Consider the following 57671-nt stretch of genomic DNA (forward strand, 5'->3'; position numbering starts at 1 on the left):
CGTCCATGATCACGCCGCCCTTGAGCATCTCGGCCATGCCCCGCTTGACGCGGGCCGTTCCAGTCGTCGGGGCGGTATCGGGGGTGCTCACGGCAGATTTCTTCCTTCGCGGTACAGGGTGGGGGTGGTGGCTAGGGTGCTGGTCGCAGGGCCATGCCGTCCAGGAACACCGAAATGCAGTCCTCGGAGAGTTCGTCGAGGGTGTACGGGTCGTCGGGCTTGCGCCAGTACACGCTGAACCACACGGAGTCCCGCAGGAATCGGTGAAAAACTTTGGAAGGGACGTCTTTTCGAAGGACTCCGGCGTCCTTGCCTGCCTCGATCGCGTCGAGCCAGATGCCCTGGATCGAGTCGGCGAGTTGTCGGGCCTCGGCGTAGTCCCGGAGGTTACGCAGGTTCGCGAATTCCGCGTGGTAGACCTTGGTGGCGTCGGGCCGCGCGGCGCCGGTGGCGAGCGAGACGTCGACAATGGCCTTCAGGCGGGCACGTGGATCGAGGCCGTCGAGGTTCATTGCCCGATAGTCGGCGAGCAGATCCGACAGGTATCCGGTGACCAGCTCGTTGACGATGGCGTTCTTCGATCGGAAGTAGTGGTACAGCGCACCGGCGTTGAGTCCGACCGCGTCACCGATCTCGCGCATCGACGTACCCGCGATGCCGTTCGTCGCGAACGCGGCGGATGCGGCGCCGAGGATCTCGGACCTGCGGTCCTGAGTTCCGGACGCGCCGACACCTTCCGATTGAACAATCATTCAAACACCATAGTGGGCGGGTTTTCTCGGGTCAAACGAGTGGTCACGGACTCGAGATGCGGCGTTCAATGATGATGCACTGCAACATGGTTCATGTGAACGTGCGACCGGAGCGGGGTCGTGTCGCGGTCCTTGACGTCCCGATCGCTCCGATCTATATTGCGTTTGAATGAACGTTCAATACGTCATTCAGTCACGAGGGTGGGCGGCCTGAAACGGCGCGTCCACAACCACCGGCCCATTCGGGCACACACGTTCCTGGAGTGCGACCGGGCTGCCTTCCTCATCGACTCGATGCGGGGTCCGACGCGACCGCAGCGCGGATCGGCACTGCAGCCTCCCTCCCGAACCTTTGATGAGGAGATCTCATGACCAGAGTTGTCTACGCCCGCAGTGTCCACGACGACGCCGAGATCGACGCGTGCATGGAGGTGCTGCGCGGCGGCCCGTTCGCATTGAAGATCGGCAAGAACGTCGCCGAGATGGAGCGCCGGGTCGCCGACATCTACGGCAAGAAGCTGGGTCTGATGTGCAACTCGGGGTCGTCGGCGCTGTACCTGGCGCTCGAACTGCTCGATCTGCCCAAGGGGTCCGAGGTCATCACCTCGCCGCTGACCTTCTCCACCGACGTCTCGCCGATCGTCCGTGGTGGCTGGATCCCCGTGTTCGTCGACGTCGAGCCGGACACGTACAACGTCGATGCGTCCAAGATCGAGGCGCTGATCACCGACAGGACCAGGGCGATCCTGGTTCCGAACCTGGCCGGTAACGCACCCGACTGGGACGCCATCCGCGAGATCGCAGACCGTCACGACCTCAAGGTCATCGAGGACTCGTGCGACTGCATCGGAACGACCCTGCGCGGCACCAAGACTGGATCGCGGTCGGACATCACCGTCACCAGCTTCGCGATGTCGCACATCATCACGTGCGCCGGCAATGGCGGCATGGTCTGCCTCGACGACGAGAAGCTCCGCGACAAGGGTCTGATGCTCCGGCGGTGGGGTCGTCGATCCGAGCCGCACCTGTTCGGCTCCGAGCAGGCGCGGACCGGGCGGGTGTTCCGCGAGAGTCTCGACGGCGTCGCGTACGACAACGACTTCATCTTCGACGTCTTGCCCTGGAATTTCGAGCCGTCCGAGTTGGGTGCCGCGTTCGGGCTGGTCCAGCTGAGCAAGCTCGGCGTCAACTACAAGCGTCGCCACGAGATCTTCGATGCGTTCACCGCGGCCTTCGGCGCCTACCCGTCACTGTTCCGTCTCCCGAGGCCGCTCGAGGGGTTCTACACCGCGTGGTTGTGCTACCCCGTCACGATCCGAGAGGACGCCGGATTCGAGCGGTCGGATCTGCAGGAGTCGCTCGAAGGTGCCGGAATCGACACCCGAACGGTATGGAGCGGCAACGTTACTCGCCACCCGATGATGCGCAATGTCGAGTACCGCACACCCGAGGACGGCCTGCCGTTCGCGGACGAGGTGTTCGAGCGCGGCATGTCCCTCGGGATGAGTCACGGCATGAGCGACGAGGAGCTCGATCACGTGGTTGCCAGCATTCACGCCTTTGCATCCAAGTTCGTCGCGTCGCTGTCGTAGCGCGCACGCAAGCGGCGTTGCCGCCGGCACCGAGTCCGCTCGTGCCCGAGCCCCCGGCCTCCGGTCGGGGGCTCGTTGCGTTCTCGCCGGTTCGGCGCTCCTCGCGGAAGAGAGATGGAACGACGTTCTACTATGGAATGGGACTCGCACTTGACATGTGGCGCTATCTGGCTAATGTCAACGACAGTTGTGTAGAACACGATTTCATATTGAGTCGCCGATCAGGAGCGCCCACAGTGACGAACGAAACGCCCTACATCCTCATCTCCGCGGACAGCCATGCCGGCGCCGATCACGCGACCTACCGCAGCTACCTCGAGTCCACGTGGCACGAGGAGTTCGACGCGTGGCGCGGAAAGTACAAGAACCCCTACCGAGACCTGGTTGACGACGGCCGAACCCGCAACTGGGACAACGAACGTCGGCAGCGGGAGACGCAGCAGGACGGCACGGTCGGTGAGGTGCTCTTCCCCAATACCGTGCCGCCGTTCTTCCCCAGCGCCGCGGTACTGGCCGGCCCGCCGCGCGCCGAGGACTTCGAGAAGCGCCTCGCCGGCATCCGCGCACACAACCGCTGGCTCGTCGACTTCTGCAACGACGCTCCCGCACAGCGCGCCGGTGTCGCACAGGTGTTCCTCAACGACGTCGACGAGGCGATCAGGGACGTCGAGTGGATCAAGGAGAACGGCCTGCGCGGTGGCATCCTGCTGCCCAATCTCGCGCCCGACATCAAGTGGGTCAAGCCACTGTACGACTCCGAGTACGACCGACTCTGGGAGGTCTGCGAGGACCTCGGCGTCCCGGTGAACAGTCATGCAGGCACGGGTCTGCCGGACTACGGCCGCTACAAGACCTCCTCGCTGCTCTACATCAACGAGGTTGGCTTCTACTCGATGCGTCCGCTCGTGCAGATGATCCTGTCCGGCGTGTTCGAGCGATTCCCGAAGCTCAAGTTCGCGGTGTCCGAGCAGGGCTGCGCGTGGGCGCCTGACCTGATGCGTCAGCTCGACACCGTCGACCTGCGGGTCAAGCGGACCGGACGGATCGGTGAGCTGTTCTACAGCGAGGACGAGCAGTTGCCGCTGCGTCCGAGCGAGTACTTCCGGCGCAACGTGTGGGTCGGTGCCACGATGCCCTCGGCCCAGGACATGGCCTCGCGCGACACCCTCGGCGAGGGCAAGTTCATGTGGGGCAGCGACTACCCGCACAACGAGGGCACCTACCCGTTCACGCGCGAGTGCATCCGCCAGGTCATGCACGACGTGGACGAGGCGGAGCTGCGGAAGCTGTTCGCGGCGAACGCCGCCGAGCTCTACGACTTCGACCTGGATGCGCTGGCCCCGCTGGCAGCGAAGTACGGACCCACGCCGTCCGAGGTCGCGCAGCCGCTCACCGAGCTGCCCGACGATCCGAACGACGTCCTGTTGCGCGAGTCCTTCGCCGAGCAGCTCGAGGCGGAGCTGAGCGCGTGACGGGCAGGCTGCACGGACGTCGTGCGATCGTCACCGGCGCCAGCCGGGGGATCGGTGCCGGTATCGCGCAGCGGCTTGCCGCGGAAGGCGCTTCCGTCGCGATCGTCGCGCGCACGGTCGACGAGCCCGGTCGCGGCTTCGACGGCACCCTGGCCCGGACGGCCGAGGTGATCCGCTCGGCCGGTGGCACGACGGTGATCGTGCCCGCGGCGCTCGAGGACGCCGACGCACGTGCGGGGATCGTCCCGGAGGCGCAGGAGGCGCTCGGCGGGCCGATCGACATCCTCGTCAACAACGCAGCGGCTGCGATCTTCCAGCCGCTGCGCGACTACCCGTCCACGCGCGCGCACCTGACGTTCGAGGTGAACGTGCATGCGCCGCTGGACCTGGCGCAGCGGGTGATCCCCGGCATGCGGGAGCGTGGCGAGGGCTGGATCGTCAACATCACCAGTGGCACGGCACGGATCAGGCCGGTGGAGGCGCTGCCTCCGGGCGAGACCGACCTGGACGCCGCCATCCACGGCACGACCCTCTACGGCATGAGCAAGGTCGCGCTGGACCGGATGACCGCGGGCCTGGCCGCGGAACTCGTCGGCACCGGGATCCGGGTGAACGCGGTGCGTCCGCGCTCGGCTGTCGCGACGGCGGGTGCGTTGTCGGTCGCGTCGAACATGGTCGGGTCCCGGTGGTTCGTGCCGGAATCGCTCGAGGAGATGGTGGAGGCGGTGACGTGGTTGTGCGACGCCGCACCGCACCACACCGGCCACGTCGAGGCGAGCCTCGACATTCTCGAACGTGAGAAGGTCACGGTGCACGGCCTCGACGGCAGGCTGATCGTGAAGGAGCAGAACGCATGACGCCCTACGACGGCATTCCGATCGTCGACACACACATCGGCTTCCGGGAGGCCGGGTACGACGAGTACGCGTTCATCACGCGTCAGACGAAGGATCGGCAGAGCCGCGACGAGTTCCACATGCCCGCGCAGTACATGTTCAAGGGTGTGCCGGATCTCGCGACCGACGATCCGATCTCGGTGACGCTGCACGAGATGGACAAGCACGGCATCGAGATCGGCATGGTCAGCATGGCCAAGGAATCCGGTCAGCGGGCGGTTCGGGCGTTCCCGGACCGATTCGTGCCGCAGGGTTCCGCGGTGGACCCCAACGACATCATGGGAACCCTGAACCGGATGACTCGGGAGTACGAGGAGTTCGGCATCCGCTCGGTCAGCTCGTTTGCCGCGGGCACGTTCCCACAGGTGGCGCTCAACGCGCCGCAGATGTACCCGATCTACGCCAAGTGCGTCGAGCTGGACATCCCGATCTTCGCGTGCGCCGGGATCGCGGGGCCGCGGGTGAAGTCCGCCGTGCAGCACGTCGAACTCATCGACGACGTGATGTTCGACTTCCCGGATCTGGTGTTCGTCACCCGGCACGGCTGCGAACCGTGGGAGGACCTGGCGATCAAGCTGATGCTCAAGTGGCCCAACCTGTACTACTCGACGTCGGCGTTCGCGCCCAAGCACTACCCGAAGGCGATCGTCGACTACGCGAACACGCGTGGTGCCGACAAGATCATCTATGCGGGCTACTTCCCGGCCGGGTTGACGCTCGACCGGATCTTCACCGACATGCCGCACGTGCCGTTCAAGGACGAGGTGTGGCCCAAGTTCCTGCACGAGAACGCCCGCAAGGTGCTCAAACTGAAAGGTTGATTCGGACATGCCGATCGGTATCGGAGCAGATCACGAGGCACTCGCCGACACGCTCACCCGATTCGCTGCGCGGGAGACACCCGTGGAGCGGACCCGGACCCGGTTCACGGAACTCGGTCGAGGTGAGCTGCCGGACCACTGGAGACAACTTGTGGACATGGGGATTCCGTCGCTGTACATCCCCGAGGTGTTCGACGGTGCCGGCGCGGGATTGCTGGAATTGGCGGTCGCGCTGGAACAGTCGGGACACGGGTTGGTGCCGGGTCCGCTGCTCGCGACGGTGACGGCGAGTGCGGCGGTCGTGACGCACGGCACGGATGCCGCGCACAAGATGCTGTTGCCGCGCTTCGCGGCGGGTGCGACCGGTGCGTGCGCGCTCGGACCCGGGTCGGTCACGCTCGAAGGCGACGGCGACGAGGTCGTCGCGTCGGGCACCACGGTTCCCGTCCTCGGTGCCGTCGGTGCGGACATCCTCGTGCTCGCGGGCCACTGCGACGAGAAGCCGGTGTGGTTCGTCGTTCCCTCCGGTGCGGGCGGCGTCAGTCGCGTCGCAGAGGAAGGGGTCGACCTGACCCGGGACATCGGACGGATTCACCTGTCGGAAACGAGAATTCCGGCGGACCACATCCTCGGGGCGTTGCCCGGGGAAGTGGGCGCGCTCGCGACCGTTCTCCAGTGCGCCGAGGCGGTCGGCATCGCCCGCTGGGCGCAGGAGACGAGCCTCGCCTACACCAAGATCCGGGAGCAGTTCGGGAAGCCGATCGGCTCCTTCCAGGCGATCAAGCACAAGTGCGCGCAGCTGTTCATCCGTGTCGAGATGATGACCAGCGCGGTGTGGGATGCCGCGACGGCGGCGGACAGTGGGGACCGAGAACAGGCGGCTCTGACCGCGGCCCGCGCGGCGACCGTGTGCCGGCGTGAGGCCGTGGATGTGGTCCTGGACTGCGTGACGCTGCTCGGTGGCATCGGCAACACCTGGGAGCACGACATCCACCTGTACTGGCGGCGGGCGGTGAGTCTGCTCGCGCTGGGCGGATCCCAGGACGAGTGGGCCAGGAGCGCAGGCGAGTTGGCACTGACCGTCGAACGGCACGCGGCACCCGGGGTCGAGGATCGCCCCGAGTTCCGGGCGCGTGTCGCCGCGACCGTCGCGGAGGCCGCTCGGCTCGACCCGCAGGCGGCACGCGTGCTGCTCGCCGATCGGGGACTGGTGTCGCCGCACTATCCCGAACCGTACGGCGTGGGTGCGGACACTGCCGGTCAGCTCATCATCGCCGAGGAGTTCGATCGCGTCGGGATGCCGCAACCCACGACGGTCATCGGAGAGTGGGCGTTGCCGTCGATCCTCCAGTACGGCACGCAGGAGCAGATGGAACGTCTGGTCGCCCCGACCCTGCGCGGCGAGATCGTCTGGTGCCAGTTGTTCTCCGAACCCGGCGCGGGCTCGGACCTCGCGGCGCTGACGACCTTCGCCAGCAGGGTCGACGGCGGCTGGCGGATCGACGGCAGCAAGGTGTGGACTTCCAAGGCCCACGAGGCGCACTGGGGAATCTGTCTGGCCCGCACCGACCGCGAGGCGCCCAAGCATCGCGGCATCAGCTTCTTCCTCGTCGACATGACCGCACCGGGCGTCGAGGTCCGGCCCCTGCGGGAGGCCAACGGCGACCGGATGTTCAACGAGGTCGTCCTCGGAGGGGTGTTCGTGCCGGACGCCGATCTGGTGGGCGCGCCGGGGGAGGGCTGGAAGGTGGCCCGGACGACACTCGCGAACGAGCGGGTCGCGATGGGGACGACGCCCGTCGCGGGACGGCATCGCTTCGATCCGATCGAGGTCGTGCGTGGTCTCGACCCGGCCGACCGGCACAACGCGCTGCCTGCGCTCGGCCGGATCACCGCCGCCACAGGTGCACTGGACGCGCTCGCCCATCGCAGCGTTCTCAAGCGCCTGTCCGGACTGAACCCGGGAGTCGAGGCGAGCGCGCTCAAGGCCGCGTCGGCGCGCCACATCACCGACGCGACCGCACAGGTGCTCGAGTGGTTCGGGCCGGAAGCGGCCGTGGGCAGCCTGGGCGCGGACGTGTCAGGGGGCGGCCGTGCGGCCAAGGCCTATTTGTCGACGCCGTCGCTGCTCATCGGCGGCGGCACGCTCGAGATCCAGCTGAACGTCATCTCCGAGCAGATCCTCGGGCTGCCACGGGAACCGCGATGACGGGTGGTCTCCTCGACGGCCGCACCGCGGTCGTCACGGGGGCCGGCGAGGGACTCGGCAGGGCCGAGGCCCTCGCACTCGCGGCGGCGGGCGCGAACCTCGTGATCAATGCGCGCAGTGAACGGATCGACGAGGTCGCCGCGGAGATCCGCGGCGGCGGTGGGAGCGTGGTCACGTGCGTCGGTGACGTGGGCAAGCAGTCCACCGCGGATCGGCTGATCGCCCTCGCGGTCGAGCGGTTCGGGGGACTCGACATCCTCGTGAACAATGCGGGCATCATCCGGGATCGCATGGTGTTCAACATGTCTGCGGACGAATGGGATGCGGTGCTGCGGGTCAATCTCCGCGGTACCTTCCTCACGACTCGGGCCGCGACCGACCATTGGCGGCGCCGCGCGAAGCAGACCGGAGCGCCGGTGTACGCGCGCATCGTCAACACGTCGTCGGAGGCATATGCCTCCGGCCCGCCGGGTGCGGCCAACTATGCGGCGTCGAAGGCCGGGGTCGTCGCCTTGACGACGTCGACGGCGCGGGGCTGTGGTGCATTCGGTGTGCGCGCCAACGCAATCTGCCCGCGTGCCCGGACCGCGATGACAAGCGAGGTGTTCGGCCCGGGTCCGGACGCGGGGGAGGATCCGCTGTCGGCCGATCACGTGACGCCGCTCGTGGTCTACCTCGCGTCGCCCGCGGCCGATCCGATCACCGGTCGCGTCCTGGTGGCGTACGGCGACCGGATCGACGTCATGGCGGCGCCCACCGTGGAAACGCGCCTGCGGTCGGCGTCGCGATGGAATCAGGACGAGTTGCACGACGTGCTGGGCGGGCATCTCATCGCGTCAGCCGACAACGGGCCAGGTGGTGGCGGTTTGACGACCGCTAAGCTGGACGCGTGACCGAATCCGTTGCCGCGCCACTGAGCCCCGACGACATGACCGATGCCCAGCGGGAACGTCGAGGCCACCTGCTCGACACCGTGATCGGGATGCTCGGCGAGACGAGCCCGGACCGCATCCAGATGCGCGAGGTGTCGGAGCGGTCGGGTGTCGCGCTCGGCACGCTGTACCGGTACTTCCCGGCCAAGCAGCACCTGCTGGCCGCATCGATGGCGGCGTGGAACGACATTCTCGCGGAGCGGCTCGCCGATGAGCGGGCCACCGGCACACGCGGGCGGGCGCACGGTTCGGTCCTGGAACGGGTCGTCGACCTGTACACGCGGCAGATGAAGGCCTTTCAGCGCGGCCCGAACTTCGCGCGTCTCGAGGTGGAACTGCAGACCTCGGACGACCCGTACGTGCGTGACATTCTCGACGAGCGATCCGCTCTCAACAGGACGGCACTCTTCGACCTGATGGACGGTGTACCCGCCGAACGTGCGAGGCTCGCGTCGTTGTCGATCGGTAGCACCATGCTGAACTCGCTGATGCTGTGGACGACGGGTCGGATCGGGTTCCCCGAGGCACTCCGCAACGTCCAGGATGTGGCGCGGCTGATCCTCGGGGACTACGCGTGAGCGCCTGGGAGATTCCGGGGTGGAAACCCGGATTCCTCACGAGCGGGCGGCATCGTGTTGCCGCGAGCGCCAGCGGCTCTCGGATGTGACCCAGCCGTTGAAGAGAAGGTCGACGAAGTCGTCGGCAAGCTTGACGCCGTCGACAGGCCGGTGTTGTCCGGGATGGCGGTTGCCGGTGACCGCGGCGTCGACCACGTCCTGACGATCCTGCGGTCGGAGATCGAGCGCGGCATGACCCTGCTCGGTGTGCGCGACATCCGGGATCTCAACCGATCGCACGTGCGTGCGGCCACCGGTGGAAACAAGAACAAAATTCTGATGGCTCCTTCTTCCATCCAGTGAGACCGGAAGGTGATTCGTGCAATATTCCTGTGTATCAAGAATCACGTTCTAGTTGTGCTCGCGACGCTCGAGGAGGACTGCAATGGGCAAACCGGTGATCGTGGATGCGGCTAGGTCGCCGATCGGCCGACGCGGCGGTTGGCTGTCCGGCCTGCACGCAGCCGAACTGCTCGGTGCCGTCCAGTCGGGTCTGCTCGAGCGGTTGAACCTCGACCCGGCGGTCGTCGAGCAGGTGATCGGCGGCTGCGTCACCCAGGCGGGGGAGCAGGCGTCGAACGTCAGTCGCAACGCATGGCTGCACGCGGGCCTGCCGGAGCGGACGGGCGTGACGACCATCGACGCCCAGTGCGGCTCCGGACAGCAGTCCGTGCACCTGATCGCCGCCCAGATCGCCGCCGGCGTCATCGATGTGGGAATGGCATGCGGTGTCGAGGCGATGTCCCGGGTGCCTCTGCTGTCCAACATCAGCGGCGATTTCGGCAGCCCCAAGCCCGCGGGCTGGACCGTGGACATCCCGGCCCAGTTCGAGGGCGCCGATCGGATCGCGCGCCGCAGGGGATTCACGCGCGAGGACCTCGACGCGTTCGGGCTCAGGTCCCAGCAGCGCGCGGCAACAGCGTGGGACGACGGCCGGTTCGATCGCCAGATCATTCCGGTGAAGGCGCCAGGGGCGGACGGGGCGGCGCCCGCCGTGGTGTCCCGCGACCAGGGCCTGCGGGAGACGTCGATGGAGGCGCTCGCGCGCCTGAAGCCCGTCCTCGACGGGGGCCTGCACACCGCGGGTACCTCCTCCCAGATCTCCGACGGCGCCGCCGCCGCGGTGCTCATGGACGAGGCACGTGCGCGCGAACTCTGTCTGCGACCGCGGGCCAGAATTGTCGCGCAGTGCCTCATCGGCGCCGAGACGCACTTCCTCCTCGACGGCCCGGTACAGGCGACCGAGTACCTGCTCGAGCGAACCGGCCTGTCCGTCGGGGACATCGACCTCTTCGAGGTCAACGAGGCGTTCGCGGCCGTCCCGATGTCGATGGCCCGCGTACACGGCGTGGACGAGGACCGGCTGAACGTGGGCGGTGGCGCCATCGCACTCGGCCACCCGGTCGGGTCGTCGGGTGTGCGGCTGATCGCGGCGGTGGTCGACGAACTCGAGCGTCGCGACGCCGAACGTGCCCTCGTCGCGGTCTGTGCGGGTGGTGCCATGGCGACCGGCGCGATCATCGAGCGCGTGTGACCGGATCGACCCTCTTCCGAAAGGTGTAGAGATGTCCGACCTTCGTCGCGCGTCGGATGCGCGTACGGAAGCCATCGCGCGACTCACCGCGCCGGGTGCCGCCTTCGAGATCGTCGAGGAGCAGGTGCGTGGCGCCACGATGCCGGTGTTTCGCAACAGGTGCCGGTCCCTGCATCGATTGCTCGTCGATTCCGCCCGCTACGGTGATGCCGAGTACCTGGTGTGCGACGACCTCCGGCTGACCTTCGCCGAGCACCTCGACCGGGTCGCGTCGCTCGCTCACGAGTTGCGTTCCCGATACGCCCTCGCGAAGGGCGATCGCATTGCGATCCTGTCCGCCAACAATGCCGAATGGATCACGACTTTCTGGGCCGCGACCGCGCTCGGTGCCGTCACGGTGGGATTGAACTCCCTGTGGTCGGCCCGCGAGATCTCGTACGGGGTGCAGCTTTCCGAGCCGAGCCTTGTCGTCGCGGACGCTCCTCGCCGGAAGCTGCTCGGTGCGGTGAACATCCCGGTTCTGTCGGTCGAGGACGACATCCCGGCGCTGTCGGCGGCCTGTCCGGGCGCCGAGTTGCCTGCACTCGAGGTGAACGAGGACGATCCAGCGGTCATCCTCTTCACCAGCGGTACGACCGGTCGGCCCAAGGGCGCCACGCACTCGCAGCGGAACATGGTGGCCGCGGTGGACTTCCACCGGTTCAACGATTCGCTCGCCGCCGAACTGGGCCGAGTTCCGGCCAGCCGGCGATTTCTGCTCGCGACACCGCTCTTCCACATCGCCGCCCTGCACAACCTCGCCGTCCCCCGCCTCGCCTTCGGCGACACCGCGGTGATCACCACCGGTCGGTTCGACATCGACCGGGTCCTGCGACTGGTCGAGTGTGAGCGTCTCACCAACTGGGGCGCCGTCCCCACCATGGTGAGCCGGCTCGTCGAGCACGGGGATCTCTCCGCGTACGATCTCTCGTCGCTCCAGACGATCTCGATCAGTTCCGCGCCGTCTTCCGCCATGCTGAAGGACAGACTTCGGGAGATGCTGCCCGCGGCGGGACAATCCCTCGGAACGTCCTACGGCCTTACCGAGTCGTCCTCGGCGGCGACCCTGGCGACGGCCGCAGACCTGGTGGAGCGTCCGGGCACCGTCGGCACCGCCGTGCCCACGATGTGCGTCGAGGTTCGGGGCGAGCACGGTGGCCGAGTCCCGGACGGTGTCGAGGGCGAGATCCACGTGCGGGGTCCGCTCGTCATGCTCGGTTACTGGAACAACCCGGACGCGACCGCGGCGGCGATCGACGACACCGGCTGGATGCGCACCGGCGACCTGGGCATCATGGAGGACGAATACCTCCGGATCAGCAGTCGCCGTTCCGATCTGATTCTCCGTGGCGGTGAGAACGTCTACCCGGCCGAGGTCGAGGACGTGCTCGCGGAGCATCCGCGGGTGCGTGAGTGCATCGTTCTGGGTACCGAGCATCACGACTACGGCGAGGAGGTCTGTGCCGTGGTGGTCCGGTCGCCGGACGCGGAGGTGACGGAAGAGGACCTGATCGGGTACATGTCCGAGCGGATTGCGCGATACAAGATCCCCACCAGGTGGATCTTCCGGACCGACGAACTGCCGCGCAACGCCACCGGCAAGGTCAAGCGTGCGGACGTCCTGGCTGCGCTTTAGTGGTCCGACTGCGAAATCTGTTGTAGCAAAGCATATCCGGACGGTGCATACCGTGTGGGTGTGTGCCGGCTCGGTGCTGCCCGGTATTTCGGGAACCTTCCCGTGTTGCCGAAGCCCACGAGCTGCTACCTTTCGACTAGGTACTAGTTTTTTCCTAGAAGCATCGGAGTTGAAAGTCTCATGACCGATCTCATCGAAGGCGCCGCGGACCAGGTTGCCGATCGCCTCGACGACGCGGGCCGTGCGCTGCTGTTCACGCAGGCCCGCACCGCGAACACCTTCTCCTCGGCTCCCGTGACCGACGAGGAGCTCGCCGGGATCTGGGAGCTCGCCCGCTGGGCGCCGACTGCCGCGAACACCCAGCCCCTGCGTGTCGTGTACGTCCGCACCGAGGAGGGCAAGGCTCGCCTGCTGCCGCACATGGCGGAGGGCAACCGCGCCAAGACGGAGTCGGCGCCCGCGGTCGCCGTGCTCGCCGTGGACACCGAGTTCCACGAGCACATTCCGGCCCTGCTGCCGTTCCGGCCGGAGATGAAGGACTACTACGCCGCCGACGAGGCCGCACGCACCGGCGCGGGTCGTTTCAACTCCGCGATGCAGGCCGCGTACTTCATCCTCGCCGTCCGCGCCCAGGGTCTCGCGGCCGGACCGATGGCCGGATTCGACGCCTCCGGTGTCGACGCGGAGTTCTTCGCCGACGGCCGGTTCAAGTCGATTCTCGTGGTCAACATCGGCCACCCGGGCGTCGACCCCTGGTTCGACCGGTTGCCGCGGCTGGACCACGACGACGTGATCGCCTGGGCCTGACGCCCTCCCGCCCTGATGCAGCGGCCCCCACGCCGATCCGGTGTCGGGGCCGCTGCGCTGCGACGGCCGAGGTCAGGGGGTGTCGACGTGGCCACCCGGGTGCCGGGCGAAGCGGCCTGCGTCGGCGGGGTGGACCGGGTCGTCCGCCGGCCACGGCCAGCCGCCGAACCCGGTGCGGCGGTAGTCCTCGAACGCCTGCTGCAGTCCGGTGGCGTCGTTCATCACGAACGGACCGTGCTGGGCTACGGGTTCGCCGATCGGCCGGCCCTGCAGCAGCAGGATCTTGATGCCGCCGTCACCCGCGGTGAGGGTCACCGGTGCGGCGGCGTCAACGAGTGCCCCTGATCCGCTGTCCACGTGAGTGTCGCCGATCCGCACCGCGGAGCCCTCGTAGACGTACAGCACCCGGTGGGTCTCGGGTCCCGATGCGGCGGGGAGCTCGAAACGTGCGCCGGGCGCCAGGTCGAGATGCCAGATCGCCAGGTCGGAGTCGGTGTTCGACGCCCACGACTCGGGCGGAGGCGCGAGCGGGTCGACCTCGTCGAGGCTTCCGGCGATCACGGTCACCTCGGTGGCCCGACCGGCATCGTCGGTCCGCACCACGCGCGGGGTCTGCTCGCCCCAGAACATCGAGAAGTGCGGGTCGGCGGTCTTAGACGCGGCAGGCAGGTTCAGCCAGATCTGGAACAGTTCGAGGGGGTTGGGCCGGTCCCGCTTCAGGAGCGGGAACATCTCCGAGTGCGAGACGCCGCTGCCGGTGGTCAGCCACTGGGTGTCGCCGTCGCCGTAGCGTGCGGTGGCGCCGAGGGAGTCGGCGTGGTCGACGGTGCCCTGCCGCACGTATGTGACGGTCTCGAAGCCGCGATGCGGATGCTGGGGGAAGCCGGGGATGTGCCGCCCGTGGTACATGTTCCAGCCCGACGGGTGGCCGAAGTCCTGGCCGAGCGGACGTCCCGCGAGGGAGGCGTCCGGTGCGAGGTCGGCGGTGCCCTCCGGGTAGGCGTCGTGGTGGTACGCGACGAACAGGAAGGGGTCCACGGCCTGCCACGGACTGCCGAGGCGGAACTGCTGAAGCACGGGATCGCTGGTGTTCATGCAACCTTCAACTATCTGTGCGGTTGAGTTGATTCCCGCCCGCGCCGGGCGGGACGCGCCGCATCGGCACGTGGTCGATGCCGGCCTCGATGTGGCCCGGGCCGGTACGGACGAACCCGAAACGGCCGTACCAGGATTCGAGGTACGCCTGCGCGGAGATCTCGACCACGCCCCGGCAGGTGGCCAGCGCCGCCTCGATCAGCTCGCCCGCGAGACCGCGTCCGCGCGCGGTCGCGGCGGTCGCGACCCGGCCGAGGTGGGCGACGGGACCGTCGGTCAGAACCCGCAGGGTCGCGAGAATCTCGCCGTCCTCCTCCGTCCAGTACAGCGTGGTGCTCGGCTCGAGGTCGCGGCCGTCGAGTTCGGGCTCGGAGACGATGCCCTGCTCGTGGACGAACACCTCGACGCGCAACCTGATGATCCGGTACAACGTCGCCGGCGCGATGCGGGCGAGCGGTGCGTGGTGGATGGTCGGCACCGCCTCATCGTAGGAAGTGTCAGGCCGGTTCGGGGGGTCGGCGCAGCTCGATCAGATCGGTGAGGAAGCGGCTCGCCGCGGTCGCGGCGCGCTCGGGGTCGCCGTCGATCACGGACTGCACCAGTTCGCCGTGCTCGGACTCGAACGAGTTCGCCGCGTCGACGGGGTGCCCGGTGACGATCTGCTCGATCGTGGGGAGAAGGGAGTCGTAGAACTCGAGGTAGACCTCGTTGTGGCTGGCCGCGACGATCGCCCGGTGCAGTGCGACGTCGGCGGTGACCGCGGCCCGCCGGTCGTCCGGGGTCATCGGTTCGGTGCTGCGCCAGAGGAGGTTTCGCTTCTCCAGCAGCGCCTGGAGGTTCTCGACGTCGCCCTCGTCGCGGCGGCGGGCGGCGAGTGCGGCGGCGGTGACGTCGAGGGCCTGGCGCAGCTCGAGCACGTCCCTCTCGTGGGCCGACGCGAAGTACTTGCCGAGTGTGCAGCCGAGGTCGCTGGTCGCGATCACGTAGGTGCCGGATCCCTGTCGTCGCTCGAGCATGCCGGCGTGCGCGAGGGCCTGAACCGCCTCGCGAATGGTGTTGCGGCCGGTTCCGGTCAACTCGGCGAGCTCGGGTTCGGTGGGGATCCGGCTGCCGACGGGCCAGCGCCCGGATGTGATCTCGGCGCGGAGTTGCTCTGTGACCTGCGCGATCAGACTGGTACGGCGAACGGGTTGCACGGTGGCCTTTTCTCCGGGCGGGTGGGACGGCGCCGAGTTTAGTCGTTTGCCCGGATTCATCCAGTCATCCTATGATTTCTGGATTCCGCGTGAGTTCGACTACATGTGAGGTGAGTGGTGGCGGTGCAGGACACGAGACGGTCCGACTCGGAACCGTCGACGCAGGGGCTGTCGACGCGATCCCTGGTCGCCGGACGGCTCACCGTTCTCGTCGCGATCGTGCTCTCCGCCCTCACCCTGCGTATCGCGGTCACCTCGCTGACCCCGCTGCTCGACGAGATCGGGGCCGAGATCGGCTTCGACTCCACGGTCATCGGTGTCTTCGGCATGCTGCCGACCGCGATGTTCGCGGTGTTCGGCCTGCTCACCCCGCGCCTGACCGTGCGGTTCGGGCTCGAACGGGTCGCGTTGACGGCGATGGTGATGACCGCCGTCGGACTGGGAACCCGCGCGGTGATGTCCGGGACGGCCGGGTTGCTGGTGTTCTCCGCGCTCGCGCTCGGCGGCATGGGTATCGGCAATGTCGTGATCCCGCCGCTGGTCAAGCGGTACTTCTCCGACCGGCTCGGGGCGGTGAGCACCGTCTACATCGTGTGCGTGCAGATCGGCACCATGGTGCCGGCCGCGGTCGCGGTCCCGCTCGCCGACGCGTTCGACTGGCGGGTCTCGCTCGGCGTGTGGACCCTGCTTCCGGTCGCCGCCGCGCTGCCCTGGATCTCGGTGGTCGCCTCCCGCCGCGGCCGGGATGCCCGGGACGTCACCGCGGGGCCTTCCGCCGCGGACGAGGAGCCGCGGGGACAGGTGTGGCGTTCGCCGGTGGCGTGGGGCATGGCCGGGATGTTCGGCATGACGTCGCTGATCACCTACTCGATGTTCACCTGGATCCCGAAGATCCTCGCCGAGGCCGGCGCGAGTGCCGGATTCGGCGGATCCATGGTTGCCCTGTTCAGCGCGGTCGGGTTCATCGCCGCGGTCGGGGCCCCGTCGCTGTGCATTCGCATCGCCAACCCGTACCCGGTGGTGCTCGCCTGTGGGGTCGCCTACCTGATCGGGTTCGCCGGACTGCTGTGGGCGCCGATGACCGCGCCGCTGCTGTGGATCGTGGCCGTCGGCCTCGGTCCGAGCACGTTCCCGATGTCGTTGACGCTGATCAACCTGCGCACCCGCACCGGCGCCGGTTCCGCCGCCCTGTCCGGATTCACGCAGGGTCTCGGTTACACGGTGGCCTGCATCGGACCGCTGATGTTCGGTGTCCTGCACGACCTCACCGGCGGCTGGACGTGGCCGTTCGCCCTGCTCCTGGTCGCGGTCGGGGTGGTCATGGTCGCCGGGTACGTGGCGTGCAAGCCGCGGTTCCTCGAGGACAGCTGGGCCCCCGATGCGGGCCGAGGCGTGGATCACACCGCGTAACACGCCGTTCACCTGCGCAAATGTTCTCACACCGGGCCTGAACGTGGGGTGAGAGCAAGTTCATTGCGGGGTCACCGACGGCAGCACCGGGGCAACATCGCGCTCGTAGTTTCTGGGTCATCCAATCCAACGAGGAGGCCCGGTGACCACACGTTCGGACGACGCCACGGCAATGACCGTCGGCGTCGACGCGCCCGCGTCGACGCCCAAGCACCACATCGCGTACTGGGACGCGGAGGACGTCGAGGCATGGGAGGCCGGCGGCAAGGACGTCGCCAAGCGCAACCTGATCTGGTCGGTGGTCGCCGAACACGTCGGGTTCTCGGTCTGGTCGATCTGGTCGGTGATGGTGCTGTTCATGCCGACCGACGTCTACGGCATCGACGCGGCGGGCAAGTTCTTCCTCGTCGCGGTGCCGACACTGGTCGGGGCGGTCCTGCGCATCCCGTACACCGTCGCAACCGCGCGGTTCGGTGGCCGTAACTGGACGGTCTTCAGCGCGCTGGTGCTGATGGTGCCGCTGCTCGCGACGCTGTACCTGATGCTCAATCCCGGCTTCTCGTACACGACGTTCCTGCTGGTGGCCGCGCTCGCCGGCGTCGGCGGCGGCAACTTCGCCTCCTCGATGACCAACATCAACGCGTTCTACCCGCAGCGACTGAAGGGCTGGGCGCTCGGGCTCAACGCCGGCGGCGGCAACATCGGTGTGCCTGTGGTCCAGCTCATCGGCCTGCTGGTGATCGCGACGGTCGGCAACACCGAGGCGTGGATCGTCTGTGCGATCTACCTCGCCCTGTGCGGTGTCGCGGCGGTCGGTGCCGCACTGTTCATGGACAACCTGGGCAACCAGAAGGCCGACCTCCGGGCGATGGGGCAGACGCTGCGATTCGGTGACTCGTGGGTCATCGCCTTCCTCTACATCGGCACCTTCGGCTCGTTCATCGGATACAGCTTCGCGTTCGGCCAGGTCATGCAGATCAACTTCCTCGCGGGCGGCGACAGCCCGGCGCAGGCCGCACTGCACACCGCGCAGATCGCGTTCATCGGCCCGCTGCTCGGCTCGATCGCGCGCCCGTACGGCGGCAAGCTCGCCGACCGCATCGGCGGCGGCAAGATCACCCTGTACACGTTCGCCGCGATGACCCTGGCCGCCGGACTCCTGGTCACTGCGAGCACGCTCGACGATCGGACCACCGGCGCCGCCGGCACCGGTGTCCTGGTGACCCTGGTGCTCGGCTTCATCGCCCTGTTCCTGCTCTCCGGCCTCGGCAACGGGTCCGTCTACAAGATCATTCCGTCGATCTTCGAGGCCAAGGCCCAGGGGCTCGACCACCTGGACGCCGAGCAGAAGGCGACCTGGTCGCGGAACATGTCCGGCGCGCTGATCGGCTTCGCCGGCGCCATCGGCGGTCTCGGCGGTGTGGGCATCAACCTGGTGCTCCGCGCGTCCTACAACAGCGACGCCAAGTCGGCGACCATGGCGTTCTGGGTGTTCCTCGCCTTCTACGTGGCCTGCATGGTCGTCACCTGGGCGGTGTTCATGCGGCGCCCGTCCGAGCGCACGCACGCCGCCGACGCCAAGTCCCCGGCACTGGTCACAGACTGAGGCGGTTCGCACATGCTGGTCTCCACCCCCACCCACTGTCCCTACTGCGGGCTGCAGTGCGCGATGACGATCTCGCGTGATTCTGCCTCCGCGACTCCCGGAGCCACGGCGGCCGTCACCGGCCGCAGCTTTCCCACCAACCGGGGTGGGCTGTGCCAGAAGGGCTGGACCAGCGCGGAACTGCTGCGCAACCCGAATCGGCTGACCGCCCCGCTGATGCGGCGGGGTGGTCGGCTGCGGCCCACCACGTGGGAGCATGCGCTCGACGTCGTCGCCGACGGCTTCGCCGCCGCGCAGGCCGCCGCGGGCAGGGATGCGGTCGCGATCTTCGGCGGCGGGGGGCTGACCAACGAAAAGGCCTATCTCCTGGGCAAGTTCGCTCGTGTCGCACTCGGTACCTCGAACATCGACTACAACGGGCGGTTCTGCATGTCTTCCGCGGCCGCGGCGGCGGGCAAGGCGTTCGGCCTCGACCGCGGCCTGCCGTTCCCGGTGCGCGATCTCACCTCCGCTCGCGCCATCCTGGTGCTCGGGGGGAATGTCGCGGAGACGATGCCGCCCTTCCTCGGACATCTCGCGGCGGCCGCCGAGGCCGGCGGCCTGATCGTCGCGGATCCGCGACGGACCGCGACCGTGGAGCGGGCGCTCGCCGGCGGGGGCATCCACCTGCAGTTGCGGCCCGGCACCGATCTGCCCCTCGCGTTGGGTCTGCTGCACATCGCCGTTCTCGACGGCCGGATCGACCGCGGCTACATCGCCGAGCGCACGGAGGGTTTCGACGACGCCTGGCTCGCGGCCGCGCAGTGGTGGCCGGAGCGGACCGAGCGGGTCACCGGGGTGTCCGTCGCGCTGCTGCGCAGGACGGTCGAGATTCTCTGGCGGGCAAGGCAATCCGACTCGGGCTCGTACATCCTCACCGCCCGCGGGGCCGAGCAGCACGCGACCGGCACGGACACCGTTTCCGCGGTGATCAACCTGGCGCTCGCGTTGGGGCTGCCCGGCCGGCGCGGCAGCGGGTACGGCCCGATCACCGGGCAGGGCAACGGGCAGGGCGGCCGCGAACACGGCCAGAAGGCGGACCAACTGCCCGGCTACCGCAAGATCACCGACCCCGCCGCGCGCGCCCACGTCGCCGGGGTGTGGGGCGTGGACCCCGACTCGCTGCCCGGTCCCGGCCGCAGCGCGTACGAACTGCTGGACTCGCTCGGCACGCCCGAGGGTCCGCGGGCGCTGATGGTGCACGGCGCCAACCTCGCCGTGTCCGCGCCGCGCGCCGGGCACGTCACCGACCGGCTCGCTGCGCTGGATCTGTTGGTGGTGAGCGACTTCCTGCTCTCCGAGACCGCGGCGATGGCGGATGTGGTGCTCCCGGTGCTGCAGTGGGCGGAGGAGGAGGGCACCATGACCAGCCTCGAGGGCCGGGTCCTGCGTCGCCGAGCCGCCGTTCCCGCCCCCGCCGGAGCACGTTCGGAACTCGAGGTGTGGGCGGAGCTGGCGCGCCGCCTCGGCCAGCCCGAGGGGCGATTCCCCACCGACCCCGGAGTCGTGTTCGAGGAGCTGCGCGCCGCGTCCGCCGGCGGCATCGCCGACTACTCCGGTGTCAGCTACGAACGGCTGGACGCCGACGAGGCACTGTACTGGCCGTGCCCGGCAGGCACCGACGAGGACGGCGCCCACCCCGGCACACCGCGAGTGTTCCTGGACCGCTTCGCCACCGACGACGGCCGGGCCCGGTTCGTGGCCGTCGAACACGACGGACCCGCCGAGTCCGTCGACCCCGACTACCCGCTCGTGGCAACCACCGGCCGGGTGCTCGCGCATTACCAGTCCGGTGCGCAGACCCGCCGGATCGCCGAACTCTCGGCCGCCGCGGGCCCGATGTTCGTGCAGATGCACCCGGACACCGCCACCCGGATGGGCCTGGTCGACGGTCGGATGGCGGCGGTGCGCAGCCGCCGCGGCAGGGTGCTCGCGACGGTCCGCTGCGACGACGGGATGCGCCTGGACACGGTGTTCCTGCCGTTCCACTTCGCGGGCGACGAGCGGGCGAACCTGCTGACCAACCCGGCGCTGGACCCGACCAGCCGGATGCCGGAGTTCAAGGCGTGCGCGGTGACGCTCGAGCCGGCAGCCGAAAAGGAGGCGGTGGCATGAGTACGGACCGGAAGCGAATCGTGGTGGTGGGCAACGGGATGGCCGGTTCCCGTGTCGCCGAGGAGCTGCGGCGACGAGACCCCGAGCATGCCCGGCTGGAGATCGTGGTGATCGGCGGCGAGCCGCACCCCGCCTACAACCGGATCCTGCTGTCGAACGTGCTCGCCGGATCGATCACCGCCCGCGACACGCGGCTCAAGCCGGACGGCTGGTGGGACCGGCAGGGCATCGAGGTGCGCTCGGGCGTCCACGTCACCGGCGTCGACACCGAGACCCGCACCGTCGGGTGCGACGACGGCCGCGAGCTCGGCTACGACGAGCTGATTCTCGCGACCGGCAGCCGATCCTTCCTGCCGCCGATCGAGGGTGCGGTGCTCCCGGACGGAACCCTCGCCGACGGTGTGGCGGCGTTCCGCACCATCGGCGACTGCGAGCAGATCGCCGCCGCCGCCGAGAGCGGCGGGAAGGCCGTCGTGCTCGGCGCCGGGCTGCTCGGCCTCGAGGCCGCGCGCGGGCTCCTGCTGCGCGGCATGGACGTGACCGTGTTGCACCCCAAGGACTTTCCGATGGAACGCCAGCTCGATGCAGGGGCAGGCGCCGTGCTGGTGCGGGTACTCACCGAGCTCGGCATGACCGTGGTCCTCGGCAGGCGGGCCGTTGCCCGCGACGTCGACGCGGTGGTCCTCGACGACGGCACCCGGCTGCCCGCCGAGCTGCTGGTGCTCTCCGCAGGGATCCGGCCCGAGGTCGAGTTGGCCCGGGGCGCCGGGATCCACGTCGATCAGGCGATCGTGGTCGACGACCACCTGCGCACCAGCGTGCCGCACGTCTCCGCGATCGGCGAGTGCGCGCAGCACCGCGGCGAGGTCTACGGCCTCGTGCAACCGGGATGGGAACAGGCCGGGGTCGTCGCGGAGCGCCTGGCGGGCAAGGACGCCGCGGCCCGCTACGACGGCACCGCGAACGTCACCCGGCTCAAGGCCCACGACATCGACCTGGCGTCGATGGGGGAGATCGACGCCGACCTGCACTCCGCGCACAGCGAGGTGCTCACCGTCGCCGACCCCACCCGCGGCCGGTACGCGAAGCTCGTCGTCCGCGACGACCGAGTCGTCGGAGCGGTACTGCTGGGCAACCCGGACGTCGTGGGCACACTGACCCAGTTGTTCGACGCCCGGCTGCCGGTCCCGGCGGACCGGATGTCGCTGCTGATCGGCCGCGGCTCCGGCACGGGCGGCGAGATCGCCAGCCCCGCAGGCATGCCCGGATCCGCGGTGATCTGCCGATGCAACTCGGTCACCAAGGCACAGCTGACCGGCTCGTGGAAGCAGGGCGCGCGGACGGTCGCCGCGATGGCCACCGCGACCCGCGCGACCACCGGCTGCGGCGGCTGCAGCTCGGCGGTGCAGGGCATCTGCGAATGGCTGCGCAACTCGGACCCGCAGGACACCGAAGACAGCGTCACAGGATCGATCGAGGAAGAAGGTGCGGCATGAGCCCCCAGTCTGTTGCGAGTGCCAGGTCTGTTACGAGTGCTCGGTCCGTCGTCGTGGTTGGCCACGGAATGGTCGGACACCGGTTCGTGGAGGCGTTGCGGGCGCGCGACGAGGCGGGGCAGTGGAACGTCACCGTCCTGTGCGAGGAAGCGCTACCCGCCTACGACCGGGTCGGCCTGTCCTCGTACGTCGGAACCTGGGACCCCAAGGAACTCGCACTCGCAGGCAACGACTACGCCGGCGACGACCTGGTCGACCTGCGGACCGGCGTCCGCGCCGACACCATCGACCGCGCGGCCCGCACGATCACCACCTCGGCAGGCGACACCCTGGCCTACGACGCCCTGGTGATGGCCACCGGCTCGTACGCGTTCGTGCCGCCGGTCCCCGGGCACGACCGGCCCGAGTGCTTCGTGTACCGCACCCTGGACGACCTGGACGGCATCCGCGCCCGCGCCGAGGCGGCCGGTCCCGGTGCGGTCGGTGTCGTGGTCGGCGGCGGCCTGCTCGGTCTCGAGGCCGCGAACGCGTTGCGGCTCATGGGGATGACCCCGCACGTGGTGGAGTTCGCGCCGCGGCTGATGCCGTTGCAGGTCGACGAGGGCGGCGGCGCGCTGCTGGCCCGACTTGTCGAGAGCCTCGGGGTGGCCGTGCACACCGGTGTCGGTACCGCGGCGATCACCGAGGGGCCGGCGGGCCTGAGCGTTGAGCTCTCCGACGGGTCGGTCATCGACGCGGCGCTGCTCGTGTTCTCCGCCGGCGTCCGCCCGCGGGACCAGCTCGCGCGGGACGCCGGCCTCGATGTCGGGGAGCGCGGCGGCATCCTCACCGACCTCGGCTGCCGCACCTCCGACGAGTCGATCTACGCGGTCGGCGAGTGCGCGGCCGTCGAGGGCACCTGTTACGGCCTGGTCGCTCCCGGCTACACCACCGCCGAGGTCGTGGCGGACCGGATGCTCGGCGGTGCAGCGGAATTCCCGGGCGCCGACCTGTCGACCAAGCTGAAGCTGATGGGAGTCGACGTCGCGAGTTTCGGCGACGCGCACGCCCGGACCGCCGGTGCACTCGAGGTGGTGCTCTCCGATGCGGCGAAGGGCACCTATGCCAAGCTCGTGGTCTCCGACGACGCGAAGACACTGCTCGGCGGCGTTCTCGTCGGAGACGCGTCGGCCTACGCCTCGTTGCGGCCATTGGTCGGTCGTGAGCTGCCGGGTGACCCGGCCGCGCTGATCTCGCCGGCAGGCGAGAAGCCGGGCGCCGGGGCGCTGCCCGACGACGCCGAGGTCTGCTCGTGCAACGGCGTTACCAAGGGCTCGATCTGCGGTGCCATCGCCGAAGGCGCCTGCGACATCGCCGCGGTCAAGTCCTGCACCAACGCCGGCACCACCTGCGGTGGCTGCCTGCCGACGATCAAGCAGCTGCTCGCGTCGTCGGGTGTGGTGATGAGCAAGGCGCTGTGCGAGCACTTCGAACAGTCGCGGGCGGAACTGTTCGAGATCGTGCAGGCCACCGGCACCCGCACCTTCTCCGCGCTGATCACCAAGTACGGAAAGGGATCCGGCTGCGACATCTGCAAGCCGGTGGTGGCGTCGATCCTCGCCTCCACGGACTCGGATCACATCCTGCACCGCCAGCAGGCGGGCCTCCAGGACACCAATGACCACTTCCTTGCCAACATCCAGAAGAACGGCACCTACTCGGTGGTGCCGCGGATGCCCGGTGGGGAGTGCACCCCGGAGCAACTGATCGTGATCGGCGAGGTGGCCCGCGACTTCGGGCTGTACACCAAGGTCACCGGCGGCCAGCGGATCGACCTGTTCGGCGCCCGGGTCGAGCAGCTGCCGGCGATCTGGAAGCGGCTGGTCGACGCGGGCATGGAATCCGGTCAGGCGTACGGCAAGTCGTTGCGCACCGTGAAGAGCTGCGTCGGCTCCACCTGGTGCCGGTACGGCGTGCAGGACTCGGTGGGGATGGCGGTGAACCTGGAGAACCGGTACCGCGGCCTGCGGTCGCCGCACAAGATCAAGTTCGGTGTCTCCGGCTGCGCCCGCGAGTGCGCGGAGGCCCGGGGCAAGGACGTCGGCGTCATCGCCACCGAGAACGGCTGGAACCTCTACGTCGGCGGCAACGGTGGCCAGTCGCCCAAGCACGCGCAGCTGCTCGCCGGTGGCCTCGACGACGAGACACTGGTCAAGTACATCGACCGGTACCTGATGTTCTACATCCGCACCGCGGACCGGTTGCAGCGCACCGCGCCGTGGGTGGAGGCGATGGACGGTGGACTGGACCACCTCAGGGAGGTGGTCTGCGAGGACAGCCTCGGCATCGCCGAGGAGCTGGAGGCGGCGATGGCCAAGCACGTCGACGGCTACCGGGACGAGTGGGCGGGCGTACTCGACGACCCGGAGAAGCTGTCGCGGTTCGTCTCCTTCGTCAACGCGCCCGAGGAAGCCGACCCGACGGTCGCGTTCGACGAATCCGGAGTCCGCAAGGTCCCGGTGCTGATGGGTCTGCCCGCGATGCCCCGGTAGCCGCAGCCCCGCCCGCTGCTTACCGCGAGGGAATCGTGCCTTAACGCCGGGGTAACACCAGCTCCGTAGAAATGAAGACCTGCTGTTACAGGGAGGACGGCCGATGACCGTTATCGATTCACATGCGCAGACCGTCACCGGATCGGGGCGCGACAGCGTCGCCGACGGACGACTCGAATGGACCTCGGCGTGCCCGCTGAGCCGCCTCATCCCGGGGCTGGGCGTGGCGGTGCTGCTTCGCGGAGGCGAGCAGGTGGCGCTGTTCCTGCTCGACGACGGCACGCTGCGCGCGGTCGGCAACATCGACCCGTTCGGCCGCGCCGCGGTGATGTCCCGCGGGCTGGTGGGGGACCGGGCCGGGGAACCGACGGTCGCGTCACCGCTGCTCAAACAGGTTTTCTCGCTCGTCGACGGCCGCTGCCTCGACGATGAAGAGATGCGGCTGCCCGTCTACGACGTGCGGGTCTGGGGCGGTGTCGTGCAGGTGCACAGCCCGCTGCAGGCCGGTGTGGGCACCGCGTGACGACGGCGATGGCACAGGCACAGGCTTCCCGCGGCGAGCCGCTCGGTGTTTCCGGTGGCGAACCGCTCCGGACCCCCGGCGGTGACCCGCTGAAGGGGTTCACGATCGGGGTGACCGCGGCCCGGCGTTCCGAAGAGTTCACCACCCTGCTCACCCGGCGGGGCGCAACGGTCGTACAGGCCGCGGCGATCCGCATCATCCCGCTCGTCGACGACGCCGAGCTGGAACGGGTGAGCAGGGAGTTGATCGAGCGGCCCGCGGAGATCACGGTGGCGACCACTGGGATCGGTTTCCGCGGATGGATGGAGGCGGCCGACGGCTGGGGTCTGGCCGAGGACCTGGGACAGGCGCTCGGCCGGTCCAGGATTCTCGCCCGCGGCCCCAAGGCCAAGGGCGCCATCCGCGCCGCTGACCTGCGCGAGGAATGGTCGCCGGCGTCGGAGTCCTCGGCAGAGGTGCTCGACCACCTGCTCGGTGAGGGGGTGGAGGGCAAGCGGATCGCCGTGCAGCTGCACGGTGCCACAACGGAGTGGGAGCCGCTGCCCGACTTCTGCGAGGTGCTCCGACTGGCCGGCGCCGAGGTCGTCCCCGTCCCCGTCTACCGGTGGACCCCGCCGGACGACCAGAGCGCGATGGATCGGTTGATCGAGCTGACCGTCGGTGGCGGTCTGGATGCGGTCAGCTTCACCAGTGCACCCGCAGTCGCGGCGATGTTGATGCGCGCCAAGGAGATCGGTCTCGTCGACCCGCTGTTGGCCGCGTTCGGAGGTCGGGTGATCGCGGTGTGTGTCGGTCCGGTGACCGCCGCTCCGCTCGAGGCACTCGGCGTGCGCACCACGATGCCGGGGCGGGCCAGGCTCGGCTCCCTGGCCCGGCACATCGCCGAGGAACTGCCCCGTCGTGCGATGAAGGTGAACGCCGCCGGGCACGAGTTGAGTGTGCGCGGCGGGTGCGTCGTCGTGGACGGCGAGGTACGTCAGCTCGCGCCCGCCGCGATGGCGCTGATGCGCACGCTCGCGCGGCGCCCCGGTCGGGTCGTCTCCCGTGAGGAACTCCTTGCGGTGCTGCCCGGCGGCGGGGGCGACACCCATGCCGTGGAGACGGCGATCGCGCGGCTGCGGTCCTGCCTCGGGGCGCCGAAGATCGTGCAGACCGTCGTGAAACGCGGCTACCGGCTCGCGATCGATCCCGCCGACTGCGGCGACGACGACGGGAAGCGGTCGTGAGCCGGCGCGACCGGTGCCGGCCGGCGCTGGTGCTCGTCGCTCACGGCACCCGCTCGACCCGTGGCGTCGACCTGGTCGCGGCGCTCGCGGAGGAGGTCTCGGCATCGGTCGGCATCACCCGGGTTGCGTTCGTCGACGTGCTTGGCCCGTCTCCGGCGGAGGTGCTGCGTGATCTGGGTGGGCCCGCCGTCGTGGTGCCCGCCTTCCTGGCGTCCGGGTACCACGTGCACAGCGATGTCCCGCGCGAGGTCGCCGAGTCGGGGCACCCGGCCGCCCACGTCACCCCGGCGCTCGGACCGGACCCGGTGCTGGCGCTGGTGTTGCGCGAGCGGCTCCGCGAGGCCGGGTGGCGACGCGGCGACGCGGTGGTGCTCGCCGCGGCCGGCTCGTCGGATCCCCGCGCGCTCGCGGACGTGCAGCGGGCGGCGGCGATGCTCGCCGAGCTGACCGGTGACCGGGTCGAGATCGGCTATGCCGCAACCGCGCAACCGCGGGTCCCCGACGTGGTCCGCCGGGTGCGCGAGGCGTCGGGGCGTCGGGTGTTCGTCGCGTCGTACCTGTTGGCGCACGGGCTGTTCCACACCAGGCTCGGGGAGGCCGGTGCGGACGGGGTCGCCGAACCGCTCGGCGTGCACCCGGCGTTGGTGCGCCTGCTGGTGGCGCGCTACCGGGCGGGAGTCTCGGCCGTCGAAGCCGCTGCGGCGCAGCCGCGTTCCACCGTCAGCGTGGCAACGGAAGCAGTTCCACGACTCCTCCGTCGGGTGTTGCCGGTTCGATGACCGCGAGGGCCTCGGCCCCGACGAGCGCCCCCAGGTGTGCGGTGCGCACCTGATTGACGCCGCGCCAGCTGCCGTCGGGCCGCCGGGTGACCGGCACGATCCGGGGGGTGTCCCCGCGACTTCCGGCGGGCGCGAGTTCTGCGCCGTTGGCGATCACCCCGGTGACCGGCACCGGCCGCGGAGCTCCGGTCAGGGCGGCGGTCACGGCCGGCGCGGTGAGCAGGACCGTCGCCACCGCGGCGAAGGGGTTGCCGGGTAGTCCGAGGACGACCCGATCGTCCGGCAGCGACGCGACGATCTGTGAGCCCCCGGGCCGGCACCGCACCCGGCTCACCACCGTCCGGGCGCCCGCTCGGTCCAGTGCCCGGCGCAGGTGGTCTGCGGCGCCACCGCCGGTGGCGCCGACGATGACGATGACATCGGTGTCGGTGGACCCCGCGGCGAGCAGTTCGTCGAAACCGCCGACGGTGTCCCGGAGGTGGGTGTCGGTGGCAGTGTGCAGTCCGCACCACGAAAGATAATGGGGCAGAACGGGTCCGAGGGAGTCGCGGGTCTGCCCGTCGCGCAGTGGTCCGTCGCGGCGGATCTCGTCACCGGTGACGACGACATGCGCGCGCACCGGACCCCGAACCAGCAGTTCGGTGACCTCCGCGCTACGGGCGAGCGAGGCGAGCGCGGCGGTGACGGGGGTACCGCCCACGGCCAGTGACGTTCCGGGTGCCCAGTCCTCACCGCGGCGCCGGGTGTCGTCCCGGTCGGGGGCGTCGGCGGCGCGCGAGAGTGTCTGTCCGTCGAGATCGACGTGCTCGTCACGGATCACGGCGGTGGCGCCGGTCGGCAGGTGCGCACCGGTGGCGATCCGCACCGCGTGCCCGGGGTCGAGGACCACCTCGTCCGAGGAGCCCGCGTAGCGCACGGCGTCGTCGAGACGCCACGGTCCGGGCCCGGACACCGCGTACCCGTCCATCGCCGACACGTCGACCCGGGGCAGCGCGTCGGCGGCGATCAGTGGTTGCGCGAGGACGCCCCCGATCGCGTCCAGCGGCGGCAGTTCGAGTGCGGGCAGTGTCTCGATCCGGCGGCGGACGGCCTCGCGGGCATCGGCGATCGACACCGGTGCGTCGGCGGCCCGCGCGCGTGCGGCGAGGAGATCGGCTTCGGTGTCGCAGTCGGAGATGTCCGTCATTGCCACTGTCGTCACGTTGTCGGGTACGAGCGACTTCATCGGCTGGTTGGGCAGCCCGTCGAGTGCGGCGAGCCGCGCGGTCAGCGCGGCTGTCCGCCACACCCCGAGAAGGAATTGCACGCGGCCGGATTCGTCCACTGCGAAGGCGGCGTCGGCGCTCGAGGTGTCGACGGCCTCACACAGACGGTCGACCGCCTCCGCGGTCAGTGCCGGAAGGTCGGCGGCCAGCACCACGACGATCGGGCTGTTCCCGACCTCACGCAGTCCGGCGGCGAGGGCCGCCACCGGTCCCGCGCCGCGTGGAGATTCCTGGACCTGGACGACGGCCGAATCGAGTTCGGTGCGAGGCGGACCGACGACGACGGTGACCTCTGCGTCCTCGACGGCCGCGAGCGCGGTGGCCAGCATGCTGCGGCCACCGACCTCGATCGCGGGCTTGTCCACGCCGCCCATCCGGGTGCCGGACCCGCCGGCGAGGACAATGGCGTCAAACCTTTCGGCGCTCATCGGTCCATCGTCGCACGGTCGCTCCCGGTGCACCTTCTCGCCGCCCACGCACCGGTGTACGTCGGAGAGGCGGTGACCGCGAGTTCGACGCGACGATCGCCGACGCGACCACGCCGCGGTCTCCGCGCCCCTGGATTCAGTGGCCGTACGAGTCGAGCATCGCCTGAGGAAGAGGTTGCTGCATCACGACCGTGCCACCGTCCCACCGGTAGTCGACCGTCGCCGGACCGCCGGACGGGCAGCAGTTCGCGTCGCCCGGTCCCAACCACCTGTACTGCACGGTCACCGTGTCCGCGGTGGACCCGGCGACGGAGGTGTAGGAGTACGGCTCCGACGTCGCGGTGCCGAGGAACCGGCCGTCGTGGAAGAACACGACGTGTTCCGGGGTACTCGCGGTGGCGCCGCCGGGTGTCGCGATCAACCAGAGCAGTTCGGGGCAGTTCCCGATCGCGGCGGGGTCGGCCCGGTCGACGATCCACGAGGTGTCATCGGGGCCGAGTGAGGCCAGCGCGTCGGCGACACCGGACGAGGTCGGGTCCAGACACAGGCCGTTGCCGCTGATCGGGCTCGCGGCCGCGGGCGGTGCGGTGGTGGGCGACGCGGAGGGCTGCGGCGGCGCGGTCTGCTCGCTCGCCTCCTCGGCACTCGTCGCGGCCGTGATGGTCGTGGCTGTCGGGTCCGTCGTGACCGGGTGTGTCGTCACCGTGCCCGAGCCGACGTCGTCGCCGCAACCGGCGACCGCCGCGAGGAGGAGTGCCGCGCCCGCGACCGCGGCGAGGGTGGGTTTCATACCGGCTCCCGTGTGTCCGTTGGTCTGCCCGACGATATGCCGGGCCGGGTATGGCGGCGCGTAGTCAGTCGTGGGAAGGCGTGTCGCCGCGCGGGTCAGCGTGCGCGGCGACGGCGGAACACCGGGTCGATCGTGGCCAGGACGAGTGGGCGCAGGGTCTGTCCGTACGTCGCGAACAGCTCGTCGCGGGAGTCGAAGGTGCCGAGTGACTGCAGCACTGCACCTGAAAGGTCCAGACACGAAGGGGAACTGGTGGCGGTCCAGCTGATGGGGGAGCGCGCGGCGGCGTCGAACAGGGTTTCCTCGCCGCTGTTGGTGAACGGCAGCGGTGCCGCGCACCCGGAGTCGGAGAACACGACCGACGCGTCGGTCCACTCGCCGTCGACCAGGAAACTCGGCCAGGCGAGCAGCACCCGGTCCGGGACGAACGGCCTCAGGTGCCGGAATCGCGGATACCAGAACTCACCGCGCAGCACGAGGCCCTCGACACGGGTGGCGATGCCCGCCCGCCGGGCGCATGCCTCCACCACCGCCAGGCGCTGGCTGCAGGACCCGGCGGCGCGGGCGAGGGTGACGGACGACGGCTGGGTGTCGTCGAGCCCGTACACCGCGGCGACCCGGGCGCCGACCGCCCGGTGCACGGCGCGCAGGAGAGCGGACTCGAATTCGCCGGCCGTGCGTCGCGGGAGGGCGTCGAAGGCGGGGTGGCGCCAGTCGAGAATGGCGGTCGGGTCGACACCCCCGCGCGCGGGAGCGTCGACCCCGGGCAGGTCACGGCCACGCCAGGGGGTGACCAGGGTGCACGTCATTGCGCGACGCTATCCCGGTCAGCCCGGGAGCGGCACGTTCTGCAGCCGAACCTGGCCCCGGGCGAGGGCCTTTCCGGTCTGCTCGTTGGTGATCGTGACCAGCCACAGCTGTTGCACACGGCCCTGCTGCAGCGGCTCAGCGACGACGAGGGCGCGTTCGCCGCCGGTCGAGGATCGCAGGAAGTCGGTGCCGTTGTGGACACCGACCGCGAACTGGCCGCGGTCGGCGACGGCGGCGCTGGCACCGATGCTCGCCGCGGATTCGACCGCGGTCGCGTACAGGCCGCCGTGCACGACGCCCCACGGGGTGTGGTGGTCCGCGGACAGGTCGATGTGGCCGGTGACACGGCTGCCGGTGGCCTCGTCGACGATCAGGCCTGCCGCGGCGACGAACTTGCTCTCGGGGCGGGACGCGACGTCCGCGACGAAATCGGTGGAGGACATGCCTCGAAGCTAACTGCTGAATTAGAAGTTAGCAACCACTAGTATGGCGACCATGGAGTGGCTGGAGATGAGCACCGAGAACTGCTCGGTGCAGCGCACCCTCGACGTGATCGGCGAGAAGTGGACGATGGTGATCCTGCGCGAGGCCTTCAACGGCGTCCGCCGCTTCGACGACATGCGCCGCCACATCGGGATGTCCGAGTCCGTCCTGGCCGACCGGCTCAGGAAATTGGTGGCCGCCGGGGTGCTGCGGGTGGAGTCCTACCGTGAGGAGGGCAGCCGCGCCCGCAAAGAGTACCGGCTCACCGAGAAGGGCATGGACCTGCTGCCCGTGCTGATCTCGCTGTTGCAGTGGGGCGACCGTTACTGCGCCGACGACCGCGGCCCCGGCATCGAGGTCCGCGAACGTGCGACCGGTCTGCCCGTGCACGCGGTGGTGCGGCCGGTCGGGGAGGAGGGGCTCACGGCGCGCGAGACGATCGGCGTTCCCGGTCCGGGCGCGCGCCCGCTTGCGGGGTGACGTCGGCGCCCGGAGAGGGCGGTTGCCGGGCCTCCGGCCGACCCGGAAAGCCGAAAGGATCACGGTCGGCGACCACTTCAGGAAACGGCCGTGGGTAACGCTCCCGATTCCAGGGCCGAAAAACAGACCAACTACTACGTACTCGGGGGTTGGGCTGGATGAGGTACTCAGGGTTTGTCGCAGCTTCCGTGCTGGCCGTCGGCTTGGGTGGCGCTCTCGCTCAGCCGGCGGCCGCTCAGGATTTCGGCAGCTTCGGGCAGTACCGGCCGTGCAGCAACCAGTTCCGACTTCCGTGGGAGCCGGCTTCGCGCACCATGAACGTCGTACTCAGCCCGTTCGGCACGGCGAACATGCACTGCGCGTCATGGCACGGCGTCACCGAGATCTATCAGGTCGATCCCTGGGGCAACAAACACCGAATCAACCGGGCGCAGGTTGTCGTGCCCCTACCGTTCTTCGTCTGGGATCCGGCAACGTTCTGAGGGCTCGGTCGAGGTTGGGGCTGCCCGGGCGGGCCTTGGTCGAACGGACCCGGCCGGCGGACGCAGTGCATGTCGCTCGGGATGCGAGGTGCGCAGCGGCGGAAAGGGGTTCGCCGCCGCCGGTCGCGGCGGTGAACACCTCGGCGATTGCGGCGATTCACCGGTCATGGCGTCGAGGACGCAGTAATCTCTTTGCGCAGCAATACTTTTGGAATCTGACGGACCGCGAGGTCGGTGGGTGTGTCATGATCGTCGCCTTCGAATCCGAGGCGGGGAGTGTTCGGATTCTGTTGCCGGCACTGGAATTGGCTGACGCTGCACCCCGGTCGGGTGGGCGCCACGGGAGGGAATGACAGGATGACGGGTACGCAGCTTGCGGCGGAGGACCGGGACGGTCAGGGGCATTCCTGGGCGCGGGTTGCACTGCCGGATGGACGTCACGCGTGGGAGGTGCCGGGATCAGCCGGTTCCAGCTTCGAGGACCTTGTCACAACCGCTGCGGCGCAGGTGCTTCCACAGGTCAACCTGGTAACGATCGTGGCTCACGCCGATGTGCCGTCCAGTGGTGCCCTCAGTGTGATCATGCTGCGGCACCCGGGTGGGGCGGCAGTCCAGGTGCACTGCAACGCCGAGAACACCACCTCGAGCATCGTCAATGCGGCGGGATTCGCACTGCTGTGTGAGGCCGTCGTCTCCTCGGGCGAAGTGGTTCCGAAGCCGATCTCGGCTGTGTCGGCGCCGGCAGTGCCGGTGGAGGAGCTTCCCGAGGTGGTCGAGAGCTTCGGTGGACGGTGGGACCCGGAGGGGACGCAGCCCCTCGAGGGCCGGCTGTCGCTCATCGTTGCCGAGGCGATGGGCTACGCACTCGAGGACCTGCCCACCGAGATTCCCCTCATCGAGCTGGGTTTGGACTCGCTGATGGCGGTGCGGATCAAGAACCGCGTCGAGTACGAGTTCGACATCCCACAGTTGCAACTGTCGGCGGTGAAGGACGCAAGCTTGCGCGACGTCGCGACCTACCTGCGCTACGCAGTCGAGAACCGGGAGGAGGTGAAAGCGCTCGCGGCGCAGCAGCAGTCCGAACGCGAAGCCGCACAGGCCTCCGAGGCGGTCGCGGTCCCCGAGGAGTGTGTGGTCGGGGCGCCACCCGAGTCCGGCGACATCGACGTGCCGCCGCGTGACGCAGCCGAACGGCTGGCGTTCGCGACCTGGGCCGTCGTCACCGGAAAGTCCGCGAGGAGCATCTTCGCGACCCTGCCGATCCTCGACGCCGACACCGCCGAGAAGATGGCCGCCCGCCTCACCGAACGTGCCGGCGGCGAGATCGGCGTCGACGACGTCCTCGACTCCGAGACCATCGAGCAGCTAGCCGAAACCGTGCGCCTGCACCTCGAAGACGGCCTCGAGATCGACGGACTCGTCCGCACGCTGCGCCCCCGCGTCGAGGGCTCGAACGCCTTGCCGGTGTTCGTCTTCCACCCCGCCGGCGGCTCGACTGTCGCATACGAGCCGCTGCTCAAGCGGCTCCCCGACCACACCCCGATGTTCGGCCTCGAACGCGTCGAGGGCCCGCTCGAGGAGCGCGCGAAGGAGTATGTTCCGTTGCTGCGCGCGATCCAAGGTGACGGCCCGTATGTGCTGTGCGGCTGGTCCTTCGGTGGCGCCCTCGCGTACGCGGTCGCGAAGCAACTCCGCCGGGAAGGCGCCGACGTGCGGCTTGTCGGCCTGATCGACACCGTCCTGCCCGGGGTGAAGGTCGAGAACACCCCGGAGGAGATCCGGGCGCGTTGGCAGAGGTATGGCGCGTTCGCGAAGAAGACCTACAACTTCGATGCACCGCTGCCGTACGACCAACTCGCTGCCGCCGGTAGCGACGAAGAGCAGATCAAGATCCTGATGGACCTGCTCAAGCTGAGCGGGGCGAAGATCCCGAGCGGCATCATCGAACACCAGCGCACGTCCTGGCTCGACAACCGGGCGGTCCCGTCCACCGACCTCGAAAGCTACGACCGCGACGTCGTGCTCTACATGGCCGAGACCTACCTCGACGACCAGATCGCTCTCGAACCGGCATTCGCGATCCGTCAGCCCGACGGCGGGTGGGGCGAGGCCGTGGAGAACCTGGAGATCGTCCACGTCGGCTGCGATCACATCCAGATCATCGACGAGCCGTACATCGGGAAGGTGGGGGCCGACCTGACGAACAAGTTGGCCGCCATCGAAGGCACGCTGCCCAGTCCATGATCCTCGCGGAGTTGCACACCATGTGCCGTGGGAGACCGGAATCGCCAAGTGGCGATGCGCCTTGTGCGAGTGCTGTGCGAGTTGAACTGCGCTTGTTTCGGACTCGACGAGCAGATTGTGTTCACGATCTGTCCAGCAGTGTTCGTTGATCAACTGGACAAGAGAGCCGCAGCGTTGCGCACCTCTGGGATGCCGATCTTCTTTGCCGCAATGAGGAATGTGGGAACCCCGAAGACGACCACCGCCGTCAGGGCTGCAGCAGCGGCCTGCCGTGGGTTACCGAGCAGGTGGTGCGACAGCCCGACAAGAAGGAGGCAGACCACTCCGGTGGCGATCGACGCCCAAAGCACCCGCGCGAATGTCCCGAGCACGATGTGGAAGCCGAGCAGCCCGTAACGGCGACGTAGGACCAGGTGTCCGCTGATGGCACCCACGAGGTAGGACAGTGAACTCGCGACCGGGAGCATCACCACGATCGCCTTGTCCGGGAGCATTGCGACGGCGAGGGCGACGACTGCGATCTTCGCGGCCACCATGCCGGCGTTGATCACTGCGGGTGCGCGCATGTCACCGCCCGCGTAGAAGACACGCAGTTGCAGCATGACCAACGCGAACGGGGGCAATCCGAATGCCGACAGTGCGAGCGCGACACCGATGAGGCGTGCGGCGTCCACATCGACGCGGCCGACGAAAATCACCGTGGTCAGCATCGGACCGAGGAGGGTCATCGCGACCGCGGCGGGGACGAGCGCGACCACCGAGTACCGGGCAGCGCGGCCCATGTCGGCGACCACCGCGTCGCGGTCCCCGACAGCTACCGCTTGGGAAATGCGTGGCATGAGCACGGTCAGCAGGGACACTCCGAGGATCCCGTACGGCACCTGGAACAGCAGGTCGGCGTACGTGTAGGTGGAGACACCGCCGTGACTGAACGCCACACCGAGCACGAGCGCGACCCCCGCCTGACTGATCGCGACGTACAGCAGTACCCACCCGGCCAGTCTCGTGCCGGCGCGGACCGGTCGCCATGTGTACGGCACCGGCCGCACCCGCCAACTCCACCGGAATCCGGTACGTCGCAACGCAGCCACCGTCCAGATGGCCTGTCCCACGATACCGATCGTGGTTCCGACACCCAGAATCAGAACTTGGGTAGTGGTCATCGTTGACGGCAACAACGTCACAGGTCCCGGTACCGCCGCGAAGATCCCGACCGTCGTAAGCACGATCAGATTGTTGACCACCGGCGCCCAGGCCGCGGGCGCATAACTGTCACGCACGTTCAGCACGGCCGTCACGGTCGCGGCGACCGCGTAGAAGAAGATTTCCGGCAACAACAGGTACGCCAGCACCGTCGCCAATTGCGACTGCTCCGCATCGGACACCAGCGCGGCGACCAGCAACGGCGCGCACGCCACCGCCAGGACGGTGATGACCGCGGCCGCGAGAACCGTTGCCAGCAGTAGACGCTGCGTGAAGATCCGCGAGTACGTTCGACCACGGAGCCGCGCACGCGCAAACACCGGGATGAAGACGCTGCTCATCACGCCGCCGAGAAGAAGCTCGTACACCATGTTCGGCATGCTGTTCCCGCCGTTGTAGGCATCGCCGACCGCCGCTGTTCCCAACACGGCAGCCAACGCAAGGGTGCGGAGAAACCCTGTCGCTCGACTGGCCGCGGTTGCCAATGCGACAGCACCGGTCGCGCGCGCAAACCCGCTCTGAGAAACTGCCATCCGACCATCGTGCACGACCACGTGAGCCGGCGAGGGTTGCCCGCATCCGTGGCTGCGCGTCCGCCGTCCCCACCTGCGTTCCGAAAAGGTGCCAGCTCCGACGGTTCGAGGATCTCGACCCCAACCCTGCGGCACCACCACGGCACACAGGGATCGGGTCGGGTTCCCGTGATCCTCACCGGCACGAGGGGGACACCGGTGTCCATCGCGATGCGGACAGTGCCCGTGCGCCCTCGATGGAGACGACCATCGGGCGATCGTGTCCCCTCTGGGTGCTCCTCCTCGCTCGATGATCCGGGCCGCGGCCTCGAGCGCCGGTGACGCCCCCGCCCCCGTCGATCGACCGGGATCTGACCCAAGGCAGCGAAGAACCACCGTCGAACACGACCGTTGAAGCCGTCCCCGTTGCAGTACTCGGTCTTCGCCAGGAACGTGACCGCCTTCTCGCCGCCAGCGTCACGGTGATCCACCCGGACCCGAGCCTGTGGCCACCGGTTCGGTGTCGGCTACCCGATTCGGAACCGGTGCCGGGCGGCGCCGAGATCGATCCGCCCGTCGTGGATCGGAACATCTTCGGCGGCAAGACGTTCCAGCTGCCGTGCCGCGAGGTGCGGGGCGGGACGACCGGAGGCGGGCACCACCCGGTGCCACGGCAGGTCCGAGCTGTCGGTGCGCATGATCCAGCCGACCGTCCGCGGGCTCGTGAGGCCGGCCACCGCGGCGATGTCCCCGTAGGTGGCGACCCGCCCGGCAGGGATCGCCGCGACCAGGTCCCGGACGCGTTCGACCTGCTCCTCGGTGGTCGCGGCCATCTACAACAGCTTCTCGATCAGTGCGGCCACCTCGGCGGGCCGCGAGTTGGCGACCATGTGGTCGACGTCCATCTCCACCACCGTCAGCCGGTCGCCGAGGCGCTCGGCGAGGGCGGCGCGGAACGCGGGCGTCACGTACGGCGGCTGCACCCGCATCGCCTGAACCAGCACCGTCGGCAGGTCCGCGGGTGGGAGCACCATCGGCCGGGCCAGCTCACCCCACGACGCCACGACCGCGGGCACCGCGTATCGCCAGCCGACGCGCCCGTTGTCGAGCGTGATCAGGTGTTCGGCCATCTCCTCGTCGAGCACGCCCTCCGCGACGTCGGCCCAGGCGCCGTGCACCTTCTCCGACCGCGCCTCGGCGGCATCGGTGTAGTCGGGGTAGCGGACGGTCAGGTCGGCGATCTCGAGCATCCTCGCGGGATCGAGACCCATCGCCGGGTCGAGCAGGAGCAGCGCCCGCACCTTCTCCGGTGCGCGGGCGGCCAGGTGTACCGCGACCGCGCCGCCGTACGAGTGCCCGACGAGGACCACCGGTTCCGTGGTTTCGGCGGCCAGCACCTCGAGCAGGGAGTCGACGTGGTCGGCGAGGCCCCACGGAGGGCTCCACGTCGACCGGCCGTGCCCGCGCAGGTCGGGCGCGATCATCCGGGCGCGCGGCAGGTGCCCGTCCGCCAGATGTCGCCACCTCTTGCCGTGGCCCGTCAGCCCGTGCAGGGCGAGGACCGGAGGCCCGCCGACGGGGCCGAAACGATGGATCTTCAGGTCGGACACGGCAGTTATTGTGCCCGACCGCGCGGGGGCGGGCCGGGCGTGGTTCAGGCCGGTTCGCGACAGTGCAGGTGCACGACGCCCGATCTGAAGCGGTGCTCGTCGACCAACTCGGGTTCACGAACAGGTGGTACTCGTAGACCGGGCCCGCCCGGTGGCGGCGTCAACGGTGGGCAACGTGCAGCCCGACGGAGCCGGCGCCGGTGGGACGACGCTCGCGCGGGGCTGTCGGTGGACCGTGATGGAATGCCCGTCATGAGCGACGAGCGGGCGGATCGGCCGGGCACCACCCTGGTGCGGCGCGTCGCGCGTACCCCGGACCGTCGCACCTGGGGGCCGGAGGTTGCCCCGTTGCTCGCCGCGGCCTCGGCACGCGGGAACCGCGACCGGCGGCCGTGGCAGGTGCTCGGCGGCCCGGGTACCGGCAAGACGTCCCTGATCGTCGATCTCGCCGCCGCCCGGATCGGTGGACCGGACGGCGACCCGGAATCCGTTCTCGTACTGACGCATTCGCGTAAGGCCGCGACTGCGGTGCGGGAGCAGATCACCACCGCACTGCTCGGGGCGGGGGAGTCGAGGGCCACCCGCGAGCCGTTGGTGCGGACGGTGCACTCGTACGCGTTCGCGGTGCTGCGACTGCAGGCGGCTGCGCACTCGAACCCGCCACCGCGGCTCATCACCGGTGCCGAGCAGGACGCCGTGCTGCGCGAGCTGCTGCGCGGCGACCTGGAGGACGGCGCGGACTACTGGCCCGAGCGGCTTCGCCCGGCGCTGCCGATGGTCGGGTTCGCGGCGCAGCTGCGCGACCTGATGCTCCGCGCCGGGGAACGCGGCCTCGGCCCCGAGGACCTGATCCGGCTCGGGCGCGAGCACGACCGGCCCGAATGGGTGGCGGCGGGCACGTTCGTCACCCGGTACGAGCAGGTGATGCTGCTGCGCGGTTCCGTCGGTGTCGAGGCACCGGAGGCCACCGCGCCGGCGCTCGATGCCGCCGAACTTGTCGGTGCCGCGCTGACCGCCTTCGCCACCGACCCCGACCTGCTGGACCGCGAACGCGCCCGGATCCGGTGCCTGCTCGTTGACGACGCCCAGCACCTCGACCCGCAGGCGGCCGAGCTCGTGCGGCTGCTCGGACGCGGCGCGGACCTCGCGATGGTGGCCGGCGATCCCGACCAGGCGGTGTTCGGGTTCCGCGGCGCCGACGCCCGGTACCTGACCGACCTCGCCGATCCGGGCAGCGACCGGCAGGTGGTGCTGCGCACGAATCACCGCAGCGCCCAGAAGATCTCCGCGGTCACCGCGCGCATCGCGGGCCGGCTTCCCGGGCTGCCGCCGCACCGGGGAGCGCGGCCCGTCACGGACGAGGCGGGCGACGCCTCGGTCGCCGTCCTCGCGACCGCGGGCAAGGAGTCGGCCCTGATCGCCGACACCCTGCGGCGTGCGCACCTGCGCGACGGCGTGCCGTGGTCGCGGATGGCGGTGATCGTCCGTTCGGTACCGCGGGTGCTCGCGCCCCTGCGACGGTCGCTGCTCGCGGCCGGGGTGCCGGTCACCACCGCCGCCTCCGAACTGCCACTGGCGCGGCAGCATGCGGTCGGCGGGCTGCTGCTCGCGCTGCGGGCGATCGCCGGCGGACCGTTCACCGGTGAGGACGCGCTCGCGCTGGTGTCCGGGCCGGTCGGCGGCGCGGACCCGGTCACACTGCGTCGGTTGCGCCGTGGGCTGCGCCGCGTGGAACTTGCCGCCGGGGGCGAGCGGGATTCCGCGGAACTCCTGCGCGCCCTGATCGTCGAGGGCGAGCAGGAACACCAGCAGGTGGTCGACAAGCTGACCGACGGCGAATTCGGCGCCCTGCGCCGCACCTTGACCGTGCTGTCCCGGTCCAGGAAGGCGTACCGCGAGGGCCGTGGCGTCGAGTTCGTGCTGTGGTCGTGCTGGCAGGCGACCGGACTGGAGAAGCGGTGGTCGGCGGCGTCCGTGCGCGGCGGCCCGATCGGTGCGCAGGCCGACCGCGACCTGGACGCCGTGGTCGCGCTGTTCGACGCGGCCGCCAACTATGTCGACCGACTGCCCCGGGCCAGCCTCGCCGGGTTCGTGGACTACCTTGCCGACCAGGAGATCCCGTCCGACCCGCGGTCCGCGGCGGCGGGGCCGGAGGCCGTGTCGGTGCTCAGTGCGCACGCCGCGGCGGGCCGGGAGTGGGACGTCGTCGTGGTCGCCGGCGTCCAGGAGGGATTGTGGCCGGGGCTGCGCGCCCGCGGCACCCTGCTCGGTACCGAGGCCCTCGTCGACCTGACCGCAGGCGTCGCCGACCCCGGCGAGACCACGCTGTCGCGGACGGCGCCGCTGCTGGCCGAGGAACGCCGGCTGTTCCTGCTGGCGTGCAGTCGCGCCCGTCGCACCCTTCTCGTGACGGCGGTGCGCGCGGCCACCGGCGACGCCGACCTGGAACCGTCCCGGTTCGTCGACGAGCTGCTCGGCGCCGACGAGGAACTCGGCGACTCGGCCGCCGACCTGGCACCCGCCCTGCCGAGCCGGGTGCTGGCGCTGCCGTCCTTGATCGCGGAACTGCGCCGCGTGGTGTGCGACCCGGAGCTCGCCGACACCGATCCCGACAAGCAGCACCGCGCGGCAACCCAGCTCGCCCGGCTCGCCCGCGCCGGGGTGCGCGGCGCCCACCCCGAACACTGGTACGGGGTGGCCGACCCCAGCACCACCGAGCCGCTGTGGCGGCCCGAGGACGGCCCGGTCCCGTTGTCCCCGTCCACGATCGAGCAACTCGACGCGTGCCCGCTGCGATGGGCGCTCGAACGCCACGGCGGCAGCGACGGGGAGAACACGCACGCCGTCACCGGCACCCTCGTGCACACCCTGGTGCAGGCGGTGGCCGGGAAGATGCCACCCGACCAGGTGCGCCGGGCCCTCGCGACCGCGTGGGACGCAGTCGATCTGGGATCGCAGTGGTATTCGCGCCGCGAGATGGACCGGACCGCGCAGATGATCGACTCGTTCTCCGAGTGGCTGCGGCGCACCCGCGGTGAACTGACCGAGGTCGGTGTGGAGGTCGCAGTCGACGGGGTGCTCGAGGCCCGCGTGGAGGGGGAGCCGGCGGTGCTGCTGCGCGGCCGGATCGACCGGCTCGAACGCGACGCGGACGGCCGCCCCGTCGTCGTGGACGTCAAGACCGCTCGCACCCCGGTCAGCAAGGAGACCGCCCAGCAGCACGCTCAGCTCGCCACCTATCAGCTCGCAGCCGCGCGGGGCGCGATCGACGGCGAGCCCGCCGCGCAGCCCGGCGGCGCGCGACTGGTCTTCGTGGCCAAGGCGAACCGCAAGGACGGCGCCACCCAGCGACTGCAGGAACCGCTGACCGAGGAAACCGAGGAACAGTGGCTCGACGTGGTGCACGCGGCAGCGGCGGCGACCCAGGGCCCCGGATACTGGGCACGGCCGAACGACGGGTGCCGGCACTGCCCGGTGATCGGGAGCTGCCCGGCCCAGGAGGAGGGACGGCAGGTGACCCAGTCGTGAGCGCCCGGATCTCGCCCGCGGCGGTGGCCGCCGCACTCGGGCAGTTCCCGCCGACCCCGGAGCAGGCCGCGGTGATCGCCGCGCCGCTCGGCCCGACCCTGGTCGTCGCAGGCGCGGGCGCGGGAAAGACCGAGACGATGGCCGCGCGCGTGGTGTGGCTCGTCGCCAACGGACTCGTCGACCCGGAACAGGTGCTCGGCCTGACCTTCACGCGAAAAGCCGCACAGCAGTTGACCTCCCGGATCCGCAAACGCCTCGCGCGCCTCGCGCATCCCGAGGTGGTCGGCGTGCTGGGGCTGAGCGAGGAACTGCGCGGCCGCATCCTCACCGGGGAACCGGAGGTCAGCACCTACCACTCCTACGCGGGCCGGCTGCTCACCGAGCACGGGTTGCTGCTGCCGATGGAACCGTCCGCCGAACTGCTGTCCGAGACCGCGCTGTGGCAGCTCGCGCACCGAGTCGTCAGCGCCTACGACGGCGACCTCGACACCGACCGCAACCCCACCTCGCTCACCGAGGCGGTGCTCGCGTTGTCCGGGCAGCTCGCCGAACACCTTGTCGAACCCGACGACCTGCGGGAGGCCCACACCGAGCTCGACAAGCTGATCCACACGTTGCCCGCCGGGCCACGGCAGCGCGGCGGGCCGAAGAAGGACCTGCTCGACCTGCTCGAGACCCAGCACGAGCGGGTGGCGCTGCTGCCGCTGGTACAGCGGGTCTCCGACGCGCTGCGCCGCGAGGGCGCCCTCGACTTCGGCAGCCAGATGTCCCTCGCCGCCCGCGTCGCCGCCGAACATCCCGAGGTCGGCTGCTCCGAACGGGAGCGGTTCCGGGTGGTGCTGCTCGACGAGTACCAGGACACCGGGCACGCGCAGCGCGTGCTGCTGTCGTCGCTGTTCGGTGGCGGCGAGGACGGTTCCCTCGCGCTGACCGCCGTCGGCGACCCGATGCAGTCCATCTACGGCTGGCGGGGTGCGTCGGCCGCGAACCTGCCCCGCTTCGCGACCGACTTCCCGCTGCCGGACGGGCGGCCCGCGCCACGCCTCGAGTTGCTGACCAGTTGGCGAAACCCTTCGGAGGCACTCGAACTCGCCAACGCCGCCTCGGCGTGTCTGCGCGAACTCGGGGTGCCGGTGCCGGAACTGCGTCCGAAACCCGATGTGGCGCCCGGCGACATCCGTCTCGCACTCCACGAGGACGTCGACCGCGAACGCGACTGGATCGCCGAACGGATCGCCGCCGAGTACGCCGACGCCGCCAACCGGGGCGAGGCGCCGCCGACCGCGGCGGTGCTGATCCGTCGCAACGCCGACGCCGCGCCGATCGCCGCGGCACTGCGCCGCAGGGGACTGCCCGTCGAGGTGGTCGGGCTCGGCGGCCTGCTGCACGTCCCCGAGGTCGCGGATGTGATCGCGATGCTCCGCCTGGTCGCCGACCCGCTCGCGGGCAGCGCGGCCGTGCGCGTCCTGACCGGTGCCCGCTGGCGACTCGGCGTCGCCGACCTCGCGGCCCTGTGGCGGCGGGCGCGGGAACTCGCGGTCGGCGCGGCGCGCGGCGCGGGAGGTGCGGTCACCGACGCCGCCAGCCTCGACCAGGCCCTGGACGCGGCGCTGCCCGGGGAGTACGCCGAGCAGGCAGGCCTGGCCGACGCGATCGCCGATCCCGGGGCGCCGTCACGGTATTCACCCCTCGGTCACGCCCGTATCGGCGCGCTCGCGGCGGAACTGACGTCGCTGCGCGAACGGATCGGGCAGCCGCTCACCGAACTCGTCGCCGAGGTGGAGCGGGTGCTCGGCATCGGCATCGAGGCACAGGCCCGGCTGCCGTGGACCGGCCCCGGTGGCGCCGGGCGCGAACACCTCGACGCGTTCGCCGACGCCGTCGCCGGCTACGGCCGCAACCCGTCCGCCACCCTGACCGGGCTGCTGGCCTTCCTCGCCGCGGCGGAGACGGTCGAGAACGGACTCGCCCCGGGCGAGGTCGAGGTCGCCCCGGACCGGGTGCAGGTGCTGACCGTCCACTCCGCGAAGGGGCTCGAATGGCAGGTCGTGGCCGTCCCGCACGTGGTCGAGGGGGTGTTCCCGTCCGGCACCGCGACCGGCACCTGGCTCGGCTCGGTCGCCGAACTGCCCCCGCAGTTGCGCGGAGACCGAGCCCAGGACGGTGACGGGTCCGACGGGGTGCCGGTGCTGGACCTGGAGAACGTCTGCGACCGCAAGGATCTCGAGGACGCGCTCACCGCCCACAAGGAGGCACTCGGGCGGCGCAAGCTCGAGGAGGACCGCCGGCTGTTCTACGTGGCGCTCACCCGCACCGAACGGGCGCTGTATCTGTCCGGGTACCACTGGTCCGAGTCCGGCAGCAAGCCGAAGGGGCCGTCGGAGTTCCTGACCGAGATGCGCGCGGTGGTCGAAATGTCATCGGAGGCCGGTCGTCCGATCGGGATCGTCGAGCACTGGGCTCCCGACCCCGAGCCGGACGTGGAGAACCCGCTCACCGCGGACCCGGTGAACGTGCAGTGGCCGCAGGACCCGTTGGGGGACAGGCGTACCGCGGTCGATCACGGGTCGGAGCTGGTGCTCGCCGCGCTGTCGGCGACCGAACCGGCCGCGGCTCCCGAGGCCGCCGACGAGAATCCGGACCCGGAGGGCTGGGCCGCGGACGTGGACGCGCTGCTCGCCGAGCGAGCGGCCCGGGCGGCGGCCCGGGCGGAGGTGGCACTGCCGAACCAGATGTCGGTCAGCCAGCTGGTGGACCTCGCGGCGGCCCCCGACGAGCTCGCCGCTCGCCTGCGCCGGCCGCTGCCGTTCCCGCCGAACCCGCTGGCACGCCGGGGCACCGCGTTCCACGCCTGGATCGAGCGCAGGTTCGGGGCGACCCGGCTACTGGACATGGACGAGCTGCCCGGCGCCGCGGACACCGACGGCGCCCCCGACGGTGACCTCGAGGCACTCCAGGAGGCATTCCTGCGGTCGCGGTGGGCGCACCGCAGCCCCGTCGAGGTGGAGGTGCCGTTCGAGACCTCCATCGCAGGCACCGTGGTGCGCGGCCGGATCGACGCGGTGTTCGCCGACCCCGACGGCGGGTGGACGGTGATCGACTGGAAGACCGGCGCCGAACCCAGCGCCGCGAACGAGCATGCCGTCGCAATGCAGTTGGCGGCGTACCGGATCGCGTGGGCGGAGCTGATGTCGGCGCGGGTGCTGGCCCGCGGCGGCGACCCCGTCGATCCCTCCCGTGTCCGGGCCGCGTTCCACTACGTGCGGACCGGCCGCACCATCGCACCCGAGGACCTGCCCGACGCCGCCGACCTGGTGCGCCTGATCGAGACCGCAGGCGCCGAGGCGACGGCGGGCTCAGCCCTTGCGCCGCACCTTCAGCGCGGCGACGACGAGCGGGATCTGCAGCGGTAGCCGGGCCACCGCGACGGCCTTCGCCGGCACCGACTTCCTGTCGCTGCGTAGCCAGTCGACCGCCATCTGGACGTTGGCCGGGAAGACGGCGACGAACAGGGCGGCCGCGAGGGTGCCGCCGATCCGGCGGGTGCGGGGCACCGCCAGCGTGGCCCCGATCGCGAGTTCGGCGGCGCCGGAGACCTGGGTGTAGGTGCGGGCGCGCCCCGGCAGCAGGCGCGGGACGATCGCATCGAACGGTTTCGGGGTGGCGAAATGCAGCGCACCGGAACCGAGCAGCAGCGAGGCGAGGGCGGGGGCGGGGGAGATGGGCACGGCTCCACCCTGGCCCACCGCGGTGGAACACGCCAGGGCTGGGGAGGTGACGGTGTCGTGGCCGGGGAGATGGGGGCCGTGTGGTCGCGGAGTCGGGTGCGGGGCCCGGGCGCGGGCGGGTCGGAAGACTGACCGCGTGGCCGCGCGCGATCCGCCGGTGGCGAGGGTTAGGCTCCCTGCCGATGTATGCGAACTGGAGTACCAACCATGGCCGGTAAGTTGCGCCAGCGACTGCGCGTCCAGGAGAACCTCACCGAGCGGCCCGACTACGCGCTGGTCGGTGTGTTGCGGATCCCGGAGGCGGTGCGCAGTCCCTCCCAGCTGATCTTCCGGCGCCTGATGATGGCCGCTGCGGTGCTGGCACTCGCCGTCGCCGTCGTGTACATCGACCGCGACGGGTACAAGGACGCGCAGGAGAACCCGCTGTCGCTGCTCGACTGCATCTACTACGCGACGGTCTCGCTGTCGACCACCGGATACGGTGACGTGACGCCACTGTCCCCGAGCGCGCGGCTGACCAACGTCCTCCTCATCACCCCACTGCGGGTGCTGTTCCTGATCATCCTGATCAGCACGACCTTGGCGGCGCTCACCGAACGGTCGCGACAGGCATACAAGATTCAGCGTTGGAGGCAGAGCATGCGCAATCACACCGTCGTCGTCGGCTACGGCACGAAGGGTCGGACCGCGGTCGACGCGATGCTCGGTGACGGCATCAAGCCGTCCGACATCGTGGTCGTGGACACCGACCAGGTGGTGCTGGACACGGCGGCCGGGCTCGGCCTGGTGACCGTGCTCGGCGACGCCACCAAGTCGGACGTGCTGCGCCTCGCCGGCGTGCAGAACGCGGCGTCGGTGATCGTCGCGGCGAACCGCGACGACACCGCCGTACTCGTGACGTTGACCGCGCGCGAGGTCGGTCCGAAGGCGAAGATCGTCGCCGCGATCCGGGAGACCGACAACGCTCACCTGCTGCGGCAATCCGGTGCCGACTCGGTGGTGGTCTCCTCCGAGACCGCGGGCCGCCTGCTCGGCATCGCGCGGACGACCCCGACGGTCGTGGAGATGATCGAGGACCTGCTCACGCCGGAGGCCGGGTTCGCCATCGCCGAACGAGAGGTCGAACCCGACGAGGTCGGCGGCTCGCCGCGGCACCTGTCCGACATCGTCCTCGCCGTGGTGCGCGACGGGCACCTCGTGCGGGTCGGCGCGCCCGAGGTGGACGCGGTCGAGGCGACCGACCGACTCCTCTACATTCGCCGCGTCTGATCCCGGTCGCGCGTACCCGCGCACCGCGCGCCGATTCCGGCCCACCGGCAGTTGTCCGCCTCGATGGTGGGAGACCGCCGGGATGACCTGAAAATGGCCCGGCGGTGTCGGATCGAGTCGAGGCAGACGGTCCGGGCGCCCGCCGTTCGGTGAACGTCGGTGCGCAGGGCCGGGTTCGGGTCAGCCCAACGGCTCGAGAATTCCCTGTGGCGCAGATGGCACGGGGCGCTTCTCCGACATGAACCGACCGGTCGCGAACACCACGGCGCACGCGAGCACCGCCAGGCCCGCCCCGACCGCCACCGAGATCGCGGCCGAATGGCCACCCGAGTCGGCGACCTCCCCACCGAACCAGTTGCCGACCGCGGTGCCCAGGGTGATGCCGGCGCTGAGCAGGGTCATGACGAAGCCGAGCCGCCGCGCGGGTGTCCGGTCGCCCGCAACCTTGAACAGCGTCACGAGGATCGGGCCGATCGGGGCGCCGATCAGCAGCAGGACGACCGCCATCTGCCACGGAACACCCGGCAGCCACAGCAAGGCCAGCGCAGGGACCAGCACGACGGCACACGCAAGCCACCGCGTCGACGCGGTCAGACGATGACTCCACCGAGACACGCTCAATGCAGCTGCGCCGGACGTCAATCCGAGTGCCGCATAGATGAGCCCGCCGCTCCCCGGATGCCCGGTCTCGTCGGCGAAGACCGCGGTCGTGGTGGCCAGCGAGCCGAAAATCGTTCCGACACCCACCATGCCGGCGAGGAGAACCGAAACCAGGCTCCACGGCACCGGGACCGGCTGGTCGCCGAGTTCCCGATCGGCGGTCGGGCCGCTCCTCGTCACGGGAGCCGCGAAGTCGGCGCTGGGGTGCAGCGCAAACCAGGGGACCACGATCGCGGTGAGCGCGACGATCACATAGAGCGGTGCTGCGGGGCCGAAAATCGAGGCGATGATGCCAACGGCCGCGGGACCGAGGACGAAGCCGAGTTCGTCGATCGTGCCTTCGTAGCCCTGCGCTTCCGCCACGGCCCGCTCCGAACCGCGTTCGGACAGCCCCCGGATCCAGCGCACTCGGGTCATCGGACCACACTGCGGCACCACGATGCCGGCGGCGACCGCCGCGACGAGCAGAGGCGGTGACACGGTGTGAGCATCACCGCCGGTTGCCCCGGTGGCGAGCACTGCGATGACGGCCGCCGCATAGGCCACGGTCGCGACGAGGAGGGTCAACCGTTGGCCCCAGCGATCGGATGCCACCCCGGACAGTGGTGCGCCGACAGCGACACCGACACCCGTTGCGGCCGCGGCGATGCCGGCTGCGGCGAAATCGGACGACGACGCGACGACATAGGTGAGAACACCCATGACCAGCATCGACAGCGGCAGTCGAGCCAACGCCGATATCGGGAAGTACGCGGTTCCGACGAGATCGTGCATGGCACGGAAGTGGGAAGGGTTCGAGTTGTGGGTCATCCGCACCTTTTCGGACGGTTTTCTCCATGGAGAAACCACGCGCGGCGTCCCTGCCTCCCGCCGTGCCGAACCCTGAAGCAACCCGCCGAGTCTAACGGAACGTTCGCGCATGCCACCGGCGGCAAGTTCGACCGCAATGTCGGCGACGGAGAATCCGCCCGGGGGCGACGCGCGGTTCCGCTGCTCGCCACCGCCTCTCCACGCGCCTGCTGCCGACGTCCGCGCCGTGTCCACCTAATGTGGGTGCGTGGCTGATTTCGTGATGACCGAGGTCCCGTTGCTGTCGCGCTCGGCGCTCGATCGGGCGGAGGAATTGCGTTCCGACACCGACGCGTTGCGCGCCGGATGGGCGGAGGCGCTGGTGTTGCGGATCAACCATCGCGGACAGGCGCGTGTCGACGGAACGGACCTGGTGCTCGAACCGGCCATCTCGCTCGGTGACGAACCCGTCTCGGGCGCGGTGTTCCTCGGCCGACGCGAGGGCCGTCACCTGTGGGCGGTGCGCGTGCCTGCGATGACCGGCGAACTCGCCGACCTCCGCATGATCGGGCACCGACTCGACGATTCCAGTGCGGGCCTGCTGACCACCGCGGTCGCGGTGCTGAACTGGCACGCCGCCGCCGGATTCAGCGCAATCGACGGGGCGACGACCACGCCGACGATGGCCGGCTGGTCACGGCTCAGCAGCAGCACCGGCCACGAGGAGTTCCCGCGCACCGACCCGGCCGTGATCTGCCTGGTGCACGACGGCGCCGATCGGGTGCTGCTGGCGCGCAACGGAACCTGGCCCGAGCGGCGGTTCTCGGTGCTGGCCGGGTTCGTGGAGGCCGGGGAATCGCTGGAGTCGTGTGTGGCGCGGGAAATCGCGGAGGAGGTCGGGGTGACGGTTCACGACATCCGATACCTCGGTAGTCAGCCGTGGCCGTTCCCGCGGTCGGTGATGATCGGCTTCTCGGCGGTTGCGGATCCCGATGCGCCGCTGATCTTCGCCGACGGGGAGATCGCGGAGGCCCGCTGGTTCGGTCGCGACGAGGTGCGCGACGCGCTCGCGCTGGGGGACTGGTCGTCGCCCGCGGAGGCGCCGCTACTGGTCCCCGGCTCGGTCTCCATCGCCCGCGGCATGCTCGAGGCGTGGGCCAAGTAGCCGGCTCCGCCGGCGCGGCCAAGTAGCCGGCTCCGCCTGCGCGGCGAAATAGCCGGCTCCGCCGGCGTGGCCAAGTAGCCGGCTCCGCCTGCGCGGCGGACACACGGCGACGGCCGCCTCCTCCCGGGGGGCGGCCGTCGTGCGGTCCGGCTCAGACGCCGAGGACCTTCTTCACCTCGGCGAGGCTGGGGTTGGTGGCCGTGCTGCCGTCCGCGAACTTCACGGTCGGGACGACGTGGTTGCCGCCGTTGACGCTGCCGACGAACTCGGCCGAGGCGGGATCGTCCTCGATGTCGATCTCGACGTAGCTGATGCCGTTCTCGTCCAGCTGCTTCTTGAGCCGGCGGCAGTACCCGCACCAGGTGGTCGAGTACATGGTCAGGGCGGGGGCGGTCTCGGTTGCGGTCACGCGGCTTATAACACCACGGTCGCGGCGAATTGTTCCGTGCCGCGTCGCCGCCGGTGAGTGATCTTCACCCCAACGAGGGTGAAAAACACTCACATGCGGCGCAGGCGCATCAGGCTGTCGGACCGCCCTGTCATGATGGAGTCCATGTCAGCGCGCGCCCAGGATTCCCGAGACAACGTCACCGGTGACAACGTCGAGGGCCTGGACCCGCAGCAATCCGCCGCCGTCCTCGCGCCGCGCGGTCCCGTCTGCGTCCTCGCGGGTGCGGGCACCGGCAAGACCCGCACCATCACGCACCGGATCGCCCGGCTGGTCGCGGACGGTCACGTCGCGGCCGGTCAGGTCCTCGCCGTGACGTTCACCGCGCGAGCCGCGGGCGAGATGCGTGGCCGGCTGCGCACCCTCGGCATCGGCGAGGGCGCCAACCAGGTGCAGGCCCGTACCTTCCACGCCGCGGCGCTGCGGCAGTTGCGGTACTTCTGGCCGCAGGTGATCGGCGACACCCAGTGGGAGCTGGTGGACCGCAAGTTCGCGATCGTCGCGCAGGCGGCGAACCGCGTGGGATTGCCGACCAACACCGAGAGCGTGCGGGACCTGGCCGGGGAGATCGAGTGGTCGAAGGCGTCGCTGGTCGCGCCGGAGGACTACCCGGCCGCCGCGGCCCGGATGCGCCGCGAGCCCCCGGCCGACGCGGCGAAGGTGGCCGACGTGTACGCCGCGTACGAGTCGCTCAAGGTCCGCGGCGACACGATGCTCCTCGACTTCGACGACCTCCTCCTGCACACCGCAGGCGCCCTCGAGGAACACACCGCGGTGGCGCAGGAGTTCCGGGACCGCTACCGCTGCTTCGTCGTCGACGAGTACCAGGACGTCACGCCGCTGCAACAGCGGGTCCTCGACGCCTGGCTCGGCGAACGCGACGACCTGACCGTCGTCGGCGACGCCAACCAGACCATCTACTCGTTCACCGGAGCGTCGCCGCGCTACCTGCTGGACTTCTCCAGGCGGTTCCCGGACGCGACGGTCGTCCGTCTCGAACGCGACTACCGGTCCACGCCCGAGGTGGTCTCGCTGGCGAACCAGGTCATCGGGGCCGCACGCGGGCGGATCGCAGGCACCCGGCTGCAACTGATCGGCCAGCGCCCGCCCGGCCCGGCGCCGACGTTCGCCGAGTTCGACGACGAGCCCGCGGAGGCCGCGGCGGTCGCGCGGTCGGTGAAGAAGCTGATCGACTCCGGAGTGCCCGCCGCGGAGATCGCGGTGCTGTACCGGATCAATGCGCAGTCGGAGGCGCACGAGCAGGCGCTCACCGAACTCGGCATCCCGTTCCAGGTCCGAGGTGGCGAGGGGTTCTTCACCCGGCCGGAGGTCCGGCAGGCCGTCGGCGCGTTGCGGCAGACCGCATCCCGCGAGGACCTGCCGGACGGCGCGGACCGCGGCCAGGCTCTGGTGACACTGGTGCGGGCCGTGCTCGTGCCGATGGGCCTGACCGACACCGAGCCCGCCGGTGCGCAGGCCCGAGAGAAGTGGTCGTCGCTCACCGCGCTCGTCACGTTGACGGAGGAGCTGCTCGTTCACCAGCCCGACCTCGACCTGGCCGGGCTGCTACGCGACCTCGCCGCCCGCGCCGAGTCCCGGCACCCTCCGACCGTCCAGGGCGTGACGCTGGCGTCGTTGCACGCCGCGAAGGGTCTCGAATGGGACGCGGTGTTCCTGGTCGGGCTCACCGACGGCACCCTGCCGATCCAGCATGCGTTGGGCGACAAGTCGACTCCGCCCGACGAGGCGGCGGTCGAGGAGGAGCGCCGGCTGCTGTACGTCGGGGTCACCCGTGCCCGCGAGCACCTGCAGCTGTCGTGGGCGTTGTCCCGAACGGCGGGTGGACGCCGCTCACGCCGCCGGTCGAGGTTCCTGTACGACCTCGTTCCGGAGGATTCGCCGGCCTCCCGGATCGCGGCACCCGTCGCGCAGAAGAAGCGGCCCCGCTGCCGGGTCTGCGGAAAACAACTCCTCGGCACGGCTGCGACGATGCTCGGCCGCTGTGAGACCTGCCCGTCGAACATCGACGCCGCGTTGTTCGCCTCGCTCAAGACGTGGCGGCTGGAGAAGGCGAAGGAACTGAAGGTGCCCGCGTACGTCGTCTTCAGTGACACCACCCTCACCGCGATCGCCGAGCAACAGCCCAGTGACGACCGTGCACTGGTCGCGATCCCGGGGATCGGCGCGAAGAAACTGGAACGGTTCGGCGCCGACGTCCTGGCGGTGGTGCGCGGGGAGGATCCGCTCTCCGTCGCGCAGCCGACCCTCATCGAGGGCGCATAACCGCAGGTCAAAAATGGGTTGTGCGGTTCCGGCGGTACCGCTTACCCTGGTTTTCGACGTTGCGGGCTTTCGGCCTGCCGTCACGGCCGGCCTGCGATGCTCGCGCATCGACGGGATAGCACGAACGACAGTTGTCGCACGAACGACAGCGGTCGCACACAGGAGAGGGAGGTGATCGGAACCATGATCGATCGGAACAGCAGCGCGCAGGGATACGCGTCGTCCGTTCTTGTCGGCGGCGCCGCTCACTTGCCCGCCGCCATGTGGGCGGAGGCGCCGAAGCGCGTCGTCCGCCGTCGCACACATGCAGCAGCCCTGTCGTCCGTGCCCCGGATCGCACACCGAGACCACACTCGGTAGCAATCTCCTCCCCGGCCACGGACGCCCCAGCGGACCGTGGCCATTCGTGTTTTCGAGTACCTCCCCGGAAGGGGACGACGCTCCAGGACAGGTCACCGGTTCGCACCCCGAACCCATCGACGAGTCCGTAAGGAGCACGACGTGTCCACCGCGACAGTCCGCACCATCACCGAACCCACCATCACCGGGCCGGTGCAGCGCGAATTGCCTTGCCGTGCCGACAATCCCGACCTCTGGTTCGGGGAGACCCCCGCCGAACTGGAAACGGCCAAGTCCCTCTGCGCACAGTGCCCGGTTCGGGCGCGCTGCCTGAGCGCGGCCCTCGACCGCGCCGAGCCGTGGGGTGTGTGGGGCGGAGAGATCCTCGACCACGGCGTCGTGATCGCCCGCAAGCGCCCCCGCGGCCGTCCCCGCAAGGTCGCCGTCTGCGCCTGAGGCGGCGCCGCACCGCCGCACCGCCGTTCGGCTCAAGGGCACCTTTGTACGCTTCAGGCGCACGAAGGTGCCCTTCAGCCGGGGGTGGGGCCGAGCGAATCGAGCTGGTAGTCGACGACGACCGGTGCGTGGTCACTCATCCGGCGGTCCGCGCTCGGCTCGCGGTCGGTGCCCGCGGCGACGGCCGCCCGCGCGAGCCCGGGCGTCGCGAGGTGGTAGTCGATACGCCACCCCGTGTCGTTGGCGAACGACTGCCCCAGCCACGACCACCACGAGTACGGGCCGTCGGTGTCGGGATGGTGGCTGCGGACGACGTCGACCAGCGTGCGGGGCGACAGGATGGAGCCGAACCACTCCCGTTCCTCGGGGAGGAATCCCTCGGCCTGGTTGCTGCGCCGCCAGTTCCGCACGTCGTGGCGGGTGTGCGCGATGTTGAGATCACCCATCAGCAGCAGTTCCCGGCCGCGGGCACGCGCGTCCAGACGCGAGCGCGTCAGCTGGCGCGCGAACCCGTCGAGAAAACGCATCTTGCGTTCGTAACGCGCACCGCCGTCCGGTGCCTCCCGCATCCGCCCCGGCTTCTGGAGATGCGCGGGCAGGCCCCCCTTCGGCAGGTACAGCGACGCGACGGTGATCGGCGCGTCGGCGAGGTCGACCTCGACGTACCGGCCCTGCGGGGCGAACTCCCGTAGTCCCCGGGCCAGCGGCACCGGGTCGAGTTCGGTCGTGTCGGTGTGGACTTCGCCGGGTGCCCGTACCAGGGCCGTGCCGCTCCACGTCCGCACCGCGACGGGAGCGTGCCGCGTCAGGACCGCGACGCCATTGCGTCCGGCCAGCACGCCCTCGTCGTAGGCGAGGTGACAGGAACCGAAGACTCCGGGGGGAATCGCCGCCGCGCGTGCGCGCACCTCCTGCAACGCGACCACGTCGGGTTCCCGCTCGGCCAGCCACTCCTCGAAACCGCGACGCTGCGCGGCCCGGATTCCGTTGATGTTGAAGGTCGCGATCCGCACGGTCGCCCAGTGTATGCAGCCGCGCCAGGCGGTCACCCGGATGGCGGCTGCGCGGTGTGTCGACCCGGAATTGCGTGTCCGGGTTCGCGAATACCGGTCTCGTGTCGACTCTAGCGATCGTCGGACCGATCGTGCTTGGCTGGAAGAGGGGACCCCGATGAGGAGCCGACATCATGGCCAAACCATTCCGAGGCGTCGTCAATCTCGACATTCGTGACTCGGTCCCGGACTGGGGACCGTACGAGCAGCCGAAGGCCCCGCCAGGTGTGCCGAACGTGCTCTACATCGTTCTCGACGACGTCGGGTTCGGTGCCCTGGGCTGCTACGGCGGCCCGATCGAGACACCGAACATCGATCGGATCGCGGCGAACGGGCTGCGGTACGGCCAGTGGCACACCACCGCCCTGTGCTCACCGACCCGATCCTGCCTGCTGACGGGCCGCAATCACACCACCAACGGTATGGCGTGCATCAGCGAGGCAGCTGTTGGCTTCCCCGGCGCGAACGGTCACATCCCACCCGAATGCGCCACCCTCGCCGAGATCCTGGTCGATCACGGTTTCAGCACCGCGATGGTCGGCAAGTGGCATCTGTGCGCCGAGGACGAGATGAACATGGCGTCCAGCAAACGGCACTGGCCGACCGGCCGCGGCTTCGACCGCTTCTACGGCTTCCTCGGTGCCGAGACCAACCAGTGGTACCCGAACCTCGTGCACGACAACCACACCGTCGAGCAGCCTGCCACCCCGGAGCAGGGCTACCACTTCAGCGTCGACATCACCGACAAGGCCATCGAGTACATCGACGACGTCAAGGCGATCGCGCCGGACCGGCCGGTGTTCCTGTACTACGCCCCCGGCTGCGCCCATGCCCCACACCATGTTCCGCAGGAGTGGGCGGACCGGTATCGCGGCAGGTTCGACGAGGGATACGAGGCGATCCGCGAGCGCACCCTCGCCCGGCAGAAGGAACTGGGTCTGGTCCCGGAGAACACCGAGTTGCCGCCGCTGAACCCGATCGGCACCCCCGACGGACGGACCGGTCCCGACGGGCAGCCGTTCCCCCCGTTGGACTACACGCGGCCCTGGGACACCCTGTCCGCCGACGAGCAGCGGCTGTTCGCCCGGATGGCCGAGGTGTATGCCGGTTTCCTGTCGCACTGCGACGACCAGATCGGTCGAATGCTGGACTATCTCGAGGAGATCGGCCAGCTCGACGACACGCTGATCATGCTGGTCGCCGACAACGGTGCCAGCGGTGAGGGCGGTCCCAACGGCTCGGTCAACGAGAACAAGATCGCCAACGGTGTGCCCGACGACCTGGCCGAGAACCTCGAGAAGCTGGACGAGCTGGGCGGCACCAAGACCTACAACCACTACCCCAACGGGTGGGCGATGGCGTTCAACACCCCGTTCAAGATGTGGAAGCGGTACTCGTTCAACGGCGGTACCTGCGATCCGTGCATCATCTCGTGGCCGGCGAACATCGCCGCCCGCGGTGAGACCCGAGACCAGTACCACCACGCCATCGACCTGGTGCCGACCGTGCTGGACTGTCTCGGCCTCGAACTGCCCGACGCGATCAAGGGTTACACGCAGCATCCGTTGCAGGGTGTGAGCATGCGCTACAGCTTCGACGCGAAGACCATCCCGACGGCGAAGCACACCCAGTTCTATTCGATGCTCGGCACCCGGGGGATCTGGCATGACGGGTGGAAGGCCGTCACCACCCATCCGGCGATCAGTGGGTGGAGTCATTTCCCCGACGACACCTGGGAGCTGTACCACACCGACGTGGATCGGGCCGAGCTGCGCGACCTCGCCGCCGAGGAGCCCGGCAAGCTCGCCGAACTCGTCGGCCTGTGGTTCCACGAGGCAGGCGCCAACCGGGCGTTCCCGCTCGACGACCGCTCGGCCGTCGAGATTCTCACCACCCCGCGTCCGCAGCTCGCGGCGCCCCGGAACCGCTACGTGTATCGGGGCGGGGGTGCCGAGGTGCCCGAGTCGGTCGCGGTCAACATCCGCAACCGGTCCTACTCGATCGGGGCCCTGGTCGATCTGCCCGGACCGGGAGCTGCCGGGGTGCTGCTCTCGCACGGCAGCCGGTTCGGCGGGCATGCCCTGTACGTCAAGGACAACCGGCTGCACTACGTGTACAACTTCCTCGGCAGCGAGGAGCAGCGCATCAGTGCGACCGAGGACTTGCCGACCGGGGAGAAACTGGTCTTGGCCGCGTCGTTCGACAAGGAGGGCGAGGACCCGCCCGGCACGGCTCACGGGGTGCTGCGCCTCTACTACGGCGACCGCCAGGTCGGCGAGGGCCGGATCCGGACCCAGCCCGGAAAGTTCGGCATCGCCGGCGAGGGTCTCACGGTGGGTCGCAGCACCGGGGAGACGGTCACCGACGACTACCCGGGCACCGCACCGTGGGCGTTCACCGGCGGGACCCTGGACCGGGTGGCGATCGATGTCAGCGGCGAACCGTACGTCGACCTCGAACGCGAGGCGGTCGCGATGCTCTCCCGTGAATGACGGGGGCGTCACCATGACGGACGCGGCGCCGGCCGCACCCGCTGCGGGCTCGCCGCAGGGGGAGTCCCGCCGGCTCGGGAGCGGAGATCCGCTCCCGAGCTGGCGGGAGGGCGCCACCAAGCGGGCCATCCTCGGCTTCGTCCGATCCGTGACCGCCGAGGGTTCCGCCGTCCCGATCGAGGAGCGGATCGCGGTCTTCGACAACGACGGCACGCTGTGGTGCGAGAAGCCGATGCCCATCCAGCTCGACTTCATCCTGCGTCGCCTCGTCGCCATGGCAGAGCAGGATCCCTCGCTGCGTAGCCGCCAGCCCTGGCAGGCCGCCTGCGCCCGCGACTACGGCTGGCTGACCGGCGTCCTCACCGACCACTACCGCGGCGACGACAGCGGGGTGAAGGTGTTCGCCGTCGGGGTACTGACGGCGTTCGCCGACATCACGGTGGAGGACTTCGAAACCCAGGCCGACCGATTCCTCCGCACCACCGACCATCCCACCCTCGGTCGTACCTACCTGACGTGCGGCTACTCGCCGATGATCGAGTTGCTCGGCTACCTCGACGCCCACGGGTTCCGCAACTACATCGTCTCCGGCGGCGGCCGCGACTTCATGCGGCCGATCAGTCAGGACGTGTACGGGGTGCCCCGCCAACGGGTCATCGGAAGCAGCGCCTCACTGACCTGGAGCGGCGACGGCCCTGGCGGCGCGCTGATCCACCAACCCGAGTTGGACGTGCTGGTCGACGGTCCCGAGAAGCCGATCCGGATCTGGAGCCGCGTCGGCCGACGGCCCCTGCTGGCGGCCGGGAACAGCAACGGCGACATCCCGATGCTGCGGTTCTCCGAGCAGCCGGACCGGCCCTCGCTGCAACTGCTGGTGGTCCACGACGACTCAACCCGTGAGTTCGACTACCGGGAAGGCGCCGAACAGGCGATCGACCTCGCAGGCACCAGGGACTGGACCGCCGTCAGCATCAAGGACGACTGGGCGACCGTGTTCGACCGACGAGGGTAGGCGCAGCGACAACCGGAGACCGCCCCCGGAGAACCGGAGGTCGACCGACGCCGTCACCGGGACCGCTCGGCAGGGGAGCGCGGTCGCAGCAGAACCACCGGAATCTCCCGCTCGGTCCACGACTGGTAGGTGTCGAAGTCGGCGTAGGCGTCGACGAGGATCGGCCACAGCCGGGCCCGCTGCCCGGGATCGGCTGTGGCGGCGGTGACCTCGCGGCGTCGACTGCCCACCTGGATGCGCGTGTCCGGGTTCGCGCACAGGTTCCGGTACCACTGCGGATGTTTCGGCAAGCCGCCCTGCGATGCGACCACGACGATGTCCGGTCCGTCCTCGATGTAGAGCAGCGGGGTGGTGTACACCGTGCCGGACTTGCGGCCCCGGTGCTCGAGCAGCAGCGTCGGGACGGGTTTGTGGAATCCGGCACCGATGCGCCACTTTCCCCCGATGCGTCCACCGGTGCGGCGGTAGAGCCAGACCTGGCACCGGCCGACGTACTTGAAGATTCTCGGCAGTAGGGGGGAATCGAGTTGCCCTGGTCGGGGCGGTGTCGCGCCTGCGGTCCGTCCGGTCATGGTGTCAGCTCCTTCGCGTGTCGCGTGCCGGCGTCGTCACCCGAGCGCCACGCCGAGTTCGGCGGCGAAGGTCTTGATCATGTGCTGTACGCCGATCTCGTTGCGGCCGATGATCATGTGGTCGTGCTGGCCGCGCCGCACCCCCTCGCCGCACTGCGGCAGCATCGCGAAGTCCTCGTCGCGGACCGCGCCGTGCACCTGGGCGAAGACGGTGTCGTACAGGTCGCGTTGTTCGTCGGTGGTCGCGG

47 protein-coding genes and 2 pseudogenes (1 of these 49 running past the window's edge) are annotated in these 57671 nt (G+C 69.9%); 30 read left to right on the forward strand and 19 right to left on the reverse strand.

The genetic code is table 11. The features are described from left to right. Together ACWEPG_RS19475 and ACWEPG_RS19480 are read right to left on the reverse strand one after the other, a co-directional pair. Positions 1 to 91: pseudogene (locus ACWEPG_RS19475) on the reverse strand (pyridoxal 5'-phosphate synthase lyase subunit PdxS); the annotation flags it as partial. 40 nt (positions 92 to 131) lie between these two features. Next, a complete protein-coding gene (locus tag ACWEPG_RS19480; RefSeq protein WP_450115810.1) occupies positions 132 to 752 on the reverse strand; it encodes a TetR/AcrR family transcriptional regulator in 621 nt (206 codons plus the stop codon). A 368-nt stretch (positions 753 to 1120) separates the two neighbouring features. On the opposite strand from ACWEPG_RS19480, the gene ACWEPG_RS19485 reads away from it, so the two are divergent. From ACWEPG_RS19485 to ACWEPG_RS19535, 11 genes are all read left to right on the forward strand, one after another. Then, positions 1121 to 2344, forward strand: a complete 1224-nt coding sequence (locus ACWEPG_RS19485) for a DegT/DnrJ/EryC1/StrS family aminotransferase (RefSeq protein ID WP_450115809.1) — start codon at positions 1121 to 1123, stop codon at positions 2342 to 2344. Between the two features lie 236 nt (positions 2345 to 2580). After that, entirely contained in the window at positions 2581 to 3816 is a 1236-nt protein-coding gene (locus ACWEPG_RS19490; protein ID WP_450115808.1) for an amidohydrolase family protein, read from the forward strand. Further along, positions 3813 to 4673 (forward strand): SDR family NAD(P)-dependent oxidoreductase, encoded by an 861-nt coding sequence (locus ACWEPG_RS19495; protein WP_450115807.1) that lies wholly within the window; start codon positions 3813 to 3815, stop codon positions 4671 to 4673. The genes ACWEPG_RS19490 and ACWEPG_RS19495 overlap by 4 nt, the downstream gene beginning before the upstream one ends. Continuing rightward, complete coding sequence (locus tag ACWEPG_RS19500; protein ID WP_450115806.1) at positions 4670 to 5533, forward strand: amidohydrolase family protein; 864 nt, start codon at positions 4670 to 4672, stop codon at positions 5531 to 5533. Before ACWEPG_RS19495 ends, ACWEPG_RS19500 begins: the two co-directional genes overlap by 4 nt. Before the next feature lie 7 nt (positions 5534 to 5540). Beyond that, positions 5541 to 7742, forward strand: coding sequence for an acyl-CoA dehydrogenase (locus ACWEPG_RS19505; protein ID WP_450115805.1), 2202 nt, complete (start codon positions 5541 to 5543; stop codon positions 7740 to 7742). Continuing rightward, positions 7739 to 8635 (forward strand): SDR family NAD(P)-dependent oxidoreductase, encoded by an 897-nt coding sequence (locus ACWEPG_RS19510; RefSeq protein WP_452595063.1) that lies wholly within the window; start codon positions 7739 to 7741, stop codon positions 8633 to 8635. The genes ACWEPG_RS19505 and ACWEPG_RS19510 overlap by 4 nt, the downstream gene beginning before the upstream one ends. Then, on the forward strand, positions 8632 to 9252 hold the full coding sequence (locus tag ACWEPG_RS19515; RefSeq protein ID WP_450115803.1) for a TetR family transcriptional regulator: 621 nt from the start codon (positions 8632 to 8634) through the stop codon (positions 9250 to 9252). Before ACWEPG_RS19510 ends, ACWEPG_RS19515 begins: the two co-directional genes overlap by 4 nt. A gap of 162 nt (positions 9253 to 9414) precedes the next feature. Beyond that, a complete protein-coding gene (locus ACWEPG_RS19520; protein ID WP_450115816.1) occupies positions 9415 to 9594 on the forward strand; it encodes an alpha-hydroxy-acid oxidizing protein in 180 nt (59 codons plus the stop codon). 82 nt (positions 9595 to 9676) lie between these two features. Next, the gene (locus tag ACWEPG_RS19525) at positions 9677 to 10825 is read left to right on the forward strand and encodes a steroid 3-ketoacyl-CoA thiolase (RefSeq protein WP_452595064.1); all 1149 of its coding nucleotides are present in this window, start codon (positions 9677 to 9679) and stop codon (positions 10823 to 10825) included. A gap of 31 nt (positions 10826 to 10856) precedes the next feature. Further along, positions 10857 to 12500: a class I adenylate-forming enzyme family protein gene (locus ACWEPG_RS19530; RefSeq protein ID WP_452595065.1), complete on the forward strand. Its 1644-nt coding sequence runs from the start codon at positions 10857 to 10859 to the stop codon at positions 12498 to 12500. Between the two features lie 180 nt (positions 12501 to 12680). Continuing rightward, on the forward strand, positions 12681 to 13307 hold the full coding sequence (locus ACWEPG_RS19535; protein WP_450115800.1) for a malonic semialdehyde reductase: 627 nt from the start codon (positions 12681 to 12683) through the stop codon (positions 13305 to 13307). A gap of 72 nt (positions 13308 to 13379) precedes the next feature. Here ACWEPG_RS19535 and ACWEPG_RS19540 read toward each other — a convergent pair whose 3' ends face one another. The 3 genes from ACWEPG_RS19540 to ACWEPG_RS19550 are packed head-to-tail and all read right to left on the reverse strand — an operon-like array spanning position 13380 to position 15598. After that, positions 13380 to 14402 (reverse strand): pirin family protein, encoded by a 1023-nt coding sequence (locus tag ACWEPG_RS19540; protein ID WP_450115799.1) that lies wholly within the window; start codon positions 14400 to 14402, stop codon positions 13380 to 13382. Positions 14403 to 14409: 7 nt separating this feature from the next. Continuing rightward, on the reverse strand, positions 14410 to 14880 hold the full coding sequence (locus ACWEPG_RS19545) for a GNAT family N-acetyltransferase (RefSeq protein WP_452595066.1): 471 nt from the start codon (positions 14878 to 14880) through the stop codon (positions 14410 to 14412). 19 nt (positions 14881 to 14899) lie between these two features. After that, a complete protein-coding gene (locus ACWEPG_RS19550; RefSeq protein ID WP_450115798.1) occupies positions 14900 to 15598 on the reverse strand; it encodes a FadR/GntR family transcriptional regulator in 699 nt (232 codons plus the stop codon). A gap of 123 nt (positions 15599 to 15721) precedes the next feature. Between ACWEPG_RS19550 and ACWEPG_RS19555 the strand changes: the two genes are divergently transcribed. From ACWEPG_RS19555 to ACWEPG_RS19590, 8 genes are all read left to right on the forward strand, one after another. After that, positions 15722 to 17008, forward strand: coding sequence for a CynX/NimT family MFS transporter (locus ACWEPG_RS19555; protein WP_450115814.1), 1287 nt, complete (start codon positions 15722 to 15724; stop codon positions 17006 to 17008). Between the two features lie 172 nt (positions 17009 to 17180). Beyond that, positions 17181 to 18614, forward strand: a complete 1434-nt coding sequence (locus ACWEPG_RS19560) for an MFS transporter (protein ID WP_452595184.1) — start codon at positions 17181 to 17183, stop codon at positions 18612 to 18614. A 12-nt stretch (positions 18615 to 18626) separates the two neighbouring features. After that, complete coding sequence (locus tag ACWEPG_RS19565) at positions 18627 to 20768, forward strand: molybdopterin oxidoreductase family protein (protein ID WP_450115797.1); 2142 nt, start codon at positions 18627 to 18629, stop codon at positions 20766 to 20768. After that, positions 20765 to 22264, forward strand: a complete 1500-nt coding sequence (locus tag ACWEPG_RS19570) for an NAD(P)/FAD-dependent oxidoreductase (RefSeq protein ID WP_452595067.1) — start codon at positions 20765 to 20767, stop codon at positions 22262 to 22264. The genes ACWEPG_RS19565 and ACWEPG_RS19570 overlap by 4 nt, the downstream gene beginning before the upstream one ends. Further along, positions 22261 to 24795 (forward strand): nitrite reductase large subunit NirB, encoded by a 2535-nt coding sequence (nirB, locus tag ACWEPG_RS19575; protein WP_450115795.1) that lies wholly within the window; start codon positions 22261 to 22263, stop codon positions 24793 to 24795. The genes ACWEPG_RS19570 and nirB overlap by 4 nt, the downstream gene beginning before the upstream one ends. A gap of 103 nt (positions 24796 to 24898) precedes the next feature. Beyond that, a complete protein-coding gene (gene nirD, locus ACWEPG_RS19580; RefSeq protein WP_450134823.1) occupies positions 24899 to 25318 on the forward strand; it encodes a nitrite reductase small subunit NirD in 420 nt (139 codons plus the stop codon). Between the two features lie 8 nt (positions 25319 to 25326). Beyond that, complete coding sequence (locus ACWEPG_RS19585) at positions 25327 to 26544, forward strand: uroporphyrinogen-III synthase (protein WP_450115793.1); 1218 nt, start codon at positions 25327 to 25329, stop codon at positions 26542 to 26544. After that, positions 26541 to 27323, forward strand: coding sequence for a sirohydrochlorin chelatase (locus ACWEPG_RS19590; protein ID WP_450115792.1), 783 nt, complete (start codon positions 26541 to 26543; stop codon positions 27321 to 27323). The genes ACWEPG_RS19585 and ACWEPG_RS19590 overlap by 4 nt, the downstream gene beginning before the upstream one ends. Here the strand turns inward: ACWEPG_RS19590 and ACWEPG_RS19595 are convergent. The 4 genes from ACWEPG_RS19595 to ACWEPG_RS19610 all read right to left on the reverse strand — a co-directional run bounded on the left by ACWEPG_RS19595 (position 27265) and on the right by ACWEPG_RS19610 (position 31059). Beyond that, positions 27265 to 29016 carry an NTP transferase domain-containing protein gene (locus ACWEPG_RS19595; protein ID WP_452595068.1) on the reverse strand — a complete coding sequence of 584 codons (1752 nt, stop codon included), beginning with the start codon at positions 29014 to 29016 and terminating at the stop codon, positions 27265 to 27267. The genes ACWEPG_RS19590 and ACWEPG_RS19595 overlap by 59 nt on opposite strands. Before the next feature lie 136 nt (positions 29017 to 29152). Then, positions 29153 to 29806, reverse strand: a complete 654-nt coding sequence (locus ACWEPG_RS19600) for an LppP/LprE family lipoprotein (RefSeq protein WP_452595069.1) — start codon at positions 29804 to 29806, stop codon at positions 29153 to 29155. Positions 29807 to 29901: 95 nt separating this feature from the next. Beyond that, positions 29902 to 30615, reverse strand: coding sequence for a transglutaminase domain-containing protein (locus tag ACWEPG_RS19605; RefSeq protein WP_450115789.1), 714 nt, complete (start codon positions 30613 to 30615; stop codon positions 29902 to 29904). A gap of 18 nt (positions 30616 to 30633) precedes the next feature. Then, on the reverse strand, positions 30634 to 31059 hold the full coding sequence (locus ACWEPG_RS19610) for a PaaI family thioesterase (protein ID WP_450115788.1): 426 nt from the start codon (positions 31057 to 31059) through the stop codon (positions 30634 to 30636). A gap of 52 nt (positions 31060 to 31111) precedes the next feature. Between ACWEPG_RS19610 and ACWEPG_RS19615 the strand changes: the two genes are divergently transcribed. The 3 genes and pseudogenes from ACWEPG_RS19615 to ACWEPG_RS19625 form a co-directional block, all read left to right on the forward strand. After that, positions 31112 to 31579 carry a winged helix-turn-helix transcriptional regulator gene (locus ACWEPG_RS19615; RefSeq protein WP_452595070.1) on the forward strand — a complete coding sequence of 156 codons (468 nt, stop codon included), beginning with the start codon at positions 31112 to 31114 and terminating at the stop codon, positions 31577 to 31579. A gap of 188 nt (positions 31580 to 31767) precedes the next feature. Then, complete coding sequence (locus ACWEPG_RS19620; RefSeq protein ID WP_452595071.1) at positions 31768 to 32061, forward strand: hypothetical protein; 294 nt, start codon at positions 31768 to 31770, stop codon at positions 32059 to 32061. Positions 32062 to 32388: 327 nt separating this feature from the next. Next, positions 32389 to 34305, forward strand: a pseudogene (locus ACWEPG_RS19625) (thioesterase domain-containing protein); the annotation flags it as partial. 149 nt (positions 34306 to 34454) lie between these two features. On the opposite strand, the gene murJ reads toward ACWEPG_RS19625, so the two are convergent. From murJ to ACWEPG_RS19645, 4 genes are read right to left on the reverse strand one after another with little or no spacing between them, the layout of a single operon-like run. Continuing rightward, a complete protein-coding gene (murJ, locus tag ACWEPG_RS19630) occupies positions 34455 to 35936 on the reverse strand; it encodes a murein biosynthesis integral membrane protein MurJ (RefSeq protein ID WP_452595072.1) in 1482 nt (493 codons plus the stop codon). Further along, positions 35849 to 36511, reverse strand: a complete 663-nt coding sequence (locus tag ACWEPG_RS19635) for a lysophospholipid acyltransferase family protein (protein WP_452595073.1) — start codon at positions 36509 to 36511, stop codon at positions 35849 to 35851. The genes murJ and ACWEPG_RS19635 overlap by 88 nt, the downstream gene beginning before the upstream one ends. Before the next feature lie 36 nt (positions 36512 to 36547). After that, positions 36548 to 36853 (reverse strand): MGMT family protein, encoded by a 306-nt coding sequence (locus ACWEPG_RS19640; RefSeq protein ID WP_450115783.1) that lies wholly within the window; start codon positions 36851 to 36853, stop codon positions 36548 to 36550. Further along, positions 36854 to 37639, reverse strand: a complete 786-nt coding sequence (locus ACWEPG_RS19645) for an alpha/beta fold hydrolase (protein WP_450115812.1) — start codon at positions 37637 to 37639, stop codon at positions 36854 to 36856. Between the two features lie 243 nt (positions 37640 to 37882). Here ACWEPG_RS19645 and ACWEPG_RS19650 point away from each other — a divergent pair, with 243 nt between their 5' ends. Continuing rightward, positions 37883 to 41158: an ATP-dependent helicase gene (locus ACWEPG_RS19650; RefSeq protein WP_450115782.1), complete on the forward strand. Its 3276-nt coding sequence runs from the start codon at positions 37883 to 37885 to the stop codon at positions 41156 to 41158. Further along, entirely contained in the window at positions 41155 to 44571 is a 3417-nt protein-coding gene (locus ACWEPG_RS19655; RefSeq protein WP_450115781.1) for an ATP-dependent helicase, read from the forward strand. The genes ACWEPG_RS19650 and ACWEPG_RS19655 overlap by 4 nt, the downstream gene beginning before the upstream one ends. Here ACWEPG_RS19655 and ACWEPG_RS19660 read toward each other — a convergent pair. After that, positions 44515 to 44886, reverse strand: coding sequence for a DoxX family protein (locus tag ACWEPG_RS19660; protein WP_450115780.1), 372 nt, complete (start codon positions 44884 to 44886; stop codon positions 44515 to 44517). The genes ACWEPG_RS19655 and ACWEPG_RS19660 overlap by 57 nt on opposite strands. A gap of 207 nt (positions 44887 to 45093) precedes the next feature. Here ACWEPG_RS19660 and ACWEPG_RS19665 point away from each other — a divergent pair, with 207 nt between their 5' ends. Next, complete coding sequence (locus ACWEPG_RS19665; protein WP_450115779.1) at positions 45094 to 46155, forward strand: potassium channel family protein; 1062 nt, start codon at positions 45094 to 45096, stop codon at positions 46153 to 46155. Positions 46156 to 46335: 180 nt separating this feature from the next. Here the strand turns inward: ACWEPG_RS19665 and ACWEPG_RS19670 are convergent, their stop codons facing one another. Next, a complete protein-coding gene (locus ACWEPG_RS19670) occupies positions 46336 to 47625 on the reverse strand; it encodes an MFS transporter (protein ID WP_450115778.1) in 1290 nt (429 codons plus the stop codon). A 262-nt stretch (positions 47626 to 47887) separates the two neighbouring features. Between ACWEPG_RS19670 and nudC the strand changes: the two genes are divergently transcribed. Next, positions 47888 to 48769, forward strand: a complete 882-nt coding sequence (nudC, locus tag ACWEPG_RS19675; RefSeq protein ID WP_450115811.1) for an NAD(+) diphosphatase — start codon at positions 47888 to 47890, stop codon at positions 48767 to 48769. A gap of 151 nt (positions 48770 to 48920) precedes the next feature. Here the strand turns inward: nudC and ACWEPG_RS19680 are convergent, their stop codons facing one another. Next, complete coding sequence (locus ACWEPG_RS19680; protein WP_450115777.1) at positions 48921 to 49178, reverse strand: mycoredoxin; 258 nt, start codon at positions 49176 to 49178, stop codon at positions 48921 to 48923. Between the two features lie 132 nt (positions 49179 to 49310). Between ACWEPG_RS19680 and ACWEPG_RS19685 the strand changes: the two genes are divergently transcribed. Both ACWEPG_RS19685 and ACWEPG_RS19690 read left to right on the forward strand, forming a co-directional pair. Beyond that, positions 49311 to 51500: an ATP-dependent DNA helicase UvrD2 gene (locus ACWEPG_RS19685; RefSeq protein WP_450115776.1), complete on the forward strand. Its 2190-nt coding sequence runs from the start codon at positions 49311 to 49313 to the stop codon at positions 51498 to 51500. 501 nt (positions 51501 to 52001) lie between these two features. After that, complete coding sequence (locus ACWEPG_RS19690) at positions 52002 to 52295, forward strand: WhiB family transcriptional regulator (RefSeq protein WP_450115775.1); 294 nt, start codon at positions 52002 to 52004, stop codon at positions 52293 to 52295. A 74-nt stretch (positions 52296 to 52369) separates the two neighbouring features. On the opposite strand, the gene ACWEPG_RS19695 is transcribed toward ACWEPG_RS19690, so the two are convergent. Beyond that, positions 52370 to 53308, reverse strand: a complete 939-nt coding sequence (locus ACWEPG_RS19695; RefSeq protein ID WP_450115774.1) for an exodeoxyribonuclease III — start codon at positions 53306 to 53308, stop codon at positions 52370 to 52372. 173 nt (positions 53309 to 53481) lie between these two features. On the opposite strand from ACWEPG_RS19695, the gene ACWEPG_RS19700 reads away from it, so the two are divergent. After that, entirely contained in the window at positions 53482 to 55839 is a 2358-nt protein-coding gene (locus tag ACWEPG_RS19700) for an arylsulfatase (RefSeq protein ID WP_450115773.1), read from the forward strand. Between the two features lie 13 nt (positions 55840 to 55852). Then, positions 55853 to 56851, forward strand: a complete 999-nt coding sequence (locus tag ACWEPG_RS19705) for an HAD family hydrolase (protein WP_450115772.1) — start codon at positions 55853 to 55855, stop codon at positions 56849 to 56851. Positions 56852 to 56904: 53 nt separating this feature from the next. Here ACWEPG_RS19705 and ACWEPG_RS19710 read toward each other — a convergent pair whose 3' ends face one another. After that, the gene (locus ACWEPG_RS19710) at positions 56905 to 57423 is read right to left on the reverse strand and encodes a nitroreductase family deazaflavin-dependent oxidoreductase (protein ID WP_452595074.1); all 519 of its coding nucleotides are present in this window, start codon (positions 57421 to 57423) and stop codon (positions 56905 to 56907) included. Positions 57424 to 57459: 36 nt separating this feature from the next. Continuing rightward, positions 57460 to 57671 carry the end of an aromatic ring-hydroxylating oxygenase subunit alpha gene (locus ACWEPG_RS19715; protein ID WP_450115771.1) on the reverse strand. Its footprint extends 961 nt past the window's final position, so only the last 212 of its 1173 coding nucleotides appear in the window; its start codon lies off the right edge, out of view; the stop codon is at positions 57460 to 57462.

The sequence above is a fragment of the Rhodococcus sp. NPDC004095 genome, from assembly GCF_053604015.1.

What these genes read in the sequence shown, in the direction of transcription:
- nudC (WP_450115811.1), top strand. Translation starts at nt 47,888, where the DNA reads ATGACCGAGGTCCCGTTGCTGTCGCGCTCGGCGCTCGATCGGGCGGAG.
- ACWEPG_RS19540 (WP_450115799.1), bottom strand. Translation starts at nt 14,402, where the DNA reads ATGAACACCAGCGATCCCGTGCTTCAGCAGTTCCGCCTCGGCAGTCCG.
- ACWEPG_RS19705 (WP_450115772.1), top strand. Translation starts at nt 55,853, where the DNA reads ATGACGGACGCGGCGCCGGCCGCACCCGCTGCGGGCTCGCCGCAGGGG.
- ACWEPG_RS19525 (WP_452595064.1), top strand. Translation starts at nt 9,677, where the DNA reads ATGGGCAAACCGGTGATCGTGGATGCGGCTAGGTCGCCGATCGGCCGA.
- ACWEPG_RS19665 (WP_450115779.1), top strand. Translation starts at nt 45,094, where the DNA reads ATGGCCGGTAAGTTGCGCCAGCGACTGCGCGTCCAGGAGAACCTCACC.
- ACWEPG_RS19585 (WP_450115793.1), top strand. Translation starts at nt 25,327, where the DNA reads ATGGCACAGGCACAGGCTTCCCGCGGCGAGCCGCTCGGTGTTTCCGGT.
- ACWEPG_RS19615 (WP_452595070.1), top strand. Translation starts at nt 31,112, where the DNA reads ATGGAGTGGCTGGAGATGAGCACCGAGAACTGCTCGGTGCAGCGCACC.
- ACWEPG_RS19650 (WP_450115782.1), top strand. Translation starts at nt 37,883, where the DNA reads ATGAGCGACGAGCGGGCGGATCGGCCGGGCACCACCCTGGTGCGGCGC.
- ACWEPG_RS19600 (WP_452595069.1), bottom strand. Translation starts at nt 29,806, where the DNA reads ATGAAACCCACCCTCGCCGCGGTCGCGGGCGCGGCACTCCTCCTCGCG.
- ACWEPG_RS19485 (WP_450115809.1), top strand. Translation starts at nt 1,121, where the DNA reads ATGACCAGAGTTGTCTACGCCCGCAGTGTCCACGACGACGCCGAGATC.
- ACWEPG_RS19510 (WP_452595063.1), top strand. Translation starts at nt 7,739, where the DNA reads ATGACGGGTGGTCTCCTCGACGGCCGCACCGCGGTCGTCACGGGGGCC.
- ACWEPG_RS19610 (WP_450115788.1), bottom strand. Translation starts at nt 31,059, where the DNA reads ATGTCCTCCACCGATTTCGTCGCGGACGTCGCGTCCCGCCCCGAGAGC.
- ACWEPG_RS19565 (WP_450115797.1), top strand. Translation starts at nt 18,627, where the DNA reads ATGCTGGTCTCCACCCCCACCCACTGTCCCTACTGCGGGCTGCAGTGC.
- ACWEPG_RS19505 (WP_450115805.1), top strand. Translation starts at nt 5,541, where the DNA reads ATGCCGATCGGTATCGGAGCAGATCACGAGGCACTCGCCGACACGCTC.
- ACWEPG_RS19700 (WP_450115773.1), top strand. Translation starts at nt 53,482, where the DNA reads ATGGCCAAACCATTCCGAGGCGTCGTCAATCTCGACATTCGTGACTCG.
- nirB (WP_450115795.1), top strand. Translation starts at nt 22,261, where the DNA reads ATGAGCCCCCAGTCTGTTGCGAGTGCCAGGTCTGTTACGAGTGCTCGG.
- ACWEPG_RS19670 (WP_450115778.1), bottom strand. Translation starts at nt 47,625, where the DNA reads ATGACCCACAACTCGAACCCTTCCCACTTCCGTGCCATGCACGATCTC.
- ACWEPG_RS19685 (WP_450115776.1), top strand. Translation starts at nt 49,311, where the DNA reads ATGATGGAGTCCATGTCAGCGCGCGCCCAGGATTCCCGAGACAACGTC.
- nirD (WP_450134823.1), top strand. Translation starts at nt 24,899, where the DNA reads ATGACCGTTATCGATTCACATGCGCAGACCGTCACCGGATCGGGGCGC.
- ACWEPG_RS19520 (WP_450115816.1), top strand. Translation starts at nt 9,415, where the DNA reads ATGGCGGTTGCCGGTGACCGCGGCGTCGACCACGTCCTGACGATCCTG.
- ACWEPG_RS19710 (WP_452595074.1), bottom strand. Translation starts at nt 57,423, where the DNA reads ATGACCGGACGGACCGCAGGCGCGACACCGCCCCGACCAGGGCAACTC.
- ACWEPG_RS19560 (WP_452595184.1), top strand. Translation starts at nt 17,181, where the DNA reads ATGACCGTCGGCGTCGACGCGCCCGCGTCGACGCCCAAGCACCACATC.
- ACWEPG_RS19530 (WP_452595065.1), top strand. Translation starts at nt 10,857, where the DNA reads ATGTCCGACCTTCGTCGCGCGTCGGATGCGCGTACGGAAGCCATCGCG.
- ACWEPG_RS19480 (WP_450115810.1), bottom strand. Translation starts at nt 752, where the DNA reads ATGATTGTTCAATCGGAAGGTGTCGGCGCGTCCGGAACTCAGGACCGC.
- ACWEPG_RS19595 (WP_452595068.1), bottom strand. Translation starts at nt 29,016, where the DNA reads ATGAGCGCCGAAAGGTTTGACGCCATTGTCCTCGCCGGCGGGTCCGGC.
- ACWEPG_RS19640 (WP_450115783.1), bottom strand. Translation starts at nt 36,853, where the DNA reads ATGGCCGCGACCACCGAGGAGCAGGTCGAACGCGTCCGGGACCTGGTC.
- ACWEPG_RS19535 (WP_450115800.1), top strand. Translation starts at nt 12,681, where the DNA reads ATGACCGATCTCATCGAAGGCGCCGCGGACCAGGTTGCCGATCGCCTC.
- ACWEPG_RS19570 (WP_452595067.1), top strand. Translation starts at nt 20,765, where the DNA reads ATGAGTACGGACCGGAAGCGAATCGTGGTGGTGGGCAACGGGATGGCC.
- ACWEPG_RS19605 (WP_450115789.1), bottom strand. Translation starts at nt 30,615, where the DNA reads ATGACGTGCACCCTGGTCACCCCCTGGCGTGGCCGTGACCTGCCCGGG.
- ACWEPG_RS19500 (WP_450115806.1), top strand. Translation starts at nt 4,670, where the DNA reads ATGACGCCCTACGACGGCATTCCGATCGTCGACACACACATCGGCTTC.